Source organism: Shewanella sp. NIFS-20-20, assembly GCF_019209865.1.
GTDB lineage: Bacteria > Pseudomonadota > Gammaproteobacteria > Enterobacterales > Shewanellaceae > Shewanella.
The window spans coordinates 1-57,671 of sequence record NZ_JAHUTT010000009.1; the positions used below are offsets into that span (position 1 = coordinate 1).

Below are 57,671 nucleotides of genomic sequence, written 5' to 3' on the forward strand. Positions count from 1 at the left end.
GTTAAAACACTTAAGTCCAGGGTCCCCTTCGTCTAGAGGCCTAGGACACCGCCCTTTCACGGCGGTAACAGGGGTTCGAATCCCCTAGGGGATACCAATTTTTGCAGTGTTTTAAAAACCTGTACTCTTTTAAGTAGAGTCTAAACGCTTAAGTCCAGGGTCCCCTTCGTCTAGAGGCCTAGGACACCGCCCTTTCACGGCGGTAACAGGGGTTCGAATCCCCTAGGGGATACCAAATTAAACCACCGCAAGGTGGTTTTTTTGTACATAAAATTTAATCATGGTTATTCAGTACCAAGAAATCCGCCTGTTTGATGAGCCCATAGTTGCGCATAAACACCATTGGAAGCCAATAATTGCTGATGGCTTCCTTGCTCGATAATGGTGCCATTATCGATAACGATTAATCTATCCATTGCGGCAATGGTGGATAATCGATGAGCTATGGCGATGACCGTTTTATTTTGCACTAACTGAGTTAAACTTTCTTGAATGGCGACTTCTGCTTCCGAGTCCAGTGCCGACGTAGCTTCATCCATCACCAAGATGGGGGCATTTTTAAGCAGAACACGCGCAATGGCAATTCGCTGACGTTGACCACCGGATAATTTTACACCACGTTCGCCCACCATGGCATCCAGCCCGATATTGCCTTGAGGGTCTGACAATTCACTAATAAAACCATCAACCTGTGCCATTATCATGGCTTGACGCAATTCGGCGTCGCTGGCATCAGGTTTGCCGTATAAAATATTGTCACGAACACTTCGATGCAAAAGAGAAGTATCTTGCGTAATCATGCCAATGGATGAACGCAGTGAATCTTGTTTCACTTGGTCAATGGCTTGATTATCAATAGTGATGACCCCTTGCTGAATATCGTAAAATCTAAGTAAAAGATTCACTAATGTTGATTTGCCTGCGCCGCTGCGACCAACAATGCCTACCTTTTCGCCGGCCCGGATCGAAAGATCCAAATTATTAAATAACATTGCAGACTGGTAGCTAAAATAGACCCCTTTAAAATCAATCGCTCCGTGAGTGATGACGATGTCTTTGGCATCCGGTGCATCGACAATCGTGATAGGTTGACTTAACGTGGCCATGCCGTCACTGACCGTACCGATGTTTTCGAATAAGCTACTAAGTTCCCACATTATCCACATCGACATACCATTGAGTCTAAGCGCCAAACTAATGGCTACCGCAATGGCTCCAATACTGATGGCATTATCTATCCAAAGCCCAATAGCTAAGGCGGCAACAGCAAATGCCAAAAGATAATTACTGACCTGTACGCTAACGTTTAGCCAAGTGACCAAACGCATTTGGCGATGTACGGTGGTTAAAAATTGCCACATTCCTTGCTTGGCATAGGTATCTTCTTGTTCACTATGGGCAAAAAGTTTAATGGTTGAAATATTGGTATAACTATCAACAATGCGCCCAGTCATTGATGATCGCGCTTCCGCTTGATCCTCAGACACTCTCTTAAGTTTTGGAATGAATATCCATTGGATCAATGTATATACTCCAAGCCAACACAGCATAGGGATCACCATTCGCCAGTCACTGCTTGCAATCATCACTAGCATGGAGATGAAATACACCGAGATATAGACTAAAACATCGAGTAATTTCATCACGGTTTCTCGCACTGCGAGTGATGTCTGCATGACTTTAGTCGCTACTCGCCCGGCAAAATCTTGTTGGTAGAAGGCCAGTGATTGACGCAATAAATATTTGTGTGCAAGTAACCGAATTGACATCGGGTAATTGCCTAATAAGGTTTGGTGCACGATGAGAGAATGGAGTAGGGTAAGTAGAGGTAATGCAACCAGTACGATTAGGCTCATAAACATTAACTGCCGGCCTTCTTGCGCAAGTAATGTTTGCGGATCTTTGGTCGCGAGCCAGTCAACCAGTTGCCCCATAAATCCAAACAAACTGACTTCGAGCATTGCCATGACCGCAGTAAGCATTGACATGATCAGTAATGGCTTCTCGAAGCCTTGAGTATAAAAAAGACAAAATTTGACTAAGGTACTCGGTGGTGCCGTCACTTCTTTTTCGGGTAAGGGATCTGTCCAAGACTCAAATAATTTGAACATAGCTTTCCTTGGCGTGGGCATGTGGGCTGTGAGACTGCGTCATCATCAGGCATGTAATGACCTTATCATAACCTGCTCAGTCGTGGCGATGGTAACGAAAAAGTTATCATGGTCACTGCCGTTTGTTGCGAGTTTGCGTATGTTTTGCAGGTAAGCTAACTTAAGAAATTAAGAGTAGAGATGCACATGAGTTGTTCTAACAGTAAAACGGTCGAGCCCCACAGCAATAAACCTACGATGCATAGCAATGGTCAACTGATTGATATCGATGGTGTATTTCACCATGCAAGATTAAGCAGAGATCGCCGCTTTGATGGCCTCTTTTTTGTGGCTGTTGTTACCACGGGGATTTATTGCCGTTCTATCTGTCCTGCAAAACCTGCTCAAGAAGCGAATGTCTATTATTTTAGCCATGGCGCAGCCGCTTCAAGGGCTGGATTTAGGCCATGTTTACGCTGTCGCCCAGATGCATCTCCAGGTTCTCAGGCGTGGGTGGGGAGCAGCGGTCTGCTAAAGCAAGCAATTGATCTAAGCCTGCAGATTTCTCCTCAAACGGGTCTATTTTATTCTATCACTGAGATTGCTAGCCGATTAGCCATCAGCAGTCGTTATTTACGTCAATTGTGCCAACAGCATATGGGGCTGCCGTTGAAGCAATATCGGCTTCATCAGCAATTACTGATGGCCAAACAATTATTGCAAAGTAGTCATTTGCCGATTGAAGATATCGCCGGCTATTGCGGTTTTAACTCGCTGCGCAGTTTTAATAGCGCTTGTCGGCTTAAGTTAGGCGTCGCGCCAAGCCATATGCGGCGGGGCAAGTCATCAGATAATACCATCCAGTTTGTGATTAGTTATCGCCCGCCTTATAACTGGCGATACGTCCATCAATTTTTAGTGAAACGATGCATTGATGGCATGGCGAGTAGTCAGCGTCCGCATCAGTACTTAACGACGCTTGAGCTTGAAAATATTAAAGGCTTACTAGAGATAAATCATCAAGGTGAGCATTGTCGTTTTACAATTCGTTTTTGGCCGCATCCATTGAGCAAACAAGTCGATGTGTTAGGGTTAAATCGCTTGGTACGGCAAATGTTAGATACTGATGCAGACAGTGAATTAATCGACCAGCATATTAGTCAAGTGTTACCTGACACAGGCCTCAGCGGCTTAAGATTGGTGACAACCACTTCGCCATTTGAAGCCATATGCCGAGCTATTCTCGGCCAACAAGTCACACTGTCATTTGGGATTAAGTTAACCCATATGCTTGTACATCGTCTCGGTGAAACTTGGTCATTTCAACATAACACCTACTATTTTTTTCCGCGGCCTGAGGTGATAGCTCACTCAGATCTGTCGTTTCTTCCCATTCCACGATCCAGACAGCACACATTGCTAAACATTGCCCAGTTATGGTGTGACGTTATCAACCCCCAAGAATCAGATTGGTTAGGGATCAAAGGAATTGGGCCTTGGACATGTGACTATGTTCGTATGCGGGGCCTTGGCTCGACAGATCGCTTGTTGCTTGGGGATGCGGTAGTAAAGAAACAACTCAGTAAATATGTTACCCCAGAGAAGACGCTGGAGGAGGTTGGTCGACACTGGCAGCAGCATTGTCGGCCATGGGGCAGTTATTTAACCCACCAACTTTGGGCATTAAACAATCAGGAGTCAAAGTAATTGAATACTTCAATGTCGCATAACTGTTACGGCATTTGCCAAGTTGAAACACCTTTTGGGATGTGGTGGCTGGCTGCCAATGAACGTGGGATTTGTCGATTAACCCCGCAACGGATAACGCCGGGTGAATTGACCACAATCCCGCTGCAAATAGCACAGCATTTAGCGTTAGCCACCAAGGAGTTGGCCGCTTATTTTCGAGGGGATCTAATGCGTTTTTCAGTGGCATTAGATATCAATGGCACACCATTCCAGCAGCAAGTGTGGCGGCAGTTGTGTGCCATTCCTTATGGTGAACGTTGTAGTTATGGGGAATTAGCGGCAACCCTGGGCCGCCCTAATGCGTATCGAGCCGTCGGTACGGCAAACGGAGCTAATCGGATCGGTATCATTATTCCATGTCACCGCGTGGTTGGCAGTAATGGCAAACTGACAGGTTATGCTCATGGCCTTGAAGTTAAACAGTATTTGCTCAATTTAGAAACGTCGAACCCCTCCAGGTGAGACGCCATAGATAGCGCACTTGGCGGTGCTACCCCATTCCCGCCAGCTATCGTGCTGGCTGAACCGTCTTGAAGGCTGGCCGTCAAGCGGCTTCCAAGGTATGATAGCAGGTCTTTTATTGCAGTGGATTTTCTCTTGAGCGGTTTTGCGTCATTAGGCTTAGCGCCTGAATTTGTAGCTGGTTTAGCGCCAGAATTTATTGAACCTACCCCCATTCAATCAAGCGTCATTCCGCTGATGTTATCTGGGCGAGATGTAATTGCTCAAGCAGCCACTGGCAGTGGTAAGACAGCTGCATTTGTGTTGCCCATATTACAGTTACTTAAACACAACACTCTCGGCGTCAAAGGCAATCATATTCGTGCCTTAATTTTAGCGCCTACTCGAGAGTTAGCGCGGCAGCTAAGTGATCAATGTATTCAATTTGCCAATCGTCAGCAACAGCCTCTGCGGGTACGACTGGCCCATGGCGGGGTGTCTATTAATCCGCAAATGTTAAGTCTACGTGCCGGGGCAGATATACTAGTGGCGACGCCAGGACGTTTATTAGAGTTACATGCCAGTGGTGCATTAAAGCTGGCTCAAGTGAAATACTTGGTATTGGATGAAGCCGACCGTTTACTGAATTTAGGTTTCACTGACGAGCTAACCGCAGTGTTGAGATTACTGCCAAAAGACAGGCAAACCAGTTTGTTTTCCGCCACCTTTGATGCTGATATTGCCCAATTGGCCGAGGCTTGGCTTAAAGCGCCTCAGCACCTAAAAGTAGACACTGCCTCTTCAATTCCCAAGATTGAACAACGGGTGTATGAAGTTAACCGCGAGCAAAAGTCGGCATTGCTGACTCATCTATTAAAAAGCTTATCATTGCCCTCGGTACTGGTATTTGTGAATGCCAAGCTCAGTTGTGATCGCTTAGCGCAAAAGCTCATTAAAGCTGGCATAGATTGTATTGTTTTTCATGGAGATAAATCTCAGGGCAAACGTCATCAAGCGTTGGATGACTTTATGGCAGGCAAGATCCCAGTCCTGATTGCCACGGACATTGCGGCCCGTGGTCTTGATATTCAGCATTTACCGGCAGTGATCAACTTTGAATTACCCAGAAGTCCCGCCGATTATGTTCATCGTATAGGACGAACTGGCCGAGCAGGCGAGGCAGGTTTGGCAATTAGCCTAATTTGTCATGAGGAATATCATCACTTTGGTGTTATTGCTAAAAAGAATAAGTTGGAGGTGGAGCGCTTGCAGCTGAAAGGATTTACACCAAAAACATTGGAGCAATACCAGCAGCAAGCGCTGCAGGCGTTGCCAACACCCAAAAGTCGTAAGCCAAAAAAACGCCACAATAACTCAAAAGTGAGCCCTAGATCCTAACGGATTTCAGCCAATACTGGCATAGTGTTGGCCTTCCTTCTCTGAGCAGAGTGATTTATGCAACATATGTTTTGGTTAGTGGAAGGTCAGATTGCCGGACGCAGTGGCCCAAATCTCAACCCATGGAATATCAGTGAATTGAAAACCGCCGGGATTGGCGCCATCATTTCAGTCAACAATGGAGACGCTTGTGATCAAGCGCTCATTGCAGCCGCTGGTATTCGTTATCAATGTATTGGTTTACCCGACTCTATTCCTCCTACCCCTCAAGATCTTGAGAGCGCAGTGGCGCAATTACCTGCGATCATGGCATTTATCTCTCAAGCTCAGGCCGATGGTTTACCTGTGCTGATCCATTGCCGTTCAGGGCGAGACCGTACCTGTTTGGTCATGGCTCAATATCTGATACAGCAAGGTGCGGCGCCAGTCCATGCCATCAGTCAAGTGCGGGCGGTGCGCGACATTGCTTTTAGCAGTGAAGGCTGGGATCAATTTACCTTTGATGTGATTTATCAATTGCAGTAACGCGTGACTTTGGTGGTTCTTCCGCGGTGTTATCAAAGGGTGCTCCTTGTCGGCACCCTTTGAGCTATGTAACACATCCATTGCCAGCGCTAGAGAAACAATTACTAACGTCGGTTAGCGCTGAAGCTATCAATAGCCTCGGTAGACAAGTCTGAGACTAAGAGTGGCAATAAAAATAATAATACGTGGGTAATTATATGAATCTAAAGGCCAATGAATCACAGGGACTCTTGCTATTTCGTCTCAATCAACAACAAAGCTTTGCATTGGGCACCTTAAAAGTTCGTGAATTAGTGCCGTTTAGTTCCTTCAATACCATACCGCACGCTCATGCATGTATCTTAGGTACGGCCACTATTCGAGGCGTGACTATTCCGATTATCGATATGGCGAAGGCGGTGGGGTATCGACCGCTACATCCCGATGAATATTCTACTTGTTATATTATCATTACCGACTGCCAACGCTCTCTAACGGGTTTTATGGTGCGTCATATCGAGCGTATTATCGAATGCGACTGGAAGAAAATCCTTCCGCCGCCCACCTCTTTACGCAGCAATGCTTATTTAACAGGGGTGACCTATTATCAAGAACAGTTAGTGCAATTGCTGGATATTGAGCGGGTACTGAATCAGATATTTCCACCCAAAATTGGGCGAGTGAGTGTCAATGAGCTGCAAAGAGAGCAGCTAAAAGGAATTAATATTTTATTAGTCGATGATTCTATGGTGGCCCGTAAACAATTGGCCGATGCGTTAGATGATTTGCATATTCCTTACGAGGTCACCGCCAATGGTCAGCAGGCGTTAACCATGATGAAGGCCGCCGCCGCTCATCAACAAGCGTTCGATGTCTTGGTGAGTGATATCGAAATGCCCGGACTTGATGGCTATGAATTGGCCTTTGCCGTTCGTGATAACGCCCACTTAAAACATACTTATATTATTTTACATACGTCATTATCGAGCGAGATTTGTGTGACTCAAGCCCACCAAGTGGGGGCGAATGAGGCATTAACAAAATTTGATGCCACCGAATTAGTGGCTGCCATGTTAAGAGGCGCTTCACAAAAAGGCGCATGATTCTCTGAATATGCGCCGTTTGTGGCGAGTTAATGTCGAACATGGCTAGACAATGGTGATGACATTGGTTAAAAAACTAGATACGTTTTAAACGTCGCGCAGTGTTACGCATTTTACGATAATTTATTGTTTCGACTGCAATAACATAACGATAACAAGATAGGTTGGGTCATGAGTCAAAGTTCTTCACTTTTTTACCGATTTGCCAACGGCAGTCTGGTATTGCAAATTTTACTGGGGATTGTTGCTGGCGTTGCGTTAGCGACCTTTTCTCCAGAAGGCGCAGCGCAAGCTGAAATCTTAGGTAGCTTGTTTGTTGGTGCTTTAAAAGCGATTGCACCGATTTTAGTCTTTATTTTGGTGGCAGCATCGATTGCTAATCATAAACAAAATAGCAAGACCGCGATGCGGCCGATTGTGATGTTATATTTGTTTGGTACTTTTGCCGCCTCGATCACTGCGGTAGCCTTGAGCTTTCTTTTTCCGACCGAGTTAGTGCTGGTGTCTGGTGTCACCGGTACGTCACCGCCGCAAGGTATTGGCGAAGTGATGCATACCTTATTATTTAAGTTGGTAGATAATCCAGTCAATGCATTATTAACCGGTAACTATATTGGTATTCTTACTTGGGGTGTGGGTTTAGGCTTTGCCTTACATCATGCCTCACAGTCGACTAAACAAGTCTTCGCCGACATGAGCCACAGTATTTCTCAAATGGTGCGCTTCATTATTCGTTTAGCTCCTTTTGGTATCTTCGGCCTAGTCGCGGCTACCTTTGCGAAAACTGGATTTGCCGCATTGGCCGGATATGCGCAGTTATTAGCGGTATTACTCGGGGCGATGGCCATTATTGCTTTAATTGTTAATCCGCTGATTGTGTACGTGAAAATACGCAGAAACCCTTATCCGTTAGTGTTCCAGTGTTTACGCGAGAGTGGTATTACGGCTTTCTTCACTCGTTCAAGTGCCGCTAATATCCCTGTGAACATGGCTTTGTGTGAAAAGCTGAAGTTACATGAAGATACCTATTCGGTGTCGATCCCATTAGGGGCGACGATTAACATGGGTGGTGCGGCCATCACTATTACAGTATTGACCCTGGCGGCGGTACACACCTTAGGTATTCAAGTGGATATCTTTACCGCCTTGTTACTCAGCGTAGTCGCCTCTGTCTCAGCGTGCGGCGCCTCAGGGGTAGCCGGTGGTTCGCTATTATTGATCCCATTGGCATGTAGCCTATTTGGAATTAACAATGATGTGGCCATGCAAGTGGTGGCGGTTGGCTTTATTATTGGTGTGATCCAAGATGCCGCGGAAACCGCATTGAATAGCTCAACCGACGTGGTGTTTACCGCCGCGGCTTGCGAAGCCCTTGAGCGTGATAATCAATCGATGGCTTAATCGGCGTGAGAGTAAACAAACGGTGGCATGACCACCGTTTTTTTTACTTTCAAAAAAGAGGGGTTTATGGATTTACTGCAATATAGTCGACGCTACGATGCATTCAGTATTAATGATGCCGTGATGGGCGGATTATCATCCAGTCTTTGGCATGATGATACGCTACCTGCCAGTTTTAGTGGGCGGGTATCTTTAGCTAATCACGGGGGCTTTGCATCCATTAGAACCCTGTTTGCCGATCTTGATATCAGCGATTACTGCGGGTTGCAACTGTTGGTCAAAGGGGATAACAAACAGTATAAGTTGAACCTAATCGCTCATCCAGGTGACCGCGGCGTGGTTTTTCAACAAGTATTTTTCGCTAGCTCTCAGTGGCGATCACTGTATTTACCACTCGATAAGTTTGTGGCTCGACGTCGCGGTCAACCAGTCGATGATGTGATGGACCCTAAGCGACTTGGCGGCTTTGGCTTAGTGATCGCCGGCCGTCAACCTGAGTTTGAGGCCGGTGAGTTTCAATTATTAATCCAAGCGCTGGAATTAGTGTCAACACCGAGTTAATTAGCTTGGTTTGACAATGCCAAGGGGCTCGGCTTTAGCCCAAGCGCCGCGCGTAAAGTCGGGGATATCGACCGACTGACTGCGATGCTCAAGTGATAGGCTTGAAAGTGGGCTTATCACCGACCAACTGGCGCCATCATAGACATCTTGGTCCAGTGGCTCGCCGTGACGTAGACAATAGACCATGCGCCACAGCATTAAGAAATCCATGCCGCCATGACCGCCATTACGTTCAGCCTCACTGCCCATATGTTGCCATAGGGGGTGATCAAATTTGTCATACCAGGGCTGCATGTCATAATCCCATTGATGAAAACTCTCCCGACCACCTTGTTCTAAGGCAATCCGATTCGGAAACCCGGCAAATACGCCATTGGTGCCTTGAATGAGATTATGGCGAGAGTAGGGGCGTGGTGTCGTGGTATCGTGTTGTACCATGATGGTTTTGCCCTTGATGGTTTTGATCAGACTCGTATTGATATCGCCGTTAATATAGCGGGCTTGATTCCTCATATGCTCCTTGGGAAATTCGCGAGCGGCATACATTTGACGACCTAAGGCGGGAGAACTCATGGAGGTTAAGTAGTCAAAGCGGTCACCACGATTAATGTTCATATATTGGGAAACGGGGCCGAGTCCATGGGTTGGGTACAAATTGCCATTACGCTTGCTATGCCAAGGCGTTCGCCATGAACCTGTCGACTCGGTCAGCTCTTTCATTTGCCATCTGAGCTCATGAATATATGCCGCTTCCCCATGGAGTAGTTCGCCAAACAAACCTTGGCGCACCATATTCAACACCATTAACTCATCACGGCCATAATTGACGTTTTCCATCATCATGCAGTGTTTCTGGGTGCGTTCAGCCGTATCGACGATTTGCCAACATTCAGCCACGGTTAATGCCAGCGGGACTTCCACAAACGCGTGCTTGCCATGCTCCATGGTGGCAATCGCCATGGGGGCGTGCCAGCGCCAGGGGGTTGAGATAATCACAATATCAATATCATGTCGGGATAACATTTCAAGATAAGCATCCTCTGCGCCACTGTAGGCTTGCGGGGCGTTGAGTCCTGCGCTTACGACCGAATCAATGGCTTTTTTGAGGCTGGGTAAGTGGGTATCGCATATCGCAACAATTTCCACCCCTTCGATATGACAGCAATGCTTAACGTGACCACTGCCACGTTGACCAACACCGATAAAGCCTATCCGGACGGTATCTAATGCCGGTGTCTTCAGTCCCATGACGGATTTGGTTTGGCTGTTGGAAATCATACTGGAGCATCCAAGACTGACACTAGCGGCTCCCAAAGTGGCAAAGGTGCTTAGCGTAAGCAATTGACGGCGACGTTTATCCATAAACAACTCCTAATGAGTTTCTATTATTATCGTTATTGTGTGTTGCATTACCTTATCGAGCCTTAGGGTGGATGTAAATTAGACAAACCGCTGGCAGATTAATCAAATCATGATGCTCGTCATGTTTTTTGTGGTTAATATAGATACACTTTGCGGTATATGAATACTGTTCAGGAATCGCTCGCTTATGTCATCTATGCTAAAAATATCACCATGGCAATGGTTAACCTCAATCGGTGCCACATGGCAATTAGATGACAGTGTCGCGGTTAATAAACGTGCAGCGTTAACAAAACAGGGGCAAGGGATGGAAGAGAGAGAATTAGTGGGTCAATGGTTTGATCCGCGTCCTGACGCAGGTGATAAAATTACTATTTATCGTCGCGGCGACGAATGGTTTGTTGAGACTTGGTCTGATGATGGCTGCCACAGTTTAGATAAAATGAAAGCCACCCCCGAGAATTTCGATATTCGTCTTGAAGAGTTCGAAGCTAACTTTTTTGGTGAATATTTCCTAATGACAGATTATGGCGATTTGAAACTGTGTGACGCCCAAGGTTGTGTCATTTTAGTGCCCATGAATAGTAAGAGCGCCTAAGCGCTCTTGTGTCACCCTCAAGCGCGACGATTAAAATGGTTGAGGACTAGTGAACATTAGCCATTCATTGGTCTTAGGATGGGTAAATCCAAGCTGCCAAGCATGTAAGCGTAAGCGGGGACTGGCTTGTCTGCATTGGGTATCACCATAAAAGTTGTCTCCCAAAATCGTATGTCCGATAGCTTGCATATGTAATCTCAATTGATGAGTTCGCCCCGTATGGGGGGTGAGTTGCACCAAACTCGTCTGTGAACGCTCGGCTAATACTTGCCAATCAGTGATGGCGACTTTGCCATCGGCTGCGATCACTTGCCAGGGGGGATTGGCCTTATCGGCTGTCATTGATAAGTTGATTTGGCCGGCGGGCTCGGATAAGTGCCCCATCACTTCTGCCACATAAATCTTGCGAGTTTTACGATCTTGAAACTGGGTTTTAATATGAGATTCACAGGCTTTATCGCGAGCAAACACCATCAAGCCTGACGTATCACAATCTAATCGATGTAAAAGGATTGCTTCAGGGTATAAATGTTGTAGCCGAGTTAAGGCACAATCATGGGTATGAGCGGCGCGGCCAGGATTAGATAAGAGTCCCGACGGCTTGTTGATCACAATAATGTCTTGATCGACATAACGCAGATCTAACCAAGGAATGGCAGGCGGGGTATATTCGAAAATTTGCATGATGTAAGTATTGGCCGATGTAATGCTGGCAGCATCATACCATTGTCAGTCCACTAACGCATCACAGCCATTGGCTAAGCCATAACCTAAGCTGCAACCCCCATTGGCTGGTAACTCCAGAGGTGATCCAAACAATCTCGCCATCGTGAATTATATAAATGGCGGGAAAGGCCTTGGCACCCCAAGCGTTGGATAAGGCGCCAGTATCATCTGAGATCACCGGAAACTGATAATGATTCAGTTGCATAAAATCATTAATCTCCTGATGGCTGCCTGACGCCACTGCCACACTTATGACCGGATATTCGCTCGCGATATCGTCCACTGCCGGTGATGTATAGCGGCACATTGAGCACCAAGTACCCCAAAAATACACCAACAGTGGACCTGGATGATCTGCAATGGATAAGGGGTGTTCGGCGGTGCTTATGCCGTTGAGCTTAGGCGCGACCCCAGACACCATATGTCGCTGCATATAGGCAGTGGCCAGAGATAGCATTAGCACCAGCATTGACCATTCGATGAGACGTTTGCGCCAAGGGGTTAACGGCTTAGTCGGCATTATGCTTGACCAAGTATTGTGCCGGGGTTTTACGTGTCAGCAATTTGCTGTAAGCCATTAACTGAGGGTAAAAGGTTCTAAACGCTATTTCTAAATCGACGTCCATGGTTTCCACAATGGTTTGCGCGCCAACAAACATAGACGGCTGTGAAAAACGGCGCGCTACCCCTTCAATGGCGGCATTGAGTCCCGCGCGATGTTGGTAGGCTGATAGCCAATCTTGGTTGTGCATAGGTTCAATGATTTGCTGCAGCTTTTCTGGCAGTTGCTCGGCGAGAGCTAATTGCTGGTAAGCGTATTGACAAAAAGTTGCTAGAGGTTGCGAATGATACTCATCCCAATAGCGTGCTAAGAAATGATCAAAGCTCAAATCCACTAAAATGGGGGCTATCCGGCGGTGTGTTTTAGGAAATTTAGTTAAGACTTCATGAATAATTTCATGTTCATCGGTAATTTTATCCATTTGTCTATGCAGCCAAATACCTTGTTGTAAATGCTGTGGGTGGTCACTAATGTTACCTTTAGCAAAGTCTCCAGCTAAATTAGCTGCTAATGAAGTTTTACTGACATCCGCTAAGTGAAGGTGAGCGAGGAAGTTCATAATTTGTTCTTTGTATGCTGCTTTGTTTCACGTTATCATGATTAAGGATGCAGAGGAAAGATGAACGCGTTAGCTAAGCTAATTTATTATCTTAAAGGGATGTCGCATCAAATTAAGCGTTTACAGACTTAAGGATGAAGTCACGGATGATTTGGAAATTGATATCTCAATGGTTGGGGCACCACCCCAAACCACAGCGAAAGCGTGTCAACATTGACATTCCCTTTGAACAGATTGTTTACCCTCCAGAACAAAGGATCACCCCGGTTGCTAACCCGCTAAAACGAGGTTCGGGCAAGGATTCTTGATCTTATGCGCATCAATCCCTAGACTAGCCGCCAAAATACCGCCTTATCTCAGGCATTATCTTGGTTGTTAAATAGAGGCTTGAATGCGCGTCGCAGATTTTACTTTCGATTTACCTGATGAACTGATCGCTCGTTATCCCATGGCGGAGCGAACGGCTTCACGCTTGTTAACGTTAAATGGCAACACTGGGGCCTTAGGTGACAAGCAATTTACCGACTTACTCGAGATGATTGAGCCTGGCGATTTGATGGTGTTTAACAATACCCGAGTGATCCCAGCGCGTCTCTTTGGCCAGAAAGCCACTGGCGGCAAATTAGAAATTCTCGTCGAGCGCATGCTGGACGATAAGCGGGTGTTAGCGCATGTCCGCAGCTCAAAATCACCCAAACCAGGCACTGAAATTTTGCTCGATGGCGGTGAAAAAATGCTGATGCTGGCCCGCCACGACACCTTGTTTGAGTTGGGGCTTGAATCAGATAAAACCATCTTAGAAGTCCTTGAGGCGGTTGGGCATATGCCATTGCCCCCTTATATCGACCGCCCCGATGAAGATGCCGATAAAGAACGTTATCAAACCGTTTATAACCAAAACCCAGGTGCGGTAGCCGCCCCTACGGCAGGATTGCACTTTGATGACGCCATGCTGGCCACGCTAACGGCTAAAGGCGTTAATATGGCATTTGTGACCCTGCATGTTGGGGCTGGCACGTTCCAGCCGGTGCGAGTCGATAATATTCTTGATCATAAAATGCATTCAGAATGGGCGAATGTTCCGGCAGAAGTGGTTGAAAAAATTAAGACCACCAAAGCGGCTGGTAAACGCGTTATTGCGGTTGGCACTACCTCAGTGCGCTCATTAGAGAGCGCCGCTAAAGCCAGCCCCGCTGAATTGGCGCCTTTTAGTGGTGATACCGATATTTTCATTTACCCAGGCTATCAATTCCAAGTTGTCGATGCCATGGTGACCAACTTCCATTTACCAGAGTCGACGTTGATCATGCTGGTCAGCGCCTTTGCCGGCTTTGATGAAGTTATTCACGCCTATCAGCACGCCGTTGCCGAAAAATACCGCTTCTTCAGCTATGGCGATGCGATGTTTGTGACTAAAAAAGCCCTCTAATGGCGTAGAATGCGATAAAATACCCGCGCTCATTTGAGTGTGGGTATTTTTGTTAATGCCCTTGAAGTTACAAAATTTGCCCTTATATCACTAGCTTAATGGAATTTATTTCCAGCTCCAGTGTCAGACTGTTTCTCTGACGAGGTAATTTATGAAGTTTGAATTAGATACTACTGATGGTCGCGCTCGTCGTGGTCGCTTGATTTTTGAACGTGGAACGGTTGAAACCCCAGCATTTATGCCTGTGGGCACCTATGGCACAGTGAAAGGGATGACACCAGAAGAAGTGCGTGCGACTGGTGCGGATATCTTACTTGGGAATACCTTCCACTTGTGGTTGCGTCCTGGCGAAGAAGTCATGCGTAAACATGGCGATCTGCATGATTTTATGAACTGGCAGCGTCCTATTCTGACTGACTCTGGCGGATTCCAAGTGTTCAGCTTGGGGGATATTCGTAAGATCACCGAAGAAGGGGTGCACTTTCGTTCTCCAATTAATGGTGAAAAGATTTTTCTAGACCCAGAAAAGTCGATGCAAATTCAGAATTCGTTAGGTTCTGATGTGGTGATGATTTTTGATGAATGTACGCCATATCCAGCCACTGAAGATGAAGCGCGCAAATCCATGCAGATGTCTCTGCGTTGGGCTAAGCGTTCTAAAGATGAGTTTGAGCGCCTAGAGAACCCTAACTCTTTGTTTGGCATCATTCAGGGCGGTGTTTACGAAGATCTGCGTGATGAAAGCTTAAACGGCTTGGTCAACATAGGGTTTGATGGTTATGCCATCGGTGGTTTGGCGGTGGGTGAGCCTAAAGCCGATATGCATCGCATCTTAGAACATGTGTGCCCACAAATCCCAGCTGACAAACCACGTTATCTTATGGGCGTCGGCAAGCCGGAAGATCTGGTGGAAGGTGTTCGCCGTGGTGTGGATATGTTTGACTGCGTAATGCCGACTCGAAATGCTCGTAACGGTCACTTATTTACCAGTGAAGGCGTGATTAAAATCCGTAACGCTCGTCATCGTGACGATACGTCACCTTTGGATCCCCAGTGTGATTGTTATACCTGTAAAAACTATTCAAGAGCGTATCTGTACCATCTAGATCGCTGTAATGAGATTTTAGGTGCTCGCCTAAATACCATTCATAACCTTCGGTATTATCAAAGATTGATGGAAGGTTTGCGTGGGGCAATTGAGACAGGTACATTAGAGGCCTTTGTGACTGAGTTCTATACCAGTCAGGGGCGTGAAGTACCTGAGTTAGTTGATTAACATTAACGATAATTAGAGAAGAGAAATACTATGTTTATTGCAAATGCACATGCAGCAGCCACTGGTGCTGCCCAAACAGGCGGCACCATGGAATTGATTTTCATGTTGGTTATTTTTGGCCTGATTTTCTATTTCATGATCTATCGTCCACAAGCTAAGCGCGTAAAAGAACATAAAAACCTGATGTCTTCATTAGGTAAAGGTGACGAAGTGCTAACCAGTGGCGGTATTGTCGGCAAGATTGCCAAAATCACCGATGACAGTGACATGGTATTGCTGGGCTTGAATGACAGCACGCAAATTACTATCAAGAAAGATTATATTGCAGCTGTACTGCCTAAAGGCTCTATTCAGTCGTTATAAGCCAAGAGGGCGATTGTGTGTTAAATAAATACCCAATGTGGAAAAACGTGATGGTGATTTTAATCATCGCGGTTGGATTTTTCTATGCGCTGCCAAACTTGTTTGGCGAAGATCACGCGGTTCAGGTGGTTGGTACTCGTGGCGTTGAAGTGACGCCGACGGTTCAATCAGAAGTGAACGACCTATTGACTAAGGATGGCATTGCCGTTAAGCGTTCTGAATTAGTCAATGGCCAGTTATTGGTACGTGTTGCCGATGCGGATCAACAGTTGGCTGCGAAAGAAGCCATTGCCAATCAATTGGGGGACAAATACACAGTCGCCTTAAACCTTGCGCCAGCAACACCTACATGGCTTGAGTCTGTGGGGGGGGCACCCATGAAGCTCGGCCTAGATTTGCGTGGTGGTGTGCACTTCTTAATGGAAGTGGACATGAATGAAGCTATTCGCAAGATGGAAGAAGCTAAGGTTGCCGATTTTCGCTCGCAGTTGCGCGAAGAACGCATACGCTATGCCGGTATTTTCCGTACCTCAAAGGGTATTGAAATTAAATTCCGTGACGAAGCAAACTTAGATAAAGCCGAACAATTTTTAAAATCGCGCAGCAATGAAATGGTGTTTACTGACACCGTGGATAATGGCGATTACAGCTTGCTCGCTGTGATGAGTGAAGCGTATTTAAAGCAAATTAAAGAAGAAGCCTTGCAGCAAAACATCACGACCATTCGTAATCGTGTCAACGAATTAGGTGTTGCAGAGCCCGTGGTTCAGCGTCAAGGCGCTGAGCGTATCATTGTTGAATTACCGGGCGTGCAAGATACGGCGCGTGCCAAAGAGATTTTAGGGGCGACCGCCTCGATTGAATTCCACATGGTTGACGATAAAGTTGACGCTAGCGCCGCGGCCGCCGGGCGCGTGCCAGCTGGCAGTGAAATTTATCAACGCCGTGACGGCAGCCCTGTGGTACTCAAGAAGGAAGTGATGTTAACCGGTGATCATATCACTGGTGCGCAACCGACTTTTGATGAATACAGTCGTCCGCAAGTGGCCATCAATCTTGATGCCAAAGGCGGCACCATTTTCTCCAACGTGACCAAAGATAACATTGGTAAGCCGATGGCGACCTTGTTTATCGAGTATAAAGATACTGGTGAACGTAATCCTGACGGCAGCGTCAAGATGAGAAAAATTGAAGAAGTGATTTCAGTCGCGACCATTCAAGCCCGTTTAGGACGTAATTTCGTCATCACAGGTCTTGATCATGCTGAATCACAAAACCTCGCCTTATTATTACGTGCAGGTGCCCTGATTGCGCCGGTCTCTATTGTTGAAGAACGTACCATTGGCCCAAGCTTAGGGGCGCAAAATATTGAATCTGGTTTACAGGCGATGATTTGGGGTATGGCTATCGTGTTGATCTTCATGATGGTGTATTACCGTGCTTTCGGCATCATTGCTAACTTAGCGTTATGTGCCAACTTGGTAATGATTGTCGGCGTGATGTCAATGATCCCAGGTGCAGTATTAACCTTACCGGGTATTGCCGGCATGGTGTTAACCGTAGGTATGGCAGTCGATGGTAACGTACTGATTTATGAACGTATTCGTGAAGAGTTGCGTGCTGGTCGTAGTGTGCAGCAAGCGATCCATGAAGGCTATGCTAATGCATTTTCAACCATTACTGACGCCAACGTTACCACCTTTATTACCGCCTTGATCTTGTTCGCTGTGGGTACAGGTGCCATTAAAGGTTTTGCCGTCACCCTGATGATCGGTATCGCCACCTCCATGTTTACCTCTATTGTCGGTACTCGTTCTGTTGTGAACGCAGTCTGGGGTGGTAAACGTGTGAAGAAATTATCGATTTAAGGGAGACGACTAACATGATGCAGTTAACCGCATTTAAAAATACTATCGACTTCCTCAAACATGCCAAAATCATCAGCATTTTGTCGTTGATCTTGGTCGTTGCTTCTTTGGTGTCTCTGGGAACTAAGGGCATCAATTGGGGATTAGATTTTACTGGTGGTACCGTGGTGGAGCTTGAATTTTCCAAGCCTGCCAATCTCAATGATTTACGCGCTCAACTCACCGATGAAAAGGTCAGTGGCGCCATCGTACAAAATTTTGGTTCGACTCGCGATATCTTGGTTCGCTTGCAAGTTCGCGCTGGCATCGCAAGTGATGCTCAAGTGTTAGAAGTGATGAAAGCTGCCCAGCATCTCGACAGCCAAGTGATCCAAAAACGCGTTGAATTTGTGGGTCCGCAGGTAGGTAAAGAGCTTGCTGAACAAGGTGGCTTAGCCGTTTTGGTCGCGCTGATCTGTATTTTGATCTACGTGTCATTCCGGTTTGAGTGGCGATTAGCTGCAGGCGCTGTGGCCTCATTGGCTCACGACGTTATTTTAACGCTCGGTGTATTTTCACTATTGCAACTCGAGTTTGATTTGACCGTACTGGCCGGACTGTTAACTGTGGTGGGTTACTCACTCAACGATACCATTGTGGTTTATGACCGCATCCGTGAGAACTTCCTCAAGATGCGTAAGGCGATACCCTACGAAATCATTAATGCGTCTATCACCCAGACGATGAGTCGTACCATTATCACCACAGGCACCACTTTGATAACGGTAGTGGCCTTGTTCTTAAAGGGCGGCACCATGATCCACGGCTTTGCGACTGCACTGCTGATGGGGATTTTATTCGGGACGTATTCATCGATTTATGTGGCCAGTTATTTAGCCATGAAACTCGGTGTAAGTCGCGATCATATGATCCCGGTTGAAATCGAAAAAGAAGGCGCTGATCAGCCGCCAATGATGCCGTAATCGACCGCATTGAATAAAGCCGACTAAGTGAGTCGGCTTTTTTGTGGCCGTTTTTCACACTTGACACTTTTGCCATTCCCGCTCAACATGCTGGCAGGTGTTAACATTAGGTTAATGCCTGTTTGGCGAATATCAATGACCTTCGATGTCAAAAATGGTAGTAAGGAAGGCAAATGCAAACACAAACACGTAAATGTTTAGTCGCTGGTGGCAATTTACTGCAGGCGCACACTTGGAAAGGCTTACTTGAATCAGCAGGGATTCAAGTAGAATTGCGCGGCGAAGCCCTAATGGGCGGCGTAGGTGAATTGCCAGTGGACTTACAAACGGTCGAATTGTGGGTGTCTCAGGCGCAATTTGAATTGGCACAATCACAATTAGCCAATTTAGATGCTGATCTTCCCCAATGGCAATGTGTACAATGTCAAGAGTATAATCATGCCAGTTTTGAATTGTGCTGGCAGTGTAGTGCCGAGCGCAGTGAAGCCCATTAAGGAATTTGCCATGGCTCATACCCCAGGATTTGAACAGTTAGTCGCTCGTTTTCGTCCGCAAGTTCAAGAGATCTCCATTGATCAATATCAAACTCAACCACAATGGCATTTGATTGATGTTCGTGAAGATCATGAATGGTTGAACGATCATTTACCCCGTGCCATTCACTTGGGGCGTGGTATCATTGAACGTGATATCGAAACCCGTTTCCCTGATAAATCTACCCCTTTGCTGTTATATTGTGGCGGGGGTTATCGCAGCGTGATGGCAGCCTATCACTTACAGTTGATGGGATATCAGCACGTGGCTTCGTTAATTGGTGGTTACAAAGCATGGCAGCAACAGCAACTGCCGTTGGTCAAGGATTGATTTAGTCTGGCTCTCGTGATGATGAGGGCCTAATACAAGGTAGAGATGCAGTATTTCCCTCTCATGCTCGACACCCGCCATTGCTCAGTGTTAATGGTCGGTGGTGGTGTAGTTGCCGAGCGCAAGTTAACCTTGCTGGCTCGCACTGACGCCCAGATTACCCTGATTTCGCCAGTTATCACACCCATAATCCAGCAACTGGTAGATGGCAATAGAGTGCAATGGCAGTCGCGGATTGCGGCGCTAGATGACATCAGTGCCCAGTTTCAGTTAATTTACCTCGCCACAGATAACCAAGCCTTACATCAGCAAATGGCCGTGAGAGCGGCTGAATTAGGGGTGTTGATTAATGTGGTCGATACGCCTAGCCTGTGCAGTTTTATCACCCCAGCGATTGTTGACCGTGGTCGTTTACAAGTGGCCATCAGTACAGCGGGTGCCGCCCCTGTTTATGCTCGCACAATCAGAGGCCGCTTAGAGCAAGCCCTGCCTGCGAGTTTAGCGCCACTGCTCGACTTTGTGGCCGCTAATCGTGAGCGGGTGAAGCACAGTTTTATCAATGAAGATGAGCGTCGCCGCTGCTGGGAGCGTTTTTTCGCCTTGAACGGCGACAGGTTTGATCATCAGACAACGACATGGTTTGAACAGGCACTCGACGATCGATCGAAGCCCACAGCTTCCATCCTCTTGCTCGATCAGCAGTCGGATCCGCAATTATTGCCTATTGCTGCCGTGGCACTAATGCAACAATTGGAATATGTCTTTCACAGTGAGCCAATGACTGTGGCGTTAAATGAATTCATACGTCGTGATTGCAACCGTGAACCTTTGCAATCGCTAGAAGCGGTGCTGGATTGCCAACGGGCAGGTTTCCGTTCGTTGGTGGTTGCCGATGCACCAACCTTAGCTGCCATCGCGGCGCAATCACCTAATTGCTTGACCTTAAAAGCTGGAGCCTTACATGGCACTGAATGCCACGATTTTTAAAGCCGAACTGCAGATTGCAGATATGGACCGTTATTATTACCAAACCCACCAATTTACTTTGGCGCAACACCCTTCAGAAACCGATGAGCGCATGATGGTTCGCTTAGCCGCGTTCGCACTTAATGCATCAGAACACTTAACCTTTTCCAAAGGATTGTGTGTCGATGATGAGGCCGAGCTGTGGCAAAAAAGCTTAAGTGGCGATATAGAACTGTGGATTGAGTTTGGTGAAGCCGATGAAAAATGGATAAAAAAGGCCTGTGGCCGTGCCAAAAACGTAAAGTTATATGTCTATGGCGGTCGGAGTGTGCCTATTTGGTGGCAAAAAGCTCAAGGGCCATTTAGTCGATATAAAAACCTTGAGGTATGGGAATTTCCCAAAGAGCAAGTGCAGCAGTTGGCTGGCTTAGTTAAGCGCTCGATGCGACTAAGTTGCAACATCTCAGAAGGCGAAATGTGGCTCAATGATGACGATCAAAGTCTCGCGTTAACCCCCATTAGGCTCTACTAAGGGGAAGCGGATTAGGACGCTCAAGCAACAGGCTCTAACCAAGGGGCCTGTTTTTTTTGCAAGCCTCTATCTTAATACCCTGGCTAAGGTTCTGGTATGTTACTTGAGCCCTCCTTAGTCGGCGGCTGTTCTAATCCTAACTGCCGGCGCATGGCTATGGTTAACCCTAAACAGACGAGCCGGTAAGATTGGCTAAGGTAATAGCGTAAATCCTCATCCTTACTTGGGGCATTATCAAACTGCTGGATCCATTTCATGCCGCGACTGCCAAAGTATGGCGCTGGTCTATAGCCGTCGATTTCCCCGAGAAAGTGAAAATTATTGTCGGTGGTTTTAAAGGTATACGCTGCTACTTTACTCGCCGAGCTGCTCCCAATGGCAAACACTTTGCCGCCGACTTTCCAGACATGGCTTGCTCCCCACTGCTGCACATAGGTAGTGGCGGGTAAGGATTGGCAAAAATGGTTAAATTCATCGACTGTCATGGACGTTCAAAGGCTCATTTTCATGGACATGAGACGCAGTGCTCACAAGGTTAAGAATAATGTCAGCGCATTCGTTAGGGTGAGTCTGGGCGATGAAATGACCGCCAGCGATGTTTATAACAGTGCAATTGGCAAATACGGCCTTCAGCAGCGCCAGTGCTGTGTGACTGACCAATTTATCGCGATGAGGTTTAATGTAGATAGCGGGGCAGTCGATAACCGCGTGTGGGACCTTGAGCGCGGCAATATTGCTGAGTCTATGGTGCAACATTAGCGGATTAGCTTGCGATAGCGCATGCCATATCGGTTCAACCCTTGTGCGTTTACCGATTAAATTAAAGGCTAGCCAATGCAGCAGCCAACTCGACACAGGGTTTGGTCGCATTAAGCTGATGGGTAACCAGTGGGCCAATCGTGATAGCTGTGACGGGGATGAGATAAAACTAGCGATAAACACCACGGCTTGTACTTGCATCGGCCGCAGTTGGCATAACTCGTAAGCTATGCGGCCAGAGTACGACTCTGCTACCAAGATAACTGGCTCAGAGGTTATCTCTTGGGCGATTGTCGCCGCTTGTTCGATATAACTGGTGCCAGCGACGTTATCGAGCGTATATAGCTTAACCGCCATACTCTGATTAAGCTGATGATACAGTTGCTTTAGCAGTAGCCCAGTGCCATCGAGACCGGGAAGTAATATCACTGTCATTAGACGTGGATTAACGAAAATAATAAGGCCGCGAGTGCGGCCTTATTATCAGGGTTAATTACTTTGTGGGCTCGATGCGCACTAAATTCTGGTATGCGCCGCCATTAAAGGTATGAGTATAGCCTTGCTCAATCAGTGACTGTTGCGCTCGGCCACTGCGATTGCCACTACGACAATATAAAACCACTTCGGTATCTTTGGCGATATCGCGTTGGGCAAACTCTTGGGCTATCTGCTCAAATGGAATATTAATGGCGTCAGCCAAATGACCTTGGGCAAACTCTTCTGGGGTGCGGACATCGATCACGAGTGCCCCGTCTTTAATCATATCCCATGCTTGCAAATCATCGGCCGCTTGCGCCGTTGAACTCAGGCTCAAGATGGCGATGAACATAAGGCCAACTTTTTGTAACACAGACAATAAACGCATTTTTCTATCCTTGTATTCGCTTAGCTAATGCAATTTCTGCTTCAGTCTTAACGCCAAATTTACGCATCACCATGGCAGCGGGACAAAAGCCAGTGAAAGAGCTTTGGAATAAATTAGCACCGACAAAGGCAGTAAGCCAGAGAAAATCGGTACTGACCCACACACTCAGGGCTAACGAAAGTAACACCATGATACCAGCAAAGGCGGTGATTGATTTCTCGAGTGACATATTAATGTTCCGATAAATATTTATTTGCAATTTCAGGGAAGCGCTGGATCAAACTAAAGTACAGCACTGGAATTAAAATAATGGTCAATAAGGTTGAGGCAAATATGCCAAAGATAAGACTGATAGCGAGGCCATTGAATATCGGATCATCCAAAATAAACAAGGAACCTATCATGGCCGCTAGTGCAGTCAAAATAATGGGTTTGGCTCTCACTGTGCCAGAATGGATCACCGCTTGAGCTAAGGGGATCCCGCGCGCCAATTCATGATTAATGAAGTCCACCAACAGGATAGAGTTTCGGACTATGATGCCTGCAAGGGCAATCATGCCAATCATCGAGGGGGCAGTAAATTGCGCACCGAGCAAGGCATGACCTGGCATGACGCCAATAATTGTTAATGGAATGGGGGCCATAATAACCAAGGGCACTAAATACGATTTAAACTGAGCCACGACCAGTAAATAAATACCAATCATTCCAATAGCATAGGCTATGCCCATATCCCGAAAGGTTTCGTAAGTGATTTTCCATTCGCCATCCCATAGGACACTAATGCTGTCCAGACCAGAGGGTTGTTCGACAAAGGACTGTTGGAAGCCAAGGCCCTCATCGCCATTAATGTGTGCCACCATGTCGAACATCCCATATAACGGGCTGTCGAGCTCGCCGGCCATATCGCCGGTCACCATGATCATCGGCACCATATTTTTGTGCATGATAGGCATCTTGATATGACCTTGGGTGATGTTTACCAGATCGGCAATCGCCACGGTCGTGCCTTGCTGATTGGTTAAGGTTAGATTTAGTACCTGTTCAAGATCCATTTTCGTCGATTCTTTCAGCTCCAAACGAATAGGGATGGGGGTTTGCTGGTTGGGCTGATGGAAGTTAGCGACATCTTTTCCGCCAATAGAGGTGGTAATCGCGTCGACAATGTTGGCATAAGGCACGCCTAACAAGTTGGCTTTTTGTCTATCGATGCTAATTTGCCACTGCGCTTGTTGAGCCGGTAAAAATATTTCCACATCAACCATGCCATCGGTTTGTTCAAATAAGTCGAACATTTGCTTGGCGGCTTGCTGGCGTAACGCCTCATTAGGGGCATAAACTTCAGCCACAACAGGGGCCCATACTGGTGGTCCTGGCGGGACTTCTACCACTTGGATCCGGCCATTATAGCGGCTAGCGATTTGCGTCAATTGCGCTCGGGTTGATGCGGCAATACTGTGGCTATCGCGATCGCGTTGTTGATGAGCGACTAAGTTAACTTGAATATCGCCAAGTTCAGGTGCTTCACGCAGATAGTAATGCCTAACTAACCCATTAAAATTCATGGGTGAGTTGGTACCAGCATAGGTTTGAATATGCGTCACCTCAGGCACAGTCAGTAAATATTGGCCAAGGTCGTTGAGCACTTTTTGAGTTTGCTCAACTGGGGTACCTTCCGGCATATCTAACATCACTTGAAATTCTGACTTATTGTCAAAGGGCAGCATTTTCATTACCACTAACTTGGCGACAGGTAGGCTCATGGCCAATACAATCAAGACTAATAACCCGAGACTCAACAAGCGTCGATGGGTTCGCGCTTTATCGCCAATCACAAATGGGCTTAATAAGCGGTGGAAGAAACGCGCCATGCCTGAGTCATCGGGATTATGGCTGGTGGCATGAACCTGGCTAGATGCGAGTAACTTGCCACTGAGCCAAGGCGTAATGATAAAAGCAATGGCAAGCGAGATCAGCATGCCCATACTGGCATTGATAGGAATCGGGCTCATGTATGGTCCCATCAAGCCACCGACAAAGTTCATAGGTAATAACGCGGCGATCACGGTGAAGGTCGCTAAAATTGTCGGTCCACCCACCTCATCGACGGCTCTTGGGATCAGTTGCTTTATCGACCCCGTTTTCATTGCCATATGTCGATGAATGTTTTCCACCACAACAATGGCATCATCGACCAGGATGCCGATAGAAAAAATCAATGCAAACAGTGAAATACGATTTAGCGTAAAGCCCCAAGCCCAACTAGCAAAGAGGGTCATCGCCAGCGTAATGATGATAGCCACCCCGACCACAATCGATTCACGCAGCCCCATGGTTACCAGCACCAAGAGTACGACAGCTAAGGTGGCAAACATTAATTTATAGATTAAGGTGCTGGATTTCTCCGCGGCAGTTTCACCATAGTTACGCGTGATAGTGGCTTGGATATTATCCGGGATGAGGACATTGTGACTGGCCTGCAGCTGGGCGTTAATGGCATCGGCTAAATCGACAGCATTAATTCCAGGTTGTTTGGCAATCGAGAGGGTCACAGAGGGGTAGCTGCCACTGCTGTCTTGAAACCAAACATTGGCGCTAGGAATATCGGCACCGAGATTGAGTTCAGCTATGTCAGCCAAGTAGACGGCTTGTGGGCCACTCTGTGTGGGCACCACGGCGACCACCAAATCAGCCACTTCTTGTTCGGATTGTAAAAACTGGCCGGTTTTTATCTTAATGACCTGATTATTTTGAACCAAAGATACCGGCATTGAGGTGCGATTATTGTTATCTAAGCTATTTTGTAATTGGTCATAACTTAATCCAAACGCATTGAGTTTGACGGGGTCAATCCGTACATTGAGCACTAATTCTTGCTCACCGACCAAATTCACTTCCCGGGTACCTGGAATGCGTTTCAATTGGGTTTTAAGACCCGTGGCGACTTGGGTTAATTGGGCTGCAGATACCTGCCGGTCTTTGGACCATAAGTTAATGTTCACTATGGGAACATCATCAATACTGCGGGGCTTGATTAACGGCTCGCCGACACCTGCCTGACGAGGCAGTCTGTCCATATTGGCATAGAGTTGGTTGTAGAGCGCAACAATGGCATCGTTGCGCGGGACACCAACATCAAATACCACGATTAACATGGCGCCATCGGCTTGAGACATGGAATATAACGTATCTATTCCCTTGATTTCAGAGATCAGCTGCTCTGCTGGCAGGGTCACTAAGTTTTGGACTTCTTGTGGTGTCGCGCCGACAAAGGGAATAAAAACATCGATGAAGGTGACCTCAATTTGAGGATCTTCTTCTTTTGGCGTCACCATAATGGCAAAAATACCCATGAGTAAGCCTAGCAAGGCCAACAGTGGCGTCATGGGGTTGGTTTGAAAGGTGGCGGCTAATCGACCTGCGATGCCCATTTTGGGCGTGTCCTGACTCATACAAACTCCTTAATTAACCGTCATACTCGCTTTGCCAGACATGAGTAGTTCGTATGGCGCGCTAGCAATTTTATCGCCCACTTCCAGACCGGCGAGTACTTGGACCTTATCATCTTGGTAAGCGCCGAGACGTACTTGTGTCAGCAAGAATTGGTTGTTGCGCCATAGATAGACGGCGGTGAGTTCATTCATGTGGTACACGGCACTGACGGGGATAGCAATTTGTTGGCGTTGTCCGGTGCTAAAGCGCACCTTGGCCCAGCTACCGGGATTGATATTGCCAATATCTGCGGGTAAGGGCAGGCGTATCATGTAGCTATGACTCTTAGGATCGGCAAATTGGCTTATTTCTGGCGAGATATCCATGATCACTCGACCATCACTTAGCTCGATGTCAAACTTCGGTAGGCTATTGAGCGCCTGACGATAGCGTTCAGGCACCCAAGCGACGGCGCGCATTTGCTGGTTAGAGTAACCCGAAAGTAATGCTTGCCCTGGCTGGACGGTTTCTCCGACTTCAACATGGCGAGCCGTTAAAATACCTGAAAATGGCGCAAAGACTTGGGTGTATTTAACATTTTCAATGGCCTTTTCTACTTGTGATTGCGCTGCGTTGACCGCTTGTGCAGCGGCGTCGGCCTTGGCGGTGGCATTATCAATTTCACCTTTAGAAATAGCCCCTTGCGGAAAGAGTTGCTGCAGACGGCGCCATTGTGATTGGGCATCGATATTGAATGCGCGGGCTTTAGCCAGTTCAGCCTCAGCGCCGGTTAATTGCGCCCCTTGCTCGATATTGGTCATCCGCAATAACTCGGCGCCTTCGGGGACGAGATCATTGACGTCATAGTTAATGGCAAGGATCCGAGCTGAGGTCTGGGCTGAAACTGTTGCATCTTGCACTGCTTCTAGCGTGGCATCTAGGTTTAACATTTGCGCAGTCATTACCGACTCTATGGTTAACAATTGCTCAGGCATTGGCTGAGTTGCTAGAGTGTGAGCACTGAAAAGCAGGGCACACATGGCGGTAATAGTGGGTCGTAGTTTCATCCTTTACACCTCGATTCCAGAAGACAGGTAGCGATTGCACCATTCATGCAAAAATCCTAATGGAATGCAGTGTAAACTGCAATCAATCCATTAGAAAAATTTAATGAATCGATAACTTTAATCGGTATTTATAAATTTTTTGGTATTTAATCAGAGAGATAGTAGGTGATGGTTGATACCACCCTGATTTGTTTGATGTGCGGGGAATTGCTATCTCGGTCGCTAATACTGAATTGACCTTGACTGGCTTGTTTAATTTTACCCAGTTGAGATTGCGAATCCTTGGCAAATTTTTCGGCGACTTCGCGCGCATTTTGAGTCGCCAGTTGGATCATCTCAGGTTTAACATCATTCAATTGGGTGTAGAGGTATTGAACCCGGCTATTATAGCCATCGGTGGCAAAACTAATGCCATGCTGTAACAGTTGCAATATTTGTTGCTGAGCGCGGCGAACTTTGTCGACGTCATTTGAGTACACAGAAATGGTGGTTTTAGCACTGTATCTAAATCTTACGTTGGGGTCGGAATACCCCTGCGCTTGTCGATCATCAATGGCGGGCATCGCTTGAGTGATTTCATCATCACTAAATCCTTGTTCTTTTAAAAATGCGATGATGGTGGCGGAGCTATGACTGACGCTTTGATAAAGCTGATTGAGGTTATTATCAACAGCGGTAAAGGGGATGGGCCAGATAGCGATATTGGCATTCACCTCCATCTGCGCGAGTCCTTTCACCGTGACACTTCTATCAAGCATTTTGGTGGCCATGATACTGGTGCTTGCTTGATAACCTAATCCGAGTAATCCAGCAAAAATCCCCAACCCTAACAGTGCCGCTGCGACCATGGTTTTCATTGCATCATCCTTTGTTATGCTGTCACTGGTTGAGCTTATCAGTTCATGACCACATAAGCACTGCATGATAGCGGATAAATTAACCATGAGGTTGGGTATTGCTGTGATGATATTTAGGGAAAGTTTGGGCGCTGCAAGCCAAAGGATAATCACTCACGCTGGGAGTTAGCAGTAAGAGTTGAGGTCTGCTGCAGGCAAACAATGCCTTGTCAGCATGCAAAAAAGCCGCAAATTTGCGGCTTTTTAGTTTCCCCCCCCCTAAGTGAGTGTCACTCAACTTAGGGGCGCTGTCATCATCTTAACAGATTAAAAGCGCTGGCTATATTGGACTGAGAAATAGTTGGCGCCAGTATTGGTCACTGCGCTTAGGGTACCGTTAAGACCGCCTAGTGATTTCTCGGTGACTTGGGTTTCTTCACCCATGACGTGGGCAAAGCCAACATCAACGGTGGATGTTTTGCTGAGGTTATAGGTGGCACCTACAGCTAACCATTGACGATCTGAATCCGGGATAGAAATGGATTGGATGTCGGCAACAACGCCTTGGTCAAAGGCGTAACCGGCGCGTAACGTCCAGTCTTGGTTGAGGGTATAAGTACCGCCAACGCTGAAGAACCAAGAGTTTTTCCAACCGTATTCTTTCAGGATTTCAGTGTCACTGCCTGAGTGCAGATCCACCGAGTCAAAGTTACTCCATTCAGTCCACTGCGCGGTATATGACAGGGCGAACTGCTCGGTTAGCTGGTGGAAACCGGCAAACTGGGCGATATCGGCCATCGGTACCGTCAGTTCATCATAATCTGCCATGGCAAAGTTGGCTGGGTTCAACTTCTTTAAGGTCCCTTCAACTTTCATGTCAGGACTGAAGCGATAGCTCAGGCCAAAACGGTGATTGTCGTTGACTTCATAGGTAACACCTACAATACCGCCAAAACCGAAACCATCGGCTTCAACATCAACGGTTTGAACATCAGGGAATACCGCGATTTGTCCATCACGAGTTAATACCCCTTCGCCACGAATAACGTCGATACCTGCACCGATACTCCAATGCTCGTTAATGCGAGCCGAGATGCTGGCATTAAAGTTAACCGTAGTGACTTCGGTTTTGCCGACTAGATCCCCAGGGACAGGCTTTCCACTTAAGCCTAAATCGCTGGTGTCAGTGCCAGTGCCATAATTAGAGAATACAGCTAAACCGAAAGCAAAAGTGTCATTAATCGGTTGAATATAGAAGGCATTTGGGATGACTTTGGCTTCGGCAGCATTATCGATATGGTCATAGTTGACGACAGGAATGTTAGCGCCACGATTCCAGTTGGCATCGCTGACTTCCACAGTAACATCGGCATAGGTTAGACCGACAGACAGGGCTTTTTCATCAAACATGGCCATTGCCGATGGGTTACGGGCTAATACGCTGGCATTGTCAGCGATCACGGCATCACCAGCAAAGGCACGACCAATTCCGGTAGCCGATTGGCTGTTAAGTTGGAAACCCGCCGCCATGGTTTGCGCGCTTAATAATGTTACCGCCGAGGCTAATAGAGTCTTGTTGAACATTTTCATTATTATCATCTCTTATTGTCGACGCAGTGCGTTACTGTGCCATTTATAATGGCTGTATGTTAGGGACTCGGGCTAACCTCCACAACTCCGACCAGAGATAAATTGCTGTTAATAAAAAGTTATTTAAATGTATAATTTAAGGTTTTGCTAAATAAGGCGCTCACGAAAGGTTGTTTAAACCCTTTTGATAACAATGGCTTATGCATGTCGTTGCGGTTGGGGCTTATTCGTTAGCCCCTTGTTTATGTTGGTTTTTAAGTCACAATTAATAAAAAAGTCTGGCCGTTTACTGTATTTTTTATGGCGTAAGTCGGCCATCGAGGTCATGGTCGCCCAAATTTTGCAATGAATGGCCGGTCTTTACCCTATGGCTGAGGTATTATCAGGGATGCAGGTTTTCGAATTTGTGGTTATCAAGATAGCATCACTACGGGGCGGTGGCTTTGTATGCCAATGGCAAAAGCGGATATCAACGGGATTAATCAGGGCGTTGCCGACAACTGATCCTGCTGGTGTTGATCCGCAGTGAATAACTAAGCAGGCAGATTATCGCTTACCTCGACACAAGGTAAGCGAGCTTATTCAAGCACAGGTTAAATCTCGCTTAGATAAAACTGGTTTCTAGGCGACTACGGGTGTCATTTAACGCCTCATTATTATTCGCAACCAGCAACATATAGGCATTACCCGCGTTATAGCTAGCACCGGTTAATTCGGCATCATTAAAATAACTGGCTAATTGAAAGCGCTCGTTTTGCGGCACAATAAAGACAGTCACCTTCTCTCCATTATGCTGTAACACCAAATGCAGGGATTGAACACCTTGGAAATCACAGTAAGTGGCAAACAAAATATCGCCAGGATCGTTGACAAAACGCTCAATACTCTCAGGAAATAATTGGCCTAATTTTTCGTTAACCAGTTCAATCGGAATTGGCGTATTAGCCTGCATTGCTTGGGTTTCATGGTGAACATGAGTTAACGCATGCTCACTGAGATCGATAGGTGCGACTCTTAATAAGCTAAATGATATTAAACTGACAAAGGCAATAGATGCCGCCATAGCAACCCCAACGCCTAAACGCTGTGTAAAGCTATAATGGCTTTTTAATTGGGTGTTTAGCAGTAATTTGTCGGCAAATTGTGGCGGAGTGGGGATAGCAAAAGCCCCATGGATTTTATCGTCCAATGTTTTCATTTGTTCGATAAATTCGGCCTTATCCGGATCACTTGCCGCCTGGATAAAGTCGTCATCTTGACAGTTGGGGTCAATGACCGCTTGTCGACGAAAGCGTAATTCATCCATTGGTTTTTTCTCTTATTTCTGTGTGTTCAAGGAGTTCTTTTAACTGATTTCTTGCTCTGAATAAACGTGTCATCACGGTATTGCGATTCAGTTCTAAAATTGCTGAAATCTCGTCACCGCTAAAGCCTGCCACTACTTGAAGTAACAAGGGCTCTCGATATTCAGGCTCGAGTTTGGCAATCTGACGACGTAATAAGGTTTGTTCCATTTTTTGCTCAAGAGAATAGTTAATATTATCTTCTAAGCGACTTTCTTCAGTGTCAGTGTAATCAAACTGCTTACGTTCAAATCGTCGCGCATTTTCGCGCCTGAGAATGGTGATCAACCAGGCCTTGGCCGCTTTTTCATCTTTTAAAGCGTCAAGCGACTTCCACGCCCGCAAAAATGTTTCTTGGGTGATGTCTTCAGCGACGTGTCGATCGCCACAAAGCCAGTATGCATATCGAAATACATCCGTGTGCAATACCTTCACTAGGGCATCGTATCTTTGTTGTTTATTCAGCATGTCATTATTGACCGTACTGGGCTGAATTTTATTTCGAAGTTTTTTGAACATAATCATTTTATTGGACGAAATTAGTACTAGCTTAACGTAAAAGTGAGGAGAGGGAACTAAGTTTGTTGGCAAAATGTAACATCTGGTGGTGCTGGCGTGAGGCAGGCCAACCGTGAGTTGGCCTGCAGGCAATAGGATTACGGATTCAGTTTGACTAATGCTAAGTGTTGGCTTGAAAGTGGTTTTAGCGCTTGCACTTGAGCCAGTAATTGCTGACACAATGCCTTGGTATCTTGGGTATTCGTTTGGCTATAGGCCTGTTGTTGCAGCAAGGTCAAGGTGGTGGCAACCGCGGGGGCATATTCAGCCAAATTGGCTAATGACAGAGACGTGCCAAGCTTGCTAGCGCACACGTTCGGAGTCAAGCTTAAGATATGACCTATAGCTTGTTGGTGACACGCCTCGGCTAAGTCTTGATAGCCAGGCGTTGGCATGACATGGCTTGGTTCAATGACACTGGTTGGCTTGCGGTGGCTAGCGCGCCACCATGCTAGCAGGGTCGCTAACCATAATATGGCAAACATTAGGGTTAACCAAGGCCATGCACCATGGCTGGTGTTAGTGTGGGTTGGCGCAGGAGTGGTTTCTAGTGAACCCGTGGGCGGCTGCGGCATGGCACTTGACGGCGCCACCTCAATATGGCGAGCCGGTAGCTTCACAAACTCAGTTTGCTTTAATTTGGGATTCCACCAAGGAATGCTGATGCTTGGTAATGTTAACGGACCGGCTTGGGTAGGAACCATGGCAACGGTTTGGGTTAACTGTGAGATCAATTGGCCTTCTCGCAAAATACTCTGGCGTTGTGGCTTTTCTGGATACACTTTAACGCCTTGGGGGGCGGTGATATTAAGACTTGGTAAATTATAATCTTCTACGTTGGTTGCCACTAACGTAAAGGTGCGGGTAATGGGCACGCCGACTTCAAAGGATTGCGTCTCGTCCCACTTTTCAGTCAACATGGCCAGATCGGCAACCCACCATTTCCCTTGATAATCGACAGGAATGGGCAATACCTCGATGATGTCATTATTGGCATTGGCCTGCACTGGGCGGCTTTGGTTAAAAGAAAAGAGGTTGGTGGATTGATCTTGGTTAATAATGTCGCCATCAAATTTTGCACCAATAATCTCGGTTTTTCCCGGCTTATCTAAGGTAATGCCATAGACTCTTTCAATGACTCGATAGCGAAGACCATCGATGATTTCAGAGCCATCCACATCTTCGCCTAACTGTTTTACTTGGGCATCTTTTACTTCTGGTGCATTGATCATGCCGCGCTGTAAATCTTTAGCTAAATAGAGTTTGACCTTATAAATGAGCAGTTCACCAACATAAGGTTCAGCGTTAGATAATGTGGCTTTTAGCATCACATCTTGGCTGCGATTGCTTGCCGCCACATCGGCTACCACGCTCAACGGGATAGGCGCTGAACTCACACCTGCAATCGTCAATGCTGGGATAGTGACATTACCTAATTTTTTGGCCGCTAATAAGATTTGCCAACGAGTTTCTTTACTGGCATCGAAATTGATAATTCTTGTACTGCGACTGACACTGGTGCGGCCAATAATAAAATCCTTCGCTAAGGCCGAGGTATTCAGCGCGCTATTGGCGATATCGTCATTGGCAACCACGGTTAAGGCAAAGTATTCATTTACCATCACGGGATTACGATCGACGGTCGCTTGCAATTGGGTCACTTCAGCTTGACTAATCCCAGAGACTAACCACAGCAAGAGAAATAATAGGGCGGTCGGTTTTACCACTGTTCAGTTTCCTTATTAACGGTGCCTTGCAGTTGTCGCTTTTGGTATTCAAGCAACATTTTATTGCGTAGTAAGACTTGCGGATCATCATTGACGGTATTGAGCATGCGCTGCATCTCCATCGGCAACGGAGTCATTTGTTCACTAGTGGTCGGTGACGTATTGCTCGCCGTCATCGCTGTCGCATCGGGGTCAGTGGGTGGCGGTTGCTGATTGTTGTCGGTTGTCAGTGCTTGAGTCTCAGCGGCTGATTGGCTGGCAGCGGTAGCGGGGGCAGTTTCCTCGACACTGGGCTTGGCATTAGCATCCGCTTGCATTTGCGCTTCATTAATGGCGGGATCTTGACCGTCTTGCTGGCCCTGACTGCCTTGCGGGTCTTGATCGTCTTGCTGGCCCTGACTGCCTTGCGGGTCTTGACCGTCTTGTTGGCCCTGACTGCCTTGCTGGTTTTGACCGTCTTGCTGGCCCTGACTGCCTTGCTGGTTTTGACCGTCTTGCTGGCCCTGACTGCCTTGCTGGTCTTGACCGTCTTGCTGGCCCTGACTGCCTTGCTGGTCTTGACCGTCTTGCTGGCCCTGACTGCCTTGCTGGTCTTGACCGTCTTGCTGGTCCTGACTGCTTTGCTGGTCTTGAACGTCTTGCTGGCCCTGACTGCTTTGCTGGTCTTGCGTGTTTTGTTGCTCTTGTAACAGTTTCTCTGCTAATTCGAGATTACTCTGAGCCTGCGCAAATTCGGGTTGCAGCGCCAATGATTGTTGGTATTTTTGCTTGGCATCGGCGAACTTTCCTAATTGCATCAGAGCATTACCTTGATTGTAAAGGCCGTTGGCACTCTTGTCCTGACTAAATCCCGCCAATGCCTGCTCATACTGCTTGGCTTGATATAACGCGGCGGCTTGCCATTGCGGCAGGGTAAATTGTTGTGCCGCTTGTTGATACTGACCTTGTTGATAGGCTGTCTGCGCTTGTTGATCTTGGGTGTGCCAAAGATCTTGCCAAGTGTTAGCTTGTGCCGGTTGCGGTACACTGATGACTGTCATCAGTGCTAGGCTGGCTAATAAGCCATGGCGAAAAGTCATGACGACAGGTAGCAGCAATAATAGCGCGATATAAGGGCCTAGATCTTGCCATTGCTCGCCATGGAGATCGGTCAATTGCGCCTCTTGACTGGTTTTGAGCCAGTGGATCACTTGGTTGACATCGCTGCCATCATTGGTTGGAGTGACAAAGAGGCCGCCATTAGCTGCCGCCAATTTAGCCAGTAGTGACATGTTGGTCTTGGCAATAACGACATCACCATCGATGTTTTTTTGTAATGTACCATCTGGGTAATGGATGGCTGCGCCGGCGTCGGTGCCGATGGCTATTATGGCTAGCCGATAAGGGCTAGCATCTAAACTTTGCTGTGCTTGTTTAAATTGTTTTGCATTGATGCCGTCGGTGAGCACTATGATGTCACCATTGAGGTAACCGCCCTGTGTCAGCAACTGCTGGGCAAGCGTTAACCCTGCCGCTAAGTTTGACCCTTGGCTCGGCATGATGGCCGGGCTGAGCGTGGGTAACAGATTAAGTAAGGTGTGCTTATCATTAGTGATTGGGCTAATGGTAAAGGCATCCGCCGCGTAGACGACTAACCCAGTATCTCCCGTGGTTAATGCATTAATTAAGTCGGTGGCTCTAAATTTTTCTTGAGTGAGCCGGTTTGGTACTAAGTCATTAGCATAGAGTGAATTTGACATATCCAGTACGATGACTCGGCCATCGCTGGCAGCAAACACGGGCGTGGCTTTTTTGGTCACGGCTGGACCTGATAAGGCCAATATTGCGATAACCATGATGGTGGTTAACCACCACAGTGAGGTTTTTTTGGCCGCCGACGTCGGCGAGATCAATAGCCGTGATAAATGACTCGCAATATAAGAATCCCAACCCGATGTGCCGCGATGCACGCGCCAAAGATAGGCAAGGAATAGAGGTAAGGCGACATAGGCCCATAACCATTCTGGTCGAATAAAGTGCAATATCATCGTAACTTCCGCCCTAATGACGGTCCATGACCTTTGATTTGCCACAGTGATAAGCCGACAGTCAGTATCAGCATCAACGCCAGTGGCCAGTAAAATAATTCTGTTTGTGGTTGATAGCTCATGAGATCACGGCTGACAGGTTCGAGCTTATCAATGTCTTGGTAGATGCGTGCTAATTCGGCGGGATCTCTGGCACGGAAATATTGACCGCCAGTCAGGCTGGCTATTTGGGCCAAGGTGCTTTCATCTAAATCGGCGGCCGGATTGATTTGCTCTGTTCCAAACAGGCCTCGACGAGTCAGGGTGTCAGCCCCAATACCGATGGTATAGATGGTGATCCCACGTTTTGCGGCAATTTCAGCGGCTTCAAGCGGCTCGATATTACCGGCATTACTGCTGCCATCAGTCAGCAAGATCAACACGCGATTACTCTCATCGATGTTGTCAAAGCGCTTAACGGCCAAGCCAATAGCTTCGCCGATGGCAGTTTGTTTACCGACGAGACCGATTTGTGCTTCATGAAGGTATTGACTGATGCTGCGTCTGTCTTGGGTCAGTGGTGCCTGTAAATAGGCGTGGTCGGCAAATAAAATTAATCCGAGGCGATCGCCTTGACGGCGCTCAATAAAATCACTGAGCACATGTTGGATCAAGGTGAGTCTATCGACGGTTCGGCCTTGGATCACCATGTCTTCAATTTGCATGCTTCCAGACAAATCGACCGCCACCATCAAATCTCTGCCTTCAGTAGGCAGCGGTATCGGTTCACCTAACCACATGGGTCTGGCGAGTGCGATGAGCAATAATAGCCAAATCAGATACAAGGGTTTTTTAGATGGGTGGTGGGTCACCGACACGGCTTGATTGCCCAGCGTGGCTACCCCAGGCAGTTGCAGTTCACCGCCTGCCATCGCTTGACGCTTATGGGTAAACAATATGGGTAGAGGCAAGAGTAATAATAACCAAGGCCAATTGAGGGTTAACATTCACTTCTCCGTTGACGTTGTTGGCGACTAGGGGGCAGGGCATGTTTGAGCCAGTGTTGACTCAACTGAGTGAGCTGTTGTTTTTGCACCAGTGTGATGCCTGTAGGGCGAAAGCGCTGTCCAAGCAAGAGTGGCCATTGCCCTTGATACTGGTTTGGCATATCGAGATCAAGCCAAGTAAACCAGGCGCTGTCACTTAGGTTGCTAAGTGAGTGACGCGGGTAATAACTCATGGCGGCTCGTTTAAGCAATATATTAACCTGATGAGGATAATCAGGGCTATTGAGATCTAATTGTGCCAGCAATAACAGCGCTTGTTGGCGGGCAACTTTGGCTCGGCGTGATTGTCGCCACCATGCCAAGGTGCTTACCACCAGGATTAACGCAATGGCGAGGAGCAACCAATAGCCCAGCGCAAGCGGCCATGCGCTGACGTCGGCGGGCAGTTGGATATCGTGGAGTGATGCCAAGGCTGGGTTGGCAGTAACAGCTTGAGTCACTGGTTTATCCTAATTTATCCAATTGTTGATTTAAGGGCTGGCCAGCATCAATAAAGCGCGGCTGGATCGTTAACCCTTGTAACATGCTCACAAATTGCTGTTGTTGCTGTTGTTGTCTTAGTAACCAAGCCTCGTATTGCGTTCGGTCAAGCCAACGTTCGACATTGCCTTCTCGCACCGGCAACTGAAATTGGCGCGGTAATTGTGTCTGTCCTTGCCTTAAAGGGTCGGTAATGACAAAGGCGGAGATATCGCAATGGCGGCTTACCATGCTCAGCGGAGCTCGACATGCTGGAGAGAAATTAAAGCCATCGCTAATGAGATAAATTAATGAGCCTGGTTTAGCCAGCCGAACTAATCGCTGACAAGCGTGAGCCAGATAATCAGGTTCTGCTAGCGCCCTTGTCAATTGATGCAGTTGTTCGCCATGGAGTTTGGTTATCGCATTAATAAACGGCAGTATGCCTGCCTGACGGCTGCGGGGCTTTAATTCTTGATGTTGGCTTTCGGTCACGATTAACCCGCCCAAACGATCACCGTGACGGATGGCCGCCCAGCCTAAGGTGGCCGCTAAATGTGCCGCTTGGACAGATTGCAGCAATAGACTGGAACCAAAATATAGGCTGTAACTGAGATCGAGCAAGATAATCACAGGACGCTCGCGCTCTTCCACAAACAACTTAGTGTGAACCTTGCCGGTTCTGGCGGTCACCCGCCAGTCGATGGTTCTGACATCATCGCCTTGTTGGTAGTGGCGTACCTCAGCAAATTCCATTCCGCGGCCTTTAATGGCACTGCTTCTGTGTCCCGCTAACGCTGCGCGAGCGCGGCCTCGATGTTCAACGACGGCGATGGCTTGCCGTTGACAGGCCAGCAACTCTTTATCGGTTAATGAGATGCCATCGGCAAATAATGGCATAGACGCTGGAAGCTTCATGGTTAAGGCACCGCCACCAAAGATAACAAGTGACTAATGACGTGATCGCGGCTAATGCCTTCGGCTTGGGCTTGATAGCTGAGCAATAATCGGTGACGCAACACATTGGGGACCACGGCTTGAATATCTTCAGGCGACACAAAGTCTCGCTCCTGCAGCCAAGCTCGTGCGCGAGCGCAGCGTTCTATCGCCAAGCTTGCCCTTGGACTGACACCGTATTCCAGCCATGTCGCTAACTCGGCGCTATATTGGGCCGGTTGCCGAGTGGCATTAATAATATCGACAATATAATGCTCAAGTGGCTCAGCGAGATACAGTTCGAGTGCCTCTTTTCGTGCTTCGAAAATATCGACTTGCGCTATCGGCTCGATGTTAAGTTCTTCACCGCGAAGCGCCTCGTTGCGCGATAATCTTAAAATCTGTAATTCGGTTTCAGCGCTTGGATAATCGAGGTTTAGGTGCATTAAAAAACGGTCGAGCTGAGCTTCTGGTAACGGGTAGGTACCTTCGTTTTCTAGCGGGTTTTGGGTTGCCATGACTAAAAATAGTGGCGCTAGCGGGTAAGAGTGTTTTCCGACAGTGACTTGTCCTTCCGCCATGGCCTCTAACAACGCTGATTGCACTTTTGCGGGGGCACGATTGATCTCGTCCGCTAAGATCAGGTTATGAAATATCGGTCCGGCTTCAAACTCAAATTGACCTGTCTGGGCTCGATAGATGTCGGTGCCAGTTAAATCCGCGGGCAACAGATCCGGAGTAAACTGAATGCGATGGAAATCACCTTCAACGCCCTCACATAAGGCTTTTACCGCGCGGGTTTTAGCAAGCCCTGGCGGGCCTTCCACCAATAAATGGCCATCAGCAATTAATGCAGTGAGTAAGTTTTCGGTTAAATCTGGCTGACCTAATACTTGTTGATTGAGGTATTGGCGCAAAGAATGAAATCGGCTAATTGGCATAAGGTTACTCATTCATTTGTAGATGGCTGATATAGACATACCATAGTGTAAATAGTTTCGTACAAAATTGTACTCTGTATCTTTTAATTGTTTTTCATAGAAAAAAACAAACATTTTCGAGAAGTTTTGATAATAAACAAACAAGTGTTTTAAACCAAGACAGAAATAGTTAGAATCAGATCACACTTTTATTGGTCTGACCTGTTAAGTGTGCTGTCAAGCAGGACCCTAGACTATGGAATAGAGAATAACAAGAGGATGACACATGCATGCCAGACAAGATCTGACCACTCGCAAGGGCGAGCGAATCGCCATTGTTGCGGGACTTCGTACGCCATTCGCTAAACAAGCGACGGCCTTTCATGGGATTTCGGCGCTCGATATGGGCAAGATGGTCGTCAATGAAATGATTGCCCGTGCTGAACTGGATCCCGCATTAATCCAGCAATTGGTGTATGGCCAAGTGGTACAAATGCCGGAAGCGCCAAATATTGCCCGGGAAATTGTGCTTGGCACTGGCATGAATGTGGCCACCGATGCTTACTCAGTCAGTCGGGCATGTGCCACCAGTTTTCAGTCGGCAGTTAATGTGGCTGAATCTATGATGGCTGGCAATATCGATGTGGGCATTGCTGGCGGGGCCGACTCATCATCGGTGTTGCCGATTGGGGTGTCTAAAACTATGGCGCGAGCCTTGGTTGATCTCAATAAAGCCCGTAGTGTCGGGCAAAAGCTCGCCATATTGCGTCGTCTAGGCCTCAAAGACTTATTGCCAGTGCCTCCGGCGGTCGCGGAATATTCGACGGGCTTATCGATGGGACAAACCGCAGAGCAAATGGCGAAAACCCATAACATCAGTCGCCAAGATCAAGATGCATTAGCCCATCGCTCACATACCTTAGCCACTCAAACTTGGGCTTCTGGGGTGTTACAGCAAGAGGTGATGACAGCCCATGTACCGCCTTATAAGCAGTTTATTGATATGGATAACAATATCCGTCAAGACTCACAATTAGATTCGTATGCCAAGTTAAGACCCGCCTTCGATCGCAAACATGGCTCAGTTACCGCTGCTAACAGCACGCCCCTGACCGATGGTGCCTCGGCCATTATTATGATGACGGAAAGCCGAGCTAAGGCCTTGGGGTATCAACCTATCGGGTATATCAAGAGTTATGCATTCACTGCCATCGATGTGTGGCAAGACATGTTAATGGGTCCTTCTTATGCTACCCCATTGGCATTGGCTCGCGCCGGCATGCAACTTGAAGATTTAACCTTGATTGAAATGCACGAAGCGTTTGCGGCTCAGACCTTGGCCAATATGAAGATGTTTGCCTCAAAGACCTTTGCCCAAGAGAAATTGGGATTATCGCGTGCCATCGGCGAAATCGATATGGACAAGTTCAATGTGCTCGGTGGTTCTTTAGCCTACGGCCACCCATTTGCCGCCACAGGTACACGCTTAATTACCCAAGTATGTCATGAACTGAAACGTCGAGGTGGTGGGGTTGGTTTGGCCACCGCTTGTGCTGCAGGTGGTCTTGGTGCTGCCATGATTTTAGAGGTGGAGTAATGAAGATGGAAAAGACATTTACCCTGAGCCGAAATGATAATGGGATTGCTATCTTAACCATGGATGTTGTGGGTGAAACCATGAACACCTTGAAGGCTGAGTTTGCTACGGAAATCGGCGCTATCATTGCTGAAATTAATCAAGATAAAAGCATTAAAGGCTTAGTGCTGACGTCCGGCAAGCCTGACTCTTTTGTGGCTGGTGCCGACATCAGTATGCTGGATAGCTGCCAAACTCAAGCCGATGCTAAAGCGTTATCGCAACAAGGACATCAAGTCTTTGCTCAGCTTGAAGGGCTTGCTATACCTGTGGTTGCTGCCATCCACGGTCCTTGTTTAGGGGGTGGGTTAGAACTGGCATTGGCCTGTCATCGCCGAGTCTGCAGTGATGATAGCAAAACCCAATTAGGGGTCCCCGAAGTGCAACTCGGTTTGCTGCCTGGCGGGGGCGGTACCCAGCGTTTACCGCGGTTGATTGGTGTTGCTAAAGCCCTAGATATGATGTTGACGGGCAAGCAAGTTCGCCCTAAACAAGCCTTGAAGCTTGGCTTGGTAGATGATGTGGTTCCGGCCACTATTTTGCTACAAACTGCGGTTGAAATGGCCTTAGCCGGTAAAAAAGCTCGCCACGTACGTAAGCAAACCTTGGTTGAAAAATTGCTGGAAGGCAATCGTGCCGGTCGCAACATTATTTTTGATCAGGCCAGTAAACAAGTTTTTAAAAAGACCCAAGGCAACTATCCCGCACCAGCAAAAATTATCGACTGTGTTCGCCAAGGGTTAGACAAAGGCATGACCAAAGGCTTGGAAGTCGAGGCGAGTCATTTTGCTGATTTGGTGATGACGCCAGAATCCGCCGCGATGCGATCGTTATTCTTTGCCATTACCGAAATGAAAAAAGAAACCGAAGTCGATGGGGTTGCCCCGAAAAAAGTGAACAAAGCCGTGGTGCTCGGCGGTGGTTTGATGGGGGGCGGGATTGCTTCCGTGACGGCCACTAAAGCTAAAGTGCCGGTGCGAGTTAAAGACATTAATGAGCAAGGATTGAGCAATGCGCTAGCCTATGCTTACAAGCTGACTGAAAAACCAGTGAAGCGCCGTCATATGACAGTAGCCGCCCGTGATAAGTTGATGGCTCTAATGACCACGACGACAAGCTATTCTGGGGTCAAGGATGCAGATATCGTCGTTGAGGCGGTATTTGAAGACTTGGCGTTAAAGCATCAGATGGTCAAAGACGTCGAACGTGAATGTAGTGCTGAGACCATTTTTGCCTCTAATACCTCATCTTTACCTATTGCTCAAATTGCCGCTGCGGCGAGCCGACCAGAAAATGTCATTGGCTTACATTATTTCTCGCCGGTAGAAAAAATGCCGCTGGTGGAAGTGATTGCTCACAAAGGCACGTCACCGCAAACTATTGCGTCGACGGTTGCCTTTGCCCGCAAGCAAGGTAAAACTCCGATTGTGGTACAAGATGGCGCAGGCTTCTATGTTAACCGGATTTTAGCCTTGTACATGAATGAAGCCGCACAGTTATTACTTGAAGGTCAAAGCGTGGCTCACCTAGATAAAGCCTTGGTGAAATTTGGCTTCCCGGTCGGACCTATGACCTTGCTCGATGAAGTCGGCATAGATGTCGGTGCTAAGATCTCGCCCATTCTTGAGTCTGAACTAGGGCAACGCTTTAAGGCGCCCTCTGCGTTTGCGCGTTTACTTGAGGACGATCGAAAAGGGCGTAAAAATGGCAAAGGATTTTATGTCTATGGTGATAAAGCCCCGAAGAAAGGCAAGCAAGTGGATGACAGTGTCTATCAGGTGCTAGGGATTAAGCCGAGTGCAGATATGGAAATGTCGAGCCTCGCTGATCGGTGCGTGATCCAGATGCTTAACGAAGCGGCGCGTTGCCTTGAGGATGGCATTATCAGTTGTGCTCGCGACGGTGATATCGGGGCCATTTTTGGCATAGGTTTCCCACCGTTCCTCGGTGGTCCGTTCCGCTACATGGATACACTCGGGATCGCTAACTTAGTGGCAAGTTTAGAGCGTCATCAAGCCAATTTTGGCGAGCGCTTTACCCCATGTGATTTACTTAAATCGATGGCGGCAGAGGGTAAGACCTTTTTTTAATCTCTGCCGTAGTGATTAAGCGGCCATGATTGGCCGCTTTTTTTATGTGTGGCGGCAACCATTGTTGGTCTATCACTTACTGAATGCGGTGAAGATGGTTTGATCTATTGATAAATAACCCATGCGATGACAGTGGTAAATTCTGGGGGAACTCATGCTTGAGTCAGAAACGAGGCGAGCGTCGATGGTAAGGTCGATGCGGTGGCAGAGAAATTGAGAAATTAACAATAAGGGAGCTAGGCTCCCTATATTGTGTCAGGCCATTATCAGTTCCACCACCCCTTGGCTGGGATAACTTCTAGGTGCTGAAGCCCCTCAGGCAAGGTGACCTTCTTGCGTGTTATTTTGTTTAATCCGAGTGCTTTTTTTATGACTGCAAACATAATGTTACCCTCTGATTAGTCGATTTAGGCAAGTAAAGCATCAATAGCTACAGGTGCTTTAACCCAAGGCAGGGCGGCAGTGTTAACGCCATCGACTTTGACCCAAGGCAGCGCAGCAGTGTTAACGCCATCGACTTTGACCCAAGGCAGCGCCGCAGTATTAACGCCATCGACTTTGACCCAAGGCAGCGCCGCAGTATTAACGCCATCGACTTTTACCCAAGGCAGCGCGGCAGTGTTAACGCCATCGACTTTTACCCAAGGCAGGGCGGCAGTCTTGACGCCATCGACTTTGACCCAAGGCAGCGCCGCAGTGTTAACGCCATCGACTTTGACCCAAGGCAGGGCGGCAGTGTTAACGCTATCGACTTTGACCCAAGGCAGCGCAGCAGTGTTAACACCATCGACTTTTACCCAAGGCAGCGCAGCAGTGTTAACGCCATCGACTTTGACCCAAGGCAGGGCGGCAGTATTGACGCCATCGACTTTGACCCAAGGCAGGGCGGCAGTGTTAACGCCATCGACTTTGACCCAAGGCAGCGCGGCAGTGTTAACGCCATCGACTTTGACCCAAGGCAGCGCGGCAGTATTGACGCCATCGACTTTGACCCAAGGCAGCGCGGCAGTATTAACGCTATCGACTTTGACCCAAGGCAGCGCGGCAGTGTTAACGCCATCAACTTTGACCCAAGGCAGCGCGGCGGTGGTTGCTGACGTTTCTAAAGCAACAGGCGCTTGAAAAGAGGCAGAAACAGAAGTGGCAATAAGGCTAAGGGTAAGGGCTAATTTCTTAATCATTGTTATATTCTCTCGTTGTTGGTTGAGTTTTGGTTATTGACGTCGAGATATTGTTAGCATGTCTCGTGCCAACTTTTACAACATGATAAGTAAATTGCGTATGTTAACTGGCCTGCTGTACTTCTTTTCCGCCTTGATGCTCAATTAATAATTGAGAAAAGTCGGCCTCAGTCAATGGTTTGCTAAATATAAATCCTTGTATTTGTTCGCAATTAAGGTTTTTCAATATTTCTAACTGTGACGCTAGCTCTACGCCTTCACCGACGACGGACAATCCCATGTTATGGGCGATGGTAATTATCGAGTCGACCATTTTCATATCACGATCTGACTTATCGATATCATCAACAAAGGCTTTATCGATTTTTAAGGTATGAATGGGAAACCGCTTTAAGTAAGACAAGGATGAATAGCCGGTGCCGAAGTCATCAAGAGCAAGGTTTACTCCCATCAAAGCCAGCTTTTGCATGACTTTTATTGCCTTTTCTGGCTGTTTAATGACGGTACCTTCGGTGATTTCTATTTCTAAATGGCATGCCGGTAAACGTGTCAGTCGTAAAATTGACTCAATTCTTTGATGTAAATCAGGTAATGCAAATTGGTGCGACGATAAATTGACAGCCACGCGGCCATCAAATAAGCCCTGCTCGCGCCAATTTTGGGTAGTAAAGCATGCCTTTTTCAAGACTAGATCACCAATTTCGACAATCAAGCCTGTTTCTTCAGCTAAAGGGATAAATTCTCCGGGGGATATTAACCCATGTTGCGGATGATTGAGCCGTACTAATGCTTCCATCCCTGTAAGCTGACTGGTGACCACATCAACTTTTGGCTGATAATAGACTTCGAAATAGTCTTTGCGTAATCCTTCTCTGATCAAGTTTTCAATCTCGAGCTGACGAATCGCATTGCGATTTAAAGATTCAGAATAGAATTGATAACGATTACCGCCAGCCGATTTAGCGTGATACATAGCAATATCGGCTTTTCTTAATAAGGCTTGTTCATTTTGCTCGTCTTCGGGATAGAGCACTATGCCAATGCTGGCGCTGACGACCATAGGTTCTTTATGTAACATAAAGGGATTGATAAAGGCATCAATCACGCGACTAGCGATGTTAGCGCAGGCGCTGATATCAACATTATTATCCAGTAGTAAAGCAAATTCATCACCACCTAGGCGATATAAGCTCGCTGTATTAGGTAAGGTGGCTAACAGACGATCCGCCACCATACGCAGTAACTCGTCGCCCACTTGATGGCCAAGGGAGTCATTGATTTTTTTGAAGTTATCTAGGTCAAGCACCATCAAGGTATGATGTAAATCTTTTTTAACTAGATTATGTAAACTGACTTGTAAATTGGAGCGATTCGGTAATCCAGTTAAAATATCATTGTTGGTCAGCTTTCTTAGTTCTTCTTCTTGTTGCTTACGTCGGCTAATGTCAGAAAACACGCCGACATAATGGCTGAGCACACTTTGTTCATCATAAATGGCATCTATGGTCATTTCGATGAGAAAGGGACTGCCATCGCCACGTAAGGTCTCGATTTCATGGCTCCAGCGACCATGTTGCTTCATTAAGGCTCTAATTTGCTCCGAGTAAGATTCGGGATAGGCATCAAATGACAATATTTCACCAATGTAATTTTCGCGGCTACGTCCAGTAATGCTGCAACACGCCTCATTGACTTCAACAAAGCGATAGTTTTCATCTAAGATAAACATACCTTCCGATATGTTTTCGATAGCGCGCTCGAACAGCTTTAACTGTTCTTCAGCTTGTTTGAACATACTGATATTTTTGATGGTACCAGTCATCCTTAGCGCATTATCAAACTGATCTCGTTCAACTATCTTGGCTCTGTCGAGGATCCATAACCAGCCACCATGTTTACCTTTGACACGATAGTTTGCTTCAAAGTGATCGGTTTCCCCATAGAAATGTTTATTCAGTGCCTCTCGGACCCTTAGTTGATCTTGTGGGTGGATATTACTTTCTTCATCGGGATGACCTGAACGTTGACCATCACGAGGGAAGTCTAACGAGCCCCACATATTCGAGCGATATATATGACCTGTTTCAATGTCCCAATCCCACATTTCATCGCCACTTCCCCATAACGAGAGTTTTAATCGTTCTTCACTTTGGGCAATTTGACGTTGGATCGCACGCTTTTTAATGACAGAACGAATAATCACGAGGATTATCATTAGGGAAATCGCAAAGTAAATTAACTTGGCAACATTTGAAAACCACCATGGTGGTGTGATCACTAGCTCAATGGTTTTTTCAGGCCCAACATTTTGATTTTGCTTATCCGTTGCAAAAACACTAAATATATATCGACCAGGAGATAAATTAGTATACGTAGCAGAGAAAGTGTTGCTTGATTCAATCCAGTTGTCAGACAACCCACTTAAACGATACTTAAATAATACCTGGTTATTGTTCCGTCCTATGGTTCCGAACGTTAATGTGAATGGGTAGTCGGAATACTTTAAGGTTAATCGCTTAGTGTTGTTAATGCTTTGCGCTAAGAACTTGCCACCAACATCTTGTTTTTTATTGAACACAAACAGATCGGAGATGACTACTTTTGGAGCTTGCTTCTGCTTAAAATATGACTCTGCCAGCAATGGAGTAATGATATCTATTCCGGTGTTGCCACCAAAAAGTATTGCGTTATTAAATGGTGTTAAAGCTTGAGCATTATACTCGTCTTGTACGCCATGATAGCTGTTAATGATAAGCTTTTCATTTAGGTTGTAGTCATAAATAATAATTTCGCCTACTGAAGAGGCTACAATGAAGTTGTTGAGAACACCTAAACCATATATTGATTTGTTATTACTGTGGATAGTTGATATTTCGTTGCCATCATATCTCATTAGGCCATAATCAGTACCAAAATATATCTCGCCATTAGCTTTTACTGAATTGATTGTAAACTGATCTTTTATAAGGTGATGAGATATATCATTTGAAAGAGTGAAAATCCCAACCTGACTAGATATTAGTGCGTTATCACCATGGGTGTTAATGCTAAATACAGGGTATCCATTACTAATAGAAATTTTAGATAGTTTGTCCTGCGGATCAATTTTGGTAATATCACCATTAATGTCGCCGACAAGCAAGTCGCCAGCAATCCTCTCCTTGCTAATGACTGTGTATTTTCCTTCGCTGAGAATAGTTATTTCAGAGTTTTGGGTGTTAAGTTTGAAAATACCTTTTAAACTACTAATGTAGATATAGTTTGCTTCGATGGCGATAGATTTAGCACCGTCAATATGGGTATGGTAGCGATTTAGTTCTTTGTTATTATGTCCATACTCAATAATCAAACCGCTTTCATAACTGACAAATAAACTTTCATTCTTATAGGTGATATCCCAAACGCCTTCATCTTCAAAATTGACTCTGTTAACTATGTTTGAAATGTTTCTGACTAAAATAAATCCTTGATTAACAGTAGCAATGACCAGATTTTCTTTTCCTGCAAAAAGAATAGGCTTAGCAATTCTTGATATAGCTTCTGGCAAGACACCGAGTAAATTAAAGTTGATGCCGTCGGTGCTAAAAAGGAGCTTATCTTTGACAATAGCATAGGTTATGCCATTGTAGCTTGTCATCGAGTCTATGCCTTTTTGACTGGATATGAGCTCGTTATTGATATTGAAAATCCCATCGGCAGTTAAGTGATATATATCATGATTGCTGACATATAAGTGTTTACTGACTCCGATAGGTTGGGTGATATTGTTATGGTGTACGTATGTGATGTCATCGCTTGTTCTAAAATAAATGCTTCCATTAGCTAAAACTTCAACTGAAACAATACCATCCCCACCCTCTAAAAAAACAACCTCTTGCAGGTGTGTGAAATCTTTGGATAACTTATAGATCCGATCAATGCTCGATATGTAAAATACATTTTCACTTTCGTCAATAGACCAAACAGCAAAGTCGACTAATGGGATTTGTCGGAATTTGTCCTTCTCTTTGTCATATATGGCTAAGCCGAGGTTGGTGCCGACTAATAGTCGCTCCGAAGAGTCATGCAATAAACTGCGAATAAATGAGCTTGAAAGTCCCGATGTTTCTGAAGCAAAGTAGTGCGTTATGTCGTTACCATCATAACGATTGAGACCATTGAAGGTGCCGACCCATATGTATTGGTCTTTATCTACCGCTATCGATGACGCCGCGCTTTCAGAAAGTCCTTCGGCAATGCTAAATTTTTCCGCGTTGAGTGTGATGGGAAGTGTAGAGTCTTGTAAGTGCTCAAAGCCCCTGCTTAACGTGCTGTGAAGGAGAGAAAAAATAAATATCAAGCTGATTGAGAGTATTTTTCGCATAAGGGATATTGTTATTATTTTGCTTAATATTGCTTAAGTATTTCCACTTTTCCAGATCTGACGCCGCTTGTAAAGCCATGTTGAGTTATGGTTGATTGGTTTTTGTGCAGTGACTTAATGGCTTAAAATTGTTATTAACCATAAACATCTAAAATTTGGGGTTTAATGCTAAAATGCATTGGGTAATCAGCCATAGACTCTAATGAATGGTCGTTCGTTAATCAATATTGCTGAATGCTATAAAATAGATATAGTTGTCATAAAATAGTTTACCCCCAATCAGAACGAGAGGGGAGTTAACATTGGATTGATAATTTACAGTAAGAAGAGATTGCTCTGCTCTTTAAAATTGCGTAGGTCGGTAATTTTATTGCTGGATTCAAAACGGCATTGTTGTTGGTGGGCAAGGCCGGTGGAATGCAGGACTAATCTGTCCGCATGTTGAGTGCGCATATGGCCAATGATAAAACTAATGAGATCCGCTCGGGTCAGTTTTTCAATGTCAGCCACCACGTGTTCTCTCTGATTAAATGCATAATCTTTATGCCCTAAACTCGCCCAATAGCGCTGAGAGCGAGTTTTGAGGTTAGCATCATGCTCCATGACTTGGTTAATTAATCCCTGTTTAGTGCTTTGCCATTGTTCGGTGGTGATTTGCATAATGGCGTAAGTAAAATCCGCAATAAACTCATCAATGGCCTGCAATAATTTTACCGGCCCGCTGGCCGGAGACTGGATATAGAAAATGATCCCCGGATGGCGGTGCAGGGGTAAGTAGCCAGTACCGACCATGTAGCCTAATTGTTTTTCTGTGCGTAACTTATGAAAGAAATTAGACGACATGCTGTGATTGAGCAGACTAAAGATCGCCATGGCACGTGGATCGCTGTGCTCAGATTGATAATAGACAATGATACTGCTGTCTTGATGGTCAATGTCCAACTCACGATACAGGGTGCCACAACCCGCGAGGTTAATGAGCTCACGGCTGGATTCATCACTTGGCTGAGTCACTAAGGTCAGAATTTTTTTCAAATGATGGGCTAAGGACTGTGCCTCTTTAGCCAACCAGTCACCATAAATAAGCCCTTCGAGATGAATTTTTTCGAAAAATGCACTGATATGGCTATGTAAATCCTCGACTTCGATATCGGCGAGGGCTTCAGCCATGCGTTGGGGTTCATAAGAGCGCTTCTGTAAGGTGACCGCTAAACTAGTGAACAGCTGAGAAATGGGTTTCGCTTGGCTCTGGTTCTGCCAACTTCTCATTAATTGACGTTTGATTAACGCAAAACGCTCACGACAGAAGTTGCGTTCACGAGCCTTTTGTATCAATAGCTCCAACAACTTATTTTGTTTGCCGGTATAGCCTGATAGATGCAGAGTAATGCCGCCTTGGTGAGAATAGATATGATAGCCCAGCCCCGCAACCTCGGCCTGATAAGTATCCTCTGTCAGATAATCTAGCAGCATTTCCACATAAAGACGGGTTAAGGCGGCATGGGTGACCGTCTTGCTGGCACATTCTGAATCTAGCGATAAGAACATATGGGCTTTGGGTACGTTAAATTCATCGTCTTTCTTATGCCATAGGCGATAACCCTTGCCTTGGGCGATCACCGTCGGCACTGGGCTGACATTGGCCTCATATTTAGGTTCGGTGACGTCAGGGATAAACGGGTTGACTGGCGCCAAGCTCAATTGTTCACGCCAGTGCTTCACCTGCCAGCGGGCTAGGCGCTTGGGATCAATTTGATGATTGCGATAGGGGGTGAAATACCAAGGGGCCTGTTGTTCGGTTGATAAGTCGGGCGCAACCAATTGCAGTCGTAAATTGTCTGGCGCCAGCAAATCGAGTAATTCCCGGGTTTGCTCACTATCCAAACCATCCATTCGGTAATCACCAAACAAGGTATCGTCGGCGGGGTAGTGCTGCATATTAATACTGAGGTGGCTGGCGAGATCTAAAGCTCTCACCGGCTCTTGATATTTGTAGGCCAAGGTTAATAGGGTGGCTCGCTCTTGGTAACGCCACTCGATTAATCCTTCGGTTTTGATCAATAAAATCGCTTCAAAGCATAAGGTGACAATATCATCTATCTGCTTAAGCCCAGCATCGGTTAACTGAATATTGATGCAATAATCTTTAAAATTGTAACCATTAACACCACCACCGGCAGATAGGTTGCTGGCAAGCCCTAACTCTTTGAGACAATGCAACAAACTGCCACGACTTTCATTACCAAGTAAGTGGCTGATAAAGGTTAAAGGTTTGGTTTTGTATAAGTGATCTATCCCGCCGAGGGCGAAACTTAGTGTTAAACGCTTTTGATCTTTGAGCGGCACAATATCAATTTGTCGATTCTGCTCCGTTGCACCGACCAAGGTCACATTAGGGTAATTCTTTTTAAGATTTTTGTTGATAATCCCCGCAAAATATTGCATTGCCAGCTGTTCAAGTTTATCCAGTGCGAGGGGCGCTACTATACACAGAGTCATCAAATTGGCACTGTAATGCTGCTGATAGAAATCCAGTAACTCTTGGCGTAAGACGCGTTGATCTCCGTGCAAGGTTTCAAGGTTGCCCACGGAAAAATGGCTAAAAGGATGTGATTGATTAATCGTGGCTTTCTGTACCTGATAGATACGGCGGATATCATCTTTGAGCTTGAGGCTGAATTCAGACTCAATGGCTTGGCGTTCTCGGTCAACTAACTCGCAATTAAAGGTCGGCGCGATAAAAAATTGACTAAATCTATCGAGGGATTCTTCCAATTGACTGGCATGAATGCTGTAAAAGAAATTGGTATGCTCAGTGCCGGTCCACGCGTTATTACTGCCGCCATGTTGATTAATGAAATGATGATATTCGGCAGGATCTGGAAACTTGTCCGTGCCTAAGAACAACATATGCTCTAGAAAGTGAGCCATGCCAGGACGCTGCGCTGGATCATCAAAATGACCGACATTGACCGCCATCGAAGCCGCCGCTTGGCTGCTTTGCTCATCGGCGACCAATAGTACCCGTAATTGATTGGGTAAGGTGAGATAGCCATACTGGCGATTATCGTGATGACTGGTGTTGATCTGAATTAGCGCGTTGGCCAAGGTTCGCTCCATTGTGAATGGTCTCAGTATATCTTGATTGCCAGCGGCGGGTTTGGCAAATGACTTTTCTATATTTCACCAGCCTAATCTTAAGCGGAGGATAAATCATCCGATTATCTTTCGCATAAAGTGACGGCCGAGAGGACGGCGGGTTTTCGAAATTTAGAGTGTTACTCGATTAAGAATATGGCTACAATTAGCGCTCATTCACCTTTTAACAATGCAAGAGTGAAGTATGCAGTTATTTTTGATGCGCCATGGTGAAGCCAGTTTCGATGCCGCTTGCGATAAAGAGCGAGTGCTGACGGAAACCGGTCGTTATCAATCACGCACTATGGTTCAATGTTTGCGAATGGATAATCGCCCCTTCGATTTAGTGCTGGTGAGCCCGTATATTCGTGCGCAGCAAACTTGGCAGGAAGTCCGTGAGTTATTGGGTGAGCCGCGCCATTGCATCGAGCTAAATAATCTCACTCCGGACGCGTCTCCTCGCATCGCTGCCGATGTCATTTTGGCCTACGCGGAGCAATATAAGGCCGATAAGGTCTTAGTGATCAGTCACATGCCATTGTTAGGTTATTTGATCGGTGAATTGGTGGCCGGCGAAGAACCGCCGCTATTTGCCACTTCCGCCGTGGCATTATTAGATAAACATGGTGAACGCCTGAGTTATCAATCGATGACTATGCCAAGCATGATGACTGCCAGTAGTCCGGTGTAATCCCTTTAGTCGAACGTGTCTTCTAGACCGATATCGATAAGTACCAGTAAGGCGGCGTCGCCTCCCCAGGCTTTTGGCGCTTGATGAAAGGCTTGTACTTTGGGATGCTGAGCCAGCCACAATGGAATTTGTTGTTTTAAAATTCCCTGACCATAGCCATGCATCACACAGCAGGTGTGACAATGTTCACGGATACACGCCTCAATCAATGCAATGAGTTCGAGTTTGGCTTCTGCTTGGCGCATCCCATGGACATCGAGCAATATCTCGGGCACATAATCCCCACGGCGTAAGCGTTTTAACTCCAGACTGTCGGTCTGGGGCGAGCGCCAGCGCATCGGGCCATCGGTGGGTAATAATGGTTGATAGGTATCGGAAAACAATCCAGCGGCATCTTGAGTCATCTTATGACTGACCAGTACCGTCTTGGCTTTAACTGGGGTATCAAAATGGCGGGTATCTTGCCTTAATGGTTTAATATCAGCCATTAACTCGGCAAAGCTGCTGAGATTGTTTTTTTGAATGGTCATGAAAGCACTGTTGTCTTGGCTAAAGGGAAAATGAATCAATCCCCTCTAGTGTAACCTATGTTATTGCCCAGCCCAATCCTAGCCTCGCGCCAATTTCACACTATTGGTTATGTGTTCTGAACAAGCTTCAGTTACAATAGCGCCAGAGACTTATTGTTGGAGTGTGTTTTGGATAAAATTTTTGTGGATGAAGCGGTCACTGAACTGCGGACAATTGGCGATATGTTGCGTTGGGCGGTGAGTCGTTTTAACGATGCCGGCATTTTTTACGGTCATGGCACTGATAATGCCTGGGATGAGGCCGTCTCTTTGGTGTTTCACGCTTTGCATTTACCCGATGAAGTCGGTCAACAGGTTATCCATGCCAATTTAACCAGCAGTGAAAAGCACAAGATCGTTGAACTGATCTTACGCCGCGTGCGCGAGCGTTTGCCGGTGCCGTATTTAACGAATGTGGCACGCTTCGCTGGCTTAGATTTTTATGTCGATGAGCGCGTACTCGTGCCGCGCTCACCGATTGGTGAAATGATCGCGAATCGATTCGAACCTTGGTTATATAACAAGTCAGTCAATCGCGTCTTAGATCTCTGTACTGGCAGTGGCTGTATTGCGATTGCTTGTGCCTATGAGTTTGAAGATGCTGAAGTTGATGCCGTGGACATTAGCGAAGACGCGCTTGATGTTGCCCAAATTAATATCGAAGGCTTAGGCGTGATGGAGAGGGTGTTCCCAATCCAATCTGATATGTTTGCTGCCATTCCAGTTGGCCCGCAATATGATTTAATTGTTTCTAATCCGCCATATGTAGATGCCGATGATTTGTCGGATATGCCTGCCGAGTTTCACCATGAACCAGAGTTAGGCTTAGCCTCGGGACGTGATGGCTTGGATTTGACCAAGCGTATCCTTGCCAATGCGGCCGATTACTTAACCGAAGACGGTGTCTTAGTGGTTGAGGTCGGTAACTCTATGGTGCACTTAATGGAGCAATTCCCAGAAGTCCCCTTTACTTGGGTGAGCTTTAACCACGGTGGTGATGGGGTGTTTGTGTTGACCCGTGATCAGTTGCTTGAAAATGAATCACTGTTCGCCATCTATAAAGACAGGGCATAATTGACCTAAGTGCATGATGCCATCGCAACCTAAAACGACACGTGAGTGTCGTTTTTTTCAATGACAGCGCATCATAAAAATAATGGAATAGAGAGGTTCTGATGTCAGGAAATAGCATAGGGTTGAATTTTGTTGTCACCAGTTTCGGTGAAAGTCATGGGCCGTCCATCGGCTGCATTATTGATGGGTGTCCACCGGGCTTAGCTTTAACTGAAGCCGATATGCAGCATGATCTCGATAGACGTCGTCCCGGCACATCGCGCTTTACTACCGCACGGCGCGAAGCCGACCAAGTGCGCATTTTATCTGGCGTATTTAACGGCGTAACTACTGGCACCTCGATTGGATTGTTGATTGAAAATACCGATCAACGTAGCCAAGACTACTCCAATATCAAAGATGTGTTTCGACCTGGGCATGCCGATTACACCTACCAACAAAAGTACGGCCTGCGGGATTATCGCGGCGGGGGCCGTTCTTCTGCCCGTGAAACCGCCATGCGAGTGGCCGCTGGCGCCATTGCTAAAAAGTATTTACAGCAGGTTCATGGCATCGAAATCTATGGCTTTTTATCCCAACTAGGTCCGATTGCCGGCGAGCATATAGATCGCACCGTGATTGAGAATAATCCCTTCTTCTTTGCCGATGCCAGCAAACTTGATGCCTTAGAAACTTATATGCGCAATTTAAAAAAATCCGGCGATTCTATTGGTGCCAAAATTACCGTGGTTGCTGACGGTGTGCCTGTGGGGCTTGGCGAGCCGGTGTTTGATAGGCTCGATGCCGATATTGCTCATGCCATGATGGGGATAAATGCGGTCAAAGGCGTTGAAATTGGCGATGGGTTTGCCGTCGTTGAGCAAAAAGGCTCTGAGCACCGAGACTTAATGTCGCCTCAAGGCTTTGCATCTAATCATGCCGGGGGCATTTTAGGCGGGATTTCATCGGGGCAACCGGTGATCGCCCACTTAGCCTTAAAGCCGACCTCAAGCATTAGCGTCGAAGGCGACAGCATTGATGTACGAGGCGATGCCGCTAAAGTGGTGACCAAGGGTCGTCATGATCCTTGTGTGGGTATCCGCGGGGTACCGATTGCTGAAGCCATGATGGCGATAGTGTTAATGGATCACTTATTACGTCATCGAGCGCAAAATCATGATGTGTTATCAACGACCCCAGTGTTAGGAATGCGTGAATGATATCCACTCGGCCGCAGGCGTCATTAATTTGGTTGTCCGCCTGCTATTTTTTCTTTTTTTCTATTCTTGGCATTATGGTCCCCTACTTAGGGGTATTTTTTGATGACAGGGGCTTTTCTCCTCAGCAAATTGGCTTCCTGCTGGCCATTGTCATGGGCACACGGATTATTGCTCCGAATGTGTGGGCGCGAGTCGCGGATAAAACCGGGATGCGCGCTCAATTAATCAAAATGGGCGCTTTTGTCGCGGCCTTGAGTTACACCAGTTTTTTCTACGATGGCTCGTTTCTCTATATGGCCATTAGCTTGTCGATATACACCTTCTTTTGGAATGCGATTCTGGCTCAGTTGGAGGTGATTACCTTAGAAACCTTAGGTGACAAAGCTTATCGATATGGGGTGATCCGTAGTTTCGGCAGTATGGGTTATATCTGTTTAGTGGTTGCCGGTGGCTTTGCTATTGAAGCCTTCGGTCCGCAAGTGTTGCCGCAAATTGGCATGGTGCTGTTTATCGGCATGTTGCTGTGCTCTCTCCCTTTACCGAATGATAAGCAGCAGGTAGCGAGTCGTGATGTGGCTGCGCAAAAACTGAATAAGTCGATTGTTTGGTTTTTAATTTCGGCAATGTTACTGCAGATGAGTGCGGGGCCCTTTTATGGTTTCTTTGTCCTCTATTTAAAGCAGGCGGGTTATACCGAGTCGATTGCCGGTATTTTTGTTGCGCTTGGGGTCGTGTCTGAAATTATCATGTTTATGTTTGCCCCGCGCTTATTGGCCCGTTTTGGCGTGACTTGCTTGTTGGTTGTTAGCACGGCGATGACGGTTGTGCGTTGGTTATTACTGGCGTTTGCCGTTGAGTCACTCTGGTGGCTGACGGTCAGTCAATTGCTGCACGCATTTACCTTTGGATTGGTTCATGCTGCATCGATTCAGTTTGTGCATCAAGCCTTTGCCAAATCACACCAAAGCCAAGGGCAAGCCCTATATGCAAGTTTAGGCTTTGGCTTAGGCGGGGCGCTGGGCATTTGGGTTTGCGGTTACATCTGGGGAGATGGCTCAGGCGCCATGTGGACTTGGGTCTTTGCGGCGGCTTGTGCGGCCTGCTCATTAATCGCATTATCTGCCATTCCAAAACCGCAAGCGGCCATGGGGACTCGGCAGTCACTGCCAGTATAAAGCACGCATCGTGGCGCGGGGCCGAGCTGGCGCCCGTACTGAGTCGTGACGGATAGGGACAAATAGGATGTACTATGAATCGAAAATTCCATTTAGGACTGTTAATCAACCCGTTGGCAGGGCTGGGTGGCAGTGTCGCCCTTAAAGGAAGTGATCATGTGGCCGAGCTGGCGTTAGCGCTTGGTGCCACCCCGAAAGCGAATGAACGCATGGCCCAAGCGTTAGTGCCCTTATTACCCTATAAAGACCGCTTAATGATGATGACCGGCAGTGGTGCCTTAGGCGCGGATGTCTGTGAGCGCATGGGCTTTAGCTATCAAGTCGTGTATCACAGCAACGGGCCATATAGTGCGGCCGATACCCAACAATTGATCCACGCGATGATGCCGTTTCAGCTTGATTTGTTGTTATTCGCCGGGGGGGATGGTACCGCTCGTGATGTACTCGATTGTGTGCCTGAGCAGCAAGTGGTGCTTGGGGTGCCCGCTGGGGTTAAAATTCACTCTGGCGTGTACGGTATCACTCCCTCCGCGTCCGGAACTGTCGTGGCGATGTTGCTTGACGGTCAGTTAGTTAACTTGGCCTGCGCCGATGTGATGGATATTGATGAGGTCGCCTTTCGTGGTGGCCAAGTGAGGGCCAAACGCTTTGGCGAGCTGCTGGTGCCGGCCGAGCCGCGATATATCCAAGCCGTAAAAATGGGCGGCAAGGAAAGTGATGATCTGGTATTAGCCGATATTGCTGCCGATGTGATTGAACAAATGGATGATGAGTATTTCATTATGGGTTCAGGCAGTACCGTGGCATTTATTATGGAAGAACTGGGTATTGATAATACCTTGCTCGGTGTTGATGTGATTGCGGATAAGCAACATCTGTTGGCCGATGCGACCGCCGAGCAATTGGTGGCATTAGCCGCGGATCGACCGGTAAAGCTAGTGATCACCTTGATCGGTGGCCAAGGCCATATCTTAGGACGCGGTAATCAACAATTGTCTGCGGAATTCATCAAACGAGTCGGCCGTGACAATATCATCATAGTGGCGACAAAAACTAAGTTAAAAGCACTTGAAGGTCGGCCATTAATCGTGGATAGTGGCGACCCAGAATTAGACCAAGCCCTTGCTGGTTTTTATAAAGTGACTACTGGATATCATGATTATGTGATGTACCAAGTGGCCAATCCAGAATGAGCGGAGAAGTACCATGTTGGAAAAATACGATAACACCTTGAACCAATGGATTGAACACATTGTGGCTCAAGGGGATGACGATGCGCTTTTCGCCAGTGGTTATCTGCAAGGGCACGTCACGGTTGCCTTAGCACAATTGGAGCAAGAAGGCGTTAGCGGTTTTGATGAGTTACAGCTGAAGATGCAACAGAGTTTGCAGCTGGCCAGTCGCGAACTTGAAGATGCAGATTTTAAGTTAGTGCAGCATGCATGGCATGAGCTGTCATCACAGCTGATTGCCTGCTAACACCTAGATATTGCGGCCCCAATGCGCTATGCGTTGGGGTACATTGCTTAAAGGCTGCGTCTAATTGTGCTGATGCCGTTAACGCAGGTGTCGGGCTTAATCAAATCTTACCTGTTTACCCCGGATCAATTTTCTCAGCCATAAACGATTAGGGATTAGCATTTCCACCATGGGCTGATGACAGGGTAAAAACTCTC

Annotated in this window: 51 protein-coding genes and 2 tRNA genes (1 of these 53 running past the window's edge); 27 read left to right on the plus strand and 26 right to left on the minus strand. The window is 46.9% G+C overall.

Annotated features, from left to right (window positions below; all coding sequences use genetic code 11):
- Positions 1-21: 21 nt before the first annotated feature.
- A tRNA-Glu gene (locus tag KU855_RS04690) sits at positions 22-97 on the plus strand.
- 62 nt (positions 98-159) lie between these two features.
- Positions 160-235 (plus strand) — tRNA-Glu (locus KU855_RS04695).
- Between the two features lie 49 nt (positions 236-284).
- Here the strand turns inward: KU855_RS04695 and KU855_RS04700 are convergent.
- A complete protein-coding gene (locus KU855_RS04700) occupies positions 285-2,111 on the minus strand; it encodes an ABC transporter ATP-binding protein (RefSeq protein WP_218529149.1) in 1,827 nt (608 codons plus the stop codon).
- A gap of 186 nt (positions 2,112-2,297) precedes the next feature.
- Here KU855_RS04700 and KU855_RS04705 point away from each other — a divergent pair, with 186 nt between their 5' ends.
- The 7 genes from KU855_RS04705 (at position 2,298) to KU855_RS04735 (ending at position 9,247) form a co-directional block, all read left to right on the plus strand.
- The gene (locus tag KU855_RS04705) at positions 2,298-3,797 is read left to right on the plus strand and encodes a DNA-3-methyladenine glycosylase 2 family protein (protein WP_218529150.1); all 1,500 of its coding nucleotides are present in this window, start codon (positions 2,298-2,300) and stop codon (positions 3,795-3,797) included.
- A 12-nt stretch (positions 3,798-3,809) separates the two neighbouring features.
- Positions 3,810-4,301 (plus strand): methylated-DNA--[protein]-cysteine S-methyltransferase, encoded by a 492-nt coding sequence (locus KU855_RS04710; RefSeq protein WP_218529151.1) that lies wholly within the window; start codon positions 3,810-3,812, stop codon positions 4,299-4,301.
- A gap of 135 nt (positions 4,302-4,436) precedes the next feature.
- Positions 4,437-5,678, plus strand: coding sequence for a DEAD/DEAH box helicase (locus KU855_RS04715; protein WP_256260879.1), 1,242 nt, complete (start codon positions 4,437-4,439; stop codon positions 5,676-5,678).
- Positions 5,679-5,735: 57 nt separating this feature from the next.
- Positions 5,736-6,203 (plus strand): dual specificity protein phosphatase family protein, encoded by a 468-nt coding sequence (locus KU855_RS04720; protein WP_218529152.1) that lies wholly within the window; start codon positions 5,736-5,738, stop codon positions 6,201-6,203.
- A 197-nt stretch (positions 6,204-6,400) separates the two neighbouring features.
- On the plus strand, positions 6,401-7,285 hold the full coding sequence (locus KU855_RS04725) for a chemotaxis protein (protein ID WP_218529153.1): 885 nt from the start codon (positions 6,401-6,403) through the stop codon (positions 7,283-7,285).
- Positions 7,286-7,456: 171 nt separating this feature from the next.
- Positions 7,457-8,686 (plus strand): serine/threonine transporter SstT, encoded by a 1,230-nt coding sequence (gene sstT, locus KU855_RS04730; RefSeq protein WP_218529154.1) that lies wholly within the window; start codon positions 7,457-7,459, stop codon positions 8,684-8,686.
- A gap of 66 nt (positions 8,687-8,752) precedes the next feature.
- Positions 8,753-9,247: a CIA30 family protein gene (locus KU855_RS04735; protein ID WP_218529155.1), complete on the plus strand. Its 495-nt coding sequence runs from the start codon at positions 8,753-8,755 to the stop codon at positions 9,245-9,247.
- On the opposite strand, the gene KU855_RS04740 is transcribed toward KU855_RS04735, so the two are convergent.
- Positions 9,248-10,609: a Gfo/Idh/MocA family oxidoreductase gene (locus tag KU855_RS04740; protein ID WP_218529156.1), complete on the minus strand. Its 1,362-nt coding sequence runs from the start codon at positions 10,607-10,609 to the stop codon at positions 9,248-9,250.
- A 187-nt stretch (positions 10,610-10,796) separates the two neighbouring features.
- Here KU855_RS04740 and KU855_RS04745 point away from each other — a divergent pair, with 187 nt between their 5' ends.
- The gene (locus KU855_RS04745; protein WP_218529157.1) at positions 10,797-11,207 is read left to right on the plus strand and encodes a hypothetical protein; all 411 of its coding nucleotides are present in this window, start codon (positions 10,797-10,799) and stop codon (positions 11,205-11,207) included.
- 30 nt (positions 11,208-11,237) lie between these two features.
- Here the strand turns inward: KU855_RS04745 and KU855_RS04750 are convergent, their stop codons facing one another.
- The 3 genes from KU855_RS04750 to KU855_RS04760 all read right to left on the minus strand — a co-directional run bounded on the left by KU855_RS04750 (position 11,238) and on the right by KU855_RS04760 (position 13,054).
- The gene (locus KU855_RS04750; protein WP_218529158.1) at positions 11,238-11,891 is read right to left on the minus strand and encodes an RluA family pseudouridine synthase; all 654 of its coding nucleotides are present in this window, start codon (positions 11,889-11,891) and stop codon (positions 11,238-11,240) included.
- 61 nt (positions 11,892-11,952) lie between these two features.
- The gene (locus KU855_RS04755) at positions 11,953-12,453 is read right to left on the minus strand and encodes a protein disulfide oxidoreductase (protein ID WP_218529159.1); all 501 of its coding nucleotides are present in this window, start codon (positions 12,451-12,453) and stop codon (positions 11,953-11,955) included.
- On the minus strand, positions 12,443-13,054 hold the full coding sequence (locus KU855_RS04760) for an ACP phosphodiesterase (RefSeq protein ID WP_218529160.1): 612 nt from the start codon (positions 13,052-13,054) through the stop codon (positions 12,443-12,445). The genes KU855_RS04755 and KU855_RS04760 overlap by 11 nt, the downstream gene beginning before the upstream one ends.
- Positions 13,055-13,445: 391 nt before the next feature.
- Here KU855_RS04760 and queA point away from each other — a divergent pair, with 391 nt between their 5' ends.
- The 9 genes from queA (at position 13,446) to KU855_RS04805 (ending at position 21,314) form a co-directional block, all read left to right on the plus strand.
- Entirely contained in the window at positions 13,446-14,483 is a 1,038-nt protein-coding gene (gene queA / locus KU855_RS04765; protein WP_218529161.1) for a tRNA preQ1(34) S-adenosylmethionine ribosyltransferase-isomerase QueA, read from the plus strand.
- Positions 14,484-14,634: 151 nt separating this feature from the next.
- Positions 14,635-15,759 (plus strand): tRNA guanosine(34) transglycosylase Tgt, encoded by a 1,125-nt coding sequence (gene tgt, locus KU855_RS04770; RefSeq protein WP_218529162.1) that lies wholly within the window; start codon positions 14,635-14,637, stop codon positions 15,757-15,759.
- A 30-nt stretch (positions 15,760-15,789) separates the two neighbouring features.
- Positions 15,790-16,122, plus strand: a complete 333-nt coding sequence (yajC, locus tag KU855_RS04775; RefSeq protein ID WP_218529163.1) for a preprotein translocase subunit YajC — start codon at positions 15,790-15,792, stop codon at positions 16,120-16,122.
- A gap of 17 nt (positions 16,123-16,139) precedes the next feature.
- Positions 16,140-17,990 carry a protein translocase subunit SecD gene (gene secD, locus KU855_RS04780; RefSeq protein WP_218529164.1) on the plus strand — a complete coding sequence of 617 codons (1,851 nt, stop codon included), beginning with the start codon at positions 16,140-16,142 and terminating at the stop codon, positions 17,988-17,990.
- A gap of 14 nt (positions 17,991-18,004) precedes the next feature.
- Positions 18,005-18,952, plus strand: coding sequence for a protein translocase subunit SecF (gene secF, locus KU855_RS04785; RefSeq protein ID WP_218529165.1), 948 nt, complete (start codon positions 18,005-18,007; stop codon positions 18,950-18,952).
- Between the two features lie 173 nt (positions 18,953-19,125).
- A complete protein-coding gene (locus KU855_RS04790) occupies positions 19,126-19,446 on the plus strand; it encodes a DUF2007 domain-containing protein (protein ID WP_218529166.1) in 321 nt (106 codons plus the stop codon).
- Between the two features lie 10 nt (positions 19,447-19,456).
- Complete coding sequence (locus KU855_RS04795; protein WP_218529167.1) at positions 19,457-19,816, plus strand: rhodanese-like domain-containing protein; 360 nt, start codon at positions 19,457-19,459, stop codon at positions 19,814-19,816.
- Between the two features lie 45 nt (positions 19,817-19,861).
- Positions 19,862-20,803: a bifunctional precorrin-2 dehydrogenase/sirohydrochlorin ferrochelatase gene (locus KU855_RS04800; protein WP_218529168.1), complete on the plus strand. Its 942-nt coding sequence runs from the start codon at positions 19,862-19,864 to the stop codon at positions 20,801-20,803.
- Positions 20,778-21,314 carry a YaeQ family protein gene (locus KU855_RS04805; protein ID WP_218529169.1) on the plus strand — a complete coding sequence of 179 codons (537 nt, stop codon included), beginning with the start codon at positions 20,778-20,780 and terminating at the stop codon, positions 21,312-21,314. Before KU855_RS04800 ends, KU855_RS04805 begins: the two co-directional genes overlap by 26 nt.
- An 83-nt stretch (positions 21,315-21,397) precedes the next feature.
- Here the strand turns inward: KU855_RS04805 and KU855_RS04810 are convergent, their stop codons facing one another.
- From KU855_RS04810 to KU855_RS04885, 16 genes are all read right to left on the minus strand, one after another.
- The gene (locus KU855_RS04810) at positions 21,398-21,799 is read right to left on the minus strand and encodes an MmcQ/YjbR family DNA-binding protein (protein ID WP_218529170.1); all 402 of its coding nucleotides are present in this window, start codon (positions 21,797-21,799) and stop codon (positions 21,398-21,400) included.
- The gene (locus KU855_RS04815; RefSeq protein ID WP_218529171.1) at positions 21,786-22,508 is read right to left on the minus strand and encodes an alpha/beta fold hydrolase; all 723 of its coding nucleotides are present in this window, start codon (positions 22,506-22,508) and stop codon (positions 21,786-21,788) included. Before KU855_RS04815 ends, KU855_RS04810 begins: the two co-directional genes overlap by 14 nt.
- Positions 22,509-22,566: 58 nt before the next feature.
- Positions 22,567-22,938, minus strand: a complete 372-nt coding sequence (locus tag KU855_RS04820) for a rhodanese-like domain-containing protein (RefSeq protein WP_218529172.1) — start codon at positions 22,936-22,938, stop codon at positions 22,567-22,569.
- A gap of 4 nt (positions 22,939-22,942) precedes the next feature.
- The gene (locus KU855_RS04825) at positions 22,943-23,167 is read right to left on the minus strand and encodes a DUF2892 domain-containing protein (protein WP_218529173.1); all 225 of its coding nucleotides are present in this window, start codon (positions 23,165-23,167) and stop codon (positions 22,943-22,945) included.
- A gap of 1 nt (position 23,168) precedes the next feature.
- Entirely contained in the window at positions 23,169-26,390 is a 3,222-nt protein-coding gene (locus KU855_RS04830; protein WP_218529174.1) for an efflux RND transporter permease subunit, read from the minus strand.
- A 9-nt stretch (positions 26,391-26,399) separates the two neighbouring features.
- On the minus strand, positions 26,400-27,437 hold the full coding sequence (locus KU855_RS04835) for an efflux RND transporter periplasmic adaptor subunit (protein ID WP_218529175.1): 1,038 nt from the start codon (positions 27,435-27,437) through the stop codon (positions 26,400-26,402).
- A 146-nt stretch (positions 27,438-27,583) separates the two neighbouring features.
- The gene (locus KU855_RS04840; RefSeq protein WP_218529176.1) at positions 27,584-28,294 is read right to left on the minus strand and encodes an SIMPL domain-containing protein; all 711 of its coding nucleotides are present in this window, start codon (positions 28,292-28,294) and stop codon (positions 27,584-27,586) included.
- A gap of 306 nt (positions 28,295-28,600) precedes the next feature.
- Positions 28,601-29,863, minus strand: a complete 1,263-nt coding sequence (locus tag KU855_RS04845; RefSeq protein WP_218529177.1) for an OmpP1/FadL family transporter — start codon at positions 29,861-29,863, stop codon at positions 28,601-28,603.
- Positions 29,864-30,467: 604 nt separating this feature from the next.
- Positions 30,468-31,169, minus strand: a complete 702-nt coding sequence (locus tag KU855_RS04850; protein WP_218529178.1) for a DUF3379 family protein — start codon at positions 31,167-31,169, stop codon at positions 30,468-30,470.
- The gene (locus KU855_RS04855) at positions 31,162-31,725 is read right to left on the minus strand and encodes a sigma-70 family RNA polymerase sigma factor (RefSeq protein WP_218529179.1); all 564 of its coding nucleotides are present in this window, start codon (positions 31,723-31,725) and stop codon (positions 31,162-31,164) included. The genes KU855_RS04850 and KU855_RS04855 overlap by 8 nt, the downstream gene beginning before the upstream one ends.
- Positions 31,726-31,862: 137 nt before the next feature.
- On the minus strand, positions 31,863-33,491 hold the full coding sequence (locus tag KU855_RS04860) for a BatD family protein (RefSeq protein ID WP_218529180.1): 1,629 nt from the start codon (positions 33,489-33,491) through the stop codon (positions 31,863-31,865).
- Positions 33,485-35,518, minus strand: coding sequence for a VWA domain-containing protein (locus tag KU855_RS04865; protein ID WP_218529181.1), 2,034 nt, complete (start codon positions 35,516-35,518; stop codon positions 33,485-33,487). The genes KU855_RS04860 and KU855_RS04865 overlap by 7 nt, the downstream gene beginning before the upstream one ends.
- Positions 35,515-36,504 (minus strand): VWA domain-containing protein, encoded by a 990-nt coding sequence (locus tag KU855_RS04870; RefSeq protein ID WP_218529182.1) that lies wholly within the window; start codon positions 36,502-36,504, stop codon positions 35,515-35,517. The genes KU855_RS04865 and KU855_RS04870 overlap by 4 nt, the downstream gene beginning before the upstream one ends.
- Positions 36,498-37,004 (minus strand): DUF4381 domain-containing protein, encoded by a 507-nt coding sequence (locus tag KU855_RS04875; protein WP_218529183.1) that lies wholly within the window; start codon positions 37,002-37,004, stop codon positions 36,498-36,500. The genes KU855_RS04870 and KU855_RS04875 overlap by 7 nt, the downstream gene beginning before the upstream one ends.
- 4 nt (positions 37,005-37,008) lie before the next feature.
- Positions 37,009-37,941 (minus strand): DUF58 domain-containing protein, encoded by a 933-nt coding sequence (locus KU855_RS04880; protein WP_218529184.1) that lies wholly within the window; start codon positions 37,939-37,941, stop codon positions 37,009-37,011.
- A 2-nt stretch (positions 37,942-37,943) separates the two neighbouring features.
- Positions 37,944-38,900 carry a MoxR family ATPase gene (locus KU855_RS04885; RefSeq protein ID WP_218529185.1) on the minus strand — a complete coding sequence of 319 codons (957 nt, stop codon included), beginning with the start codon at positions 38,898-38,900 and terminating at the stop codon, positions 37,944-37,946.
- Between the two features lie 265 nt (positions 38,901-39,165).
- On the opposite strand from KU855_RS04885, the gene fadI reads away from it, so the two are divergent.
- On the plus strand, positions 39,166-40,476 hold the full coding sequence (gene fadI, locus KU855_RS04890; RefSeq protein WP_218529186.1) for an acetyl-CoA C-acyltransferase FadI: 1,311 nt from the start codon (positions 39,166-39,168) through the stop codon (positions 40,474-40,476).
- A gap of 5 nt (positions 40,477-40,481) precedes the next feature.
- Complete coding sequence (fadJ, locus tag KU855_RS04895; protein ID WP_218529187.1) at positions 40,482-42,605, plus strand: fatty acid oxidation complex subunit alpha FadJ; 2,124 nt, start codon at positions 40,482-40,484, stop codon at positions 42,603-42,605.
- 407 nt (positions 42,606-43,012) lie between these two features.
- On the opposite strand, the gene KU855_RS04900 is transcribed toward fadJ, so the two are convergent.
- The 3 genes from KU855_RS04900 to KU855_RS04910 all read right to left on the minus strand — a co-directional run bounded on the left by KU855_RS04900 (position 43,013) and on the right by KU855_RS04910 (position 51,257).
- Complete coding sequence (locus KU855_RS04900; protein WP_218529188.1) at positions 43,013-43,786, minus strand: hypothetical protein; 774 nt, start codon at positions 43,784-43,786, stop codon at positions 43,013-43,015.
- 103 nt (positions 43,787-43,889) lie between these two features.
- Positions 43,890-48,149, minus strand: coding sequence for an EAL domain-containing protein (locus KU855_RS04905; RefSeq protein WP_218529189.1), 4,260 nt, complete (start codon positions 48,147-48,149; stop codon positions 43,890-43,892).
- 315 nt (positions 48,150-48,464) lie between these two features.
- Entirely contained in the window at positions 48,465-51,257 is a 2,793-nt protein-coding gene (locus KU855_RS04910) for an insulinase family protein (RefSeq protein WP_256260880.1), read from the minus strand.
- 235 nt (positions 51,258-51,492) lie between these two features.
- Between KU855_RS04910 and sixA the strand changes: the two genes are divergently transcribed.
- Positions 51,493-51,978 (plus strand): phosphohistidine phosphatase SixA, encoded by a 486-nt coding sequence (gene sixA / locus KU855_RS04915; protein ID WP_218529191.1) that lies wholly within the window; start codon positions 51,493-51,495, stop codon positions 51,976-51,978.
- Positions 51,979-51,983: 5 nt separating this feature from the next.
- On the opposite strand, the gene smrB is transcribed toward sixA, so the two are convergent.
- Complete coding sequence (gene smrB, locus KU855_RS04920; RefSeq protein WP_218529192.1) at positions 51,984-52,508, minus strand: endonuclease SmrB; 525 nt, start codon at positions 52,506-52,508, stop codon at positions 51,984-51,986.
- Positions 52,509-52,676: 168 nt separating this feature from the next.
- On the opposite strand from smrB, the gene prmB reads away from it, so the two are divergent.
- From prmB to KU855_RS04945, 5 genes are all read left to right on the plus strand, one after another.
- Positions 52,677-53,621, plus strand: coding sequence for a 50S ribosomal protein L3 N(5)-glutamine methyltransferase (gene prmB, locus KU855_RS04925; RefSeq protein WP_218529193.1), 945 nt, complete (start codon positions 52,677-52,679; stop codon positions 53,619-53,621).
- Positions 53,622-53,722: 101 nt separating this feature from the next.
- Positions 53,723-54,820: a chorismate synthase gene (aroC, locus tag KU855_RS04930; protein WP_218529194.1), complete on the plus strand. Its 1,098-nt coding sequence runs from the start codon at positions 53,723-53,725 to the stop codon at positions 54,818-54,820.
- Positions 54,817-55,995 (plus strand): MFS transporter, encoded by a 1,179-nt coding sequence (locus tag KU855_RS04935; RefSeq protein WP_218529195.1) that lies wholly within the window; start codon positions 54,817-54,819, stop codon positions 55,993-55,995. Before aroC ends, KU855_RS04935 begins: the two co-directional genes overlap by 4 nt.
- Positions 55,996-56,069: 74 nt before the next feature.
- On the plus strand, positions 56,070-57,188 hold the full coding sequence (locus tag KU855_RS04940) for an ATP-NAD kinase family protein (RefSeq protein ID WP_218529196.1): 1,119 nt from the start codon (positions 56,070-56,072) through the stop codon (positions 57,186-57,188).
- A gap of 13 nt (positions 57,189-57,201) precedes the next feature.
- On the plus strand, positions 57,202-57,474 hold the full coding sequence (locus KU855_RS04945; protein ID WP_218529197.1) for a YfcL family protein: 273 nt from the start codon (positions 57,202-57,204) through the stop codon (positions 57,472-57,474).
- 96 nt (positions 57,475-57,570) lie between these two features.
- Here the strand turns inward: KU855_RS04945 and mnmC are convergent, their stop codons facing one another.
- A protein-coding gene (mnmC, locus tag KU855_RS04950) for an FAD-dependent 5-carboxymethylaminomethyl-2-thiouridine(34) oxidoreductase MnmC (RefSeq protein ID WP_218529198.1) crosses the window boundary here: on the minus strand, positions 57,571-57,671 show its 3' end. The gene runs 1,720 nt beyond the window's last position; the window shows 101 of its 1,821 coding nt (coding positions 1,721-1,821); its start codon lies off the right edge, out of view; it ends in the stop codon at positions 57,571-57,573.

Bases quoted from the DNA above. Each gene is read 5' to 3' on its own strand.
- KU855_RS04825 (WP_218529173.1), bottom strand. From the start codon at position 23,167: ATGTCACTCGAGAAATCAATCACCGCCTTTGCTGGTATCATGGTGTTA.
- KU855_RS04835 (WP_218529175.1), bottom strand. From the start codon at position 27,437: ATGAAACTACGACCCACTATTACCGCCATGTGTGCCCTGCTTTTCAGT.
- KU855_RS04735 (WP_218529155.1), top strand. From the start codon at position 8,753: ATGGATTTACTGCAATATAGTCGACGCTACGATGCATTCAGTATTAAT.
- KU855_RS04840 (WP_218529176.1), bottom strand. From the start codon at position 28,294: ATGAAAACCATGGTCGCAGCGGCACTGTTAGGGTTGGGGATTTTTGCT.
- KU855_RS04820 (WP_218529172.1), bottom strand. From the start codon at position 22,938: ATGCGTTTATTGTCTGTGTTACAAAAAGTTGGCCTTATGTTCATCGCC.
- KU855_RS04900 (WP_218529188.1), bottom strand. From the start codon at position 43,786: ATGATTAAGAAATTAGCCCTTACCCTTAGCCTTATTGCCACTTCTGTT.
- yajC (WP_218529163.1), top strand. From the start codon at position 15,790: ATGTTTATTGCAAATGCACATGCAGCAGCCACTGGTGCTGCCCAAACA.
- fadI (WP_218529186.1), top strand. From the start codon at position 39,166: ATGCATGCCAGACAAGATCTGACCACTCGCAAGGGCGAGCGAATCGCC.
- KU855_RS04755 (WP_218529159.1), bottom strand. From the start codon at position 12,453: ATGCCGACTAAGCCGTTAACCCCTTGGCGCAAACGTCTCATCGAATGG.
- secF (WP_218529165.1), top strand. From the start codon at position 18,005: ATGATGCAGTTAACCGCATTTAAAAATACTATCGACTTCCTCAAACAT.
- KU855_RS04935 (WP_218529195.1), top strand. From the start codon at position 54,817: ATGATATCCACTCGGCCGCAGGCGTCATTAATTTGGTTGTCCGCCTGC.
- tgt (WP_218529162.1), top strand. From the start codon at position 14,635: ATGAAGTTTGAATTAGATACTACTGATGGTCGCGCTCGTCGTGGTCGC.
- KU855_RS04750 (WP_218529158.1), bottom strand. From the start codon at position 11,891: ATGCAAATTTTCGAATATACCCCGCCTGCCATTCCTTGGTTAGATCTG.
- KU855_RS04725 (WP_218529153.1), top strand. From the start codon at position 6,401: ATGAATCTAAAGGCCAATGAATCACAGGGACTCTTGCTATTTCGTCTC.
- KU855_RS04700 (WP_218529149.1), bottom strand. From the start codon at position 2,111: ATGTTCAAATTATTTGAGTCTTGGACAGATCCCTTACCCGAAAAAGAA.
- sstT (WP_218529154.1), top strand. From the start codon at position 7,457: ATGAGTCAAAGTTCTTCACTTTTTTACCGATTTGCCAACGGCAGTCTG.
- KU855_RS04800 (WP_218529168.1), top strand. From the start codon at position 19,862: ATGCAGTATTTCCCTCTCATGCTCGACACCCGCCATTGCTCAGTGTTA.
- KU855_RS04740 (WP_218529156.1), bottom strand. From the start codon at position 10,609: ATGGATAAACGTCGCCGTCAATTGCTTACGCTAAGCACCTTTGCCACT.
- KU855_RS04705 (WP_218529150.1), top strand. From the start codon at position 2,298: ATGAGTTGTTCTAACAGTAAAACGGTCGAGCCCCACAGCAATAAACCT.
- sixA (WP_218529191.1), top strand. From the start codon at position 51,493: ATGCAGTTATTTTTGATGCGCCATGGTGAAGCCAGTTTCGATGCCGCT.
- KU855_RS04720 (WP_218529152.1), top strand. From the start codon at position 5,736: ATGCAACATATGTTTTGGTTAGTGGAAGGTCAGATTGCCGGACGCAGT.
- KU855_RS04865 (WP_218529181.1), bottom strand. From the start codon at position 35,518: ATGATATTGCACTTTATTCGACCAGAATGGTTATGGGCCTATGTCGCC.
- KU855_RS04845 (WP_218529177.1), bottom strand. From the start codon at position 29,863: ATGAAAATGTTCAACAAGACTCTATTAGCCTCGGCGGTAACATTATTA.
- KU855_RS04945 (WP_218529197.1), top strand. From the start codon at position 57,202: ATGTTGGAAAAATACGATAACACCTTGAACCAATGGATTGAACACATT.
- smrB (WP_218529192.1), bottom strand. From the start codon at position 52,508: ATGACCATTCAAAAAAACAATCTCAGCAGCTTTGCCGAGTTAATGGCT.
- KU855_RS04810 (WP_218529170.1), bottom strand. From the start codon at position 21,799: ATGACAGTCGATGAATTTAACCATTTTTGCCAATCCTTACCCGCCACT.
- KU855_RS04805 (WP_218529169.1), top strand. From the start codon at position 20,778: ATGGCACTGAATGCCACGATTTTTAAAGCCGAACTGCAGATTGCAGAT.
- KU855_RS04830 (WP_218529174.1), bottom strand. From the start codon at position 26,390: ATGAGTCAGGACACGCCCAAAATGGGCATCGCAGGTCGATTAGCCGCC.
- KU855_RS04880 (WP_218529184.1), bottom strand. From the start codon at position 37,941: ATGAAGCTTCCAGCGTCTATGCCATTATTTGCCGATGGCATCTCATTA.
- KU855_RS04870 (WP_218529182.1), bottom strand. From the start codon at position 36,504: ATGTTAACCCTCAATTGGCCTTGGTTATTATTACTCTTGCCTCTACCC.
- KU855_RS04745 (WP_218529157.1), top strand. From the start codon at position 10,797: ATGTCATCTATGCTAAAAATATCACCATGGCAATGGTTAACCTCAATC.
- KU855_RS04855 (WP_218529179.1), bottom strand. From the start codon at position 31,725: ATGTTCAAAAAACTTCGAAATAAAATTCAGCCCAGTACGGTCAATAAT.
- KU855_RS04815 (WP_218529171.1), bottom strand. From the start codon at position 22,508: ATGACAGTGATATTACTTCCCGGTCTCGATGGCACTGGGCTACTGCTA.
- KU855_RS04790 (WP_218529166.1), top strand. From the start codon at position 19,126: ATGCAAACACAAACACGTAAATGTTTAGTCGCTGGTGGCAATTTACTG.
- KU855_RS04850 (WP_218529178.1), bottom strand. From the start codon at position 31,169: ATGGATGAATTACGCTTTCGTCGACAAGCGGTCATTGACCCCAACTGT.
- KU855_RS04905 (WP_218529189.1), bottom strand. From the start codon at position 48,149: ATGCGAAAAATACTCTCAATCAGCTTGATATTTATTTTTTCTCTCCTT.
- KU855_RS04760 (WP_218529160.1), bottom strand. From the start codon at position 13,054: ATGAACTTCCTCGCTCACCTTCACTTAGCGGATGTCAGTAAAACTTCA.
- KU855_RS04710 (WP_218529151.1), top strand. From the start codon at position 3,810: ATGTCGCATAACTGTTACGGCATTTGCCAAGTTGAAACACCTTTTGGG.
- KU855_RS04885 (WP_218529185.1), bottom strand. From the start codon at position 38,900: ATGCCAATTAGCCGATTTCATTCTTTGCGCCAATACCTCAATCAACAA.
- KU855_RS04940 (WP_218529196.1), top strand. From the start codon at position 56,070: ATGAATCGAAAATTCCATTTAGGACTGTTAATCAACCCGTTGGCAGGG.
- queA (WP_218529161.1), top strand. From the start codon at position 13,446: ATGCGCGTCGCAGATTTTACTTTCGATTTACCTGATGAACTGATCGCT.
- KU855_RS04795 (WP_218529167.1), top strand. From the start codon at position 19,457: ATGGCTCATACCCCAGGATTTGAACAGTTAGTCGCTCGTTTTCGTCCG.
- fadJ (WP_218529187.1), top strand. From the start codon at position 40,482: ATGGAAAAGACATTTACCCTGAGCCGAAATGATAATGGGATTGCTATC.
- aroC (WP_218529194.1), top strand. From the start codon at position 53,723: ATGTCAGGAAATAGCATAGGGTTGAATTTTGTTGTCACCAGTTTCGGT.